This window comes from Halomonas sp. JS92-SW72, assembly GCF_003547075.1.
Lineage (GTDB): Bacteria > Pseudomonadota > Gammaproteobacteria > Pseudomonadales > Halomonadaceae > Halomonas > Halomonas alkalicola.
The window spans coordinates 1,120,342-1,175,272 of record NZ_CP032147.1 but is presented as its reverse complement, the minus strand read 5'-3'; the positions used below and the strand labels follow the sequence as shown (position 1 = coordinate 1,175,272).

55 protein-coding genes (2 of these 55 running past the window's edge) are annotated in these 54,931 nt (G+C 68.9%); 21 read left to right on the top strand and 34 right to left on the bottom strand.

The features are described from left to right. The 14 genes from D1793_RS05635 to D1793_RS05570 all read right to left on the bottom strand — a co-directional run. A protein-coding gene (locus D1793_RS05635) for a VWA domain-containing protein (protein WP_119021275.1) crosses the window boundary here: on the bottom strand, positions 1-1,598 show its 5' portion. 343 nt of this gene lie to the left of the window's left edge; 1,598 of the gene's 1,941 nt are visible here — the first part of the coding sequence; the start codon lies at positions 1,596-1,598; the stop codon falls past the left edge of the window. 156 nt (positions 1,599-1,754) lie between these two features. Continuing rightward, entirely contained in the window at positions 1,755-2,564 is an 810-nt protein-coding gene (locus D1793_RS05630; protein ID WP_119021274.1) for a CbbQ/NirQ/NorQ/GpvN family protein, read from the bottom strand. A 59-nt stretch (positions 2,565-2,623) separates the two neighbouring features. Further along, complete coding sequence (locus D1793_RS05625) at positions 2,624-3,970, bottom strand: cbb3-type cytochrome c oxidase subunit I (RefSeq protein ID WP_119021273.1); 1,347 nt, start codon at positions 3,968-3,970, stop codon at positions 2,624-2,626. A gap of 49 nt (positions 3,971-4,019) precedes the next feature. Next, entirely contained in the window at positions 4,020-4,466 is a 447-nt protein-coding gene (locus D1793_RS05620) for a cytochrome c (RefSeq protein WP_119021272.1), read from the bottom strand. 222 nt (positions 4,467-4,688) lie between these two features. Then, positions 4,689-5,006 carry a carboxymuconolactone decarboxylase family protein gene (locus D1793_RS05615; protein WP_119021271.1) on the bottom strand — a complete coding sequence of 106 codons (318 nt, stop codon included), beginning with the start codon at positions 5,004-5,006 and terminating at the stop codon, positions 4,689-4,691. Positions 5,007-5,112: 106 nt separating this feature from the next. Beyond that, entirely contained in the window at positions 5,113-5,508 is a 396-nt protein-coding gene (locus D1793_RS05610) for a SirB2 family protein (protein ID WP_205527635.1), read from the bottom strand. Positions 5,509-5,527: 19 nt separating this feature from the next. After that, the gene (locus D1793_RS05605) at positions 5,528-6,724 is read right to left on the bottom strand and encodes an NnrS family protein (RefSeq protein ID WP_119021270.1); all 1,197 of its coding nucleotides are present in this window, start codon (positions 6,722-6,724) and stop codon (positions 5,528-5,530) included. Positions 6,725-6,826: 102 nt separating this feature from the next. Continuing rightward, positions 6,827-8,362 carry a nitrite reductase gene (locus D1793_RS05600; RefSeq protein ID WP_240407784.1) on the bottom strand — a complete coding sequence of 512 codons (1,536 nt, stop codon included), beginning with the start codon at positions 8,360-8,362 and terminating at the stop codon, positions 6,827-6,829. Then, on the bottom strand, positions 8,359-9,225 hold the full coding sequence (cobA, locus tag D1793_RS05595) for a uroporphyrinogen-III C-methyltransferase (RefSeq protein ID WP_119021269.1): 867 nt from the start codon (positions 9,223-9,225) through the stop codon (positions 8,359-8,361). The genes D1793_RS05600 and cobA overlap by 4 nt, the downstream gene beginning before the upstream one ends. Before the next feature lie 45 nt (positions 9,226-9,270). Next, positions 9,271-10,470 carry a heme d1 biosynthesis radical SAM protein NirJ gene (gene nirJ / locus D1793_RS05590; protein WP_119021268.1) on the bottom strand — a complete coding sequence of 400 codons (1,200 nt, stop codon included), beginning with the start codon at positions 10,468-10,470 and terminating at the stop codon, positions 9,271-9,273. Positions 10,471-10,473: 3 nt separating this feature from the next. Beyond that, the gene (locus D1793_RS05585) at positions 10,474-11,022 is read right to left on the bottom strand and encodes an Lrp/AsnC family transcriptional regulator (protein WP_119021267.1); all 549 of its coding nucleotides are present in this window, start codon (positions 11,020-11,022) and stop codon (positions 10,474-10,476) included. Beyond that, a complete protein-coding gene (locus D1793_RS05580) occupies positions 10,997-11,521 on the bottom strand; it encodes an AsnC family transcriptional regulator (protein ID WP_240407783.1) in 525 nt (174 codons plus the stop codon). The genes D1793_RS05585 and D1793_RS05580 overlap by 26 nt, the downstream gene beginning before the upstream one ends. Beyond that, a complete protein-coding gene (locus D1793_RS05575) occupies positions 11,518-12,036 on the bottom strand; it encodes an Lrp/AsnC family transcriptional regulator (RefSeq protein ID WP_119021266.1) in 519 nt (172 codons plus the stop codon). Before D1793_RS05575 ends, D1793_RS05580 begins: the two co-directional genes overlap by 4 nt. Further along, a complete protein-coding gene (locus tag D1793_RS05570) occupies positions 12,033-12,506 on the bottom strand; it encodes an Lrp/AsnC family transcriptional regulator (RefSeq protein WP_119021265.1) in 474 nt (157 codons plus the stop codon). Before D1793_RS05570 ends, D1793_RS05575 begins: the two co-directional genes overlap by 4 nt. A gap of 235 nt (positions 12,507-12,741) precedes the next feature. Here D1793_RS05570 and D1793_RS05565 point away from each other — a divergent pair, with 235 nt between their 5' ends. Continuing rightward, a complete protein-coding gene (locus tag D1793_RS05565; RefSeq protein WP_119021264.1) occupies positions 12,742-13,092 on the top strand; it encodes a cytochrome c in 351 nt (116 codons plus the stop codon). 18 nt (positions 13,093-13,110) lie between these two features. Then, on the top strand, positions 13,111-14,319 hold the full coding sequence (locus tag D1793_RS05560; protein WP_119021263.1) for a cytochrome D1 domain-containing protein: 1,209 nt from the start codon (positions 13,111-13,113) through the stop codon (positions 14,317-14,319). Between the two features lie 39 nt (positions 14,320-14,358). Here D1793_RS05560 and D1793_RS05555 read toward each other — a convergent pair whose 3' ends face one another. After that, positions 14,359-14,775 (bottom strand): MarR family winged helix-turn-helix transcriptional regulator, encoded by a 417-nt coding sequence (locus tag D1793_RS05555; protein WP_119021262.1) that lies wholly within the window; start codon positions 14,773-14,775, stop codon positions 14,359-14,361. 163 nt (positions 14,776-14,938) lie between these two features. Between D1793_RS05555 and D1793_RS05550 the strand changes: the two genes are divergently transcribed. Together D1793_RS05550 and hmpA are read left to right on the top strand one after the other, a co-directional pair. Continuing rightward, on the top strand, positions 14,939-15,505 hold the full coding sequence (locus D1793_RS05550) for a YIP1 family protein (RefSeq protein WP_110069496.1): 567 nt from the start codon (positions 14,939-14,941) through the stop codon (positions 15,503-15,505). Between the two features lie 113 nt (positions 15,506-15,618). Continuing rightward, positions 15,619-16,788, top strand: a complete 1,170-nt coding sequence (gene hmpA / locus D1793_RS05545; protein ID WP_119021261.1) for an NO-inducible flavohemoprotein — start codon at positions 15,619-15,621, stop codon at positions 16,786-16,788. Positions 16,789-16,884: 96 nt separating this feature from the next. Here the strand turns inward: hmpA and D1793_RS05540 are convergent, their stop codons facing one another. From D1793_RS05540 to D1793_RS05520, 5 genes are all read right to left on the bottom strand, one after another. Continuing rightward, entirely contained in the window at positions 16,885-17,343 is a 459-nt protein-coding gene (locus tag D1793_RS05540) for a 2-hydroxyacyl-CoA dehydratase (protein ID WP_119021260.1), read from the bottom strand. Positions 17,344-17,373: 30 nt separating this feature from the next. Further along, positions 17,374-18,078: a succinate dehydrogenase iron-sulfur subunit gene (locus tag D1793_RS05535; protein WP_119023589.1), complete on the bottom strand. Its 705-nt coding sequence runs from the start codon at positions 18,076-18,078 to the stop codon at positions 17,374-17,376. Positions 18,079-18,177: 99 nt separating this feature from the next. After that, the gene (locus tag D1793_RS05530; RefSeq protein WP_119021259.1) at positions 18,178-21,288 is read right to left on the bottom strand and encodes an efflux RND transporter permease subunit; all 3,111 of its coding nucleotides are present in this window, start codon (positions 21,286-21,288) and stop codon (positions 18,178-18,180) included. Continuing rightward, complete coding sequence (locus D1793_RS05525) at positions 21,285-22,667, bottom strand: efflux RND transporter periplasmic adaptor subunit (RefSeq protein WP_119021258.1); 1,383 nt, start codon at positions 22,665-22,667, stop codon at positions 21,285-21,287. The genes D1793_RS05530 and D1793_RS05525 overlap by 4 nt, the downstream gene beginning before the upstream one ends. Next, positions 22,664-23,281, bottom strand: coding sequence for a TetR/AcrR family transcriptional regulator (locus D1793_RS05520; RefSeq protein ID WP_205527633.1), 618 nt, complete (start codon positions 23,279-23,281; stop codon positions 22,664-22,666). Before D1793_RS05520 ends, D1793_RS05525 begins: the two co-directional genes overlap by 4 nt. A gap of 260 nt (positions 23,282-23,541) precedes the next feature. Between D1793_RS05520 and ytfE the strand changes: the two genes are divergently transcribed. The 4 genes from ytfE to D1793_RS05500 all read left to right on the top strand — a co-directional run bounded on the left by ytfE (position 23,542) and on the right by D1793_RS05500 (position 27,044). Continuing rightward, positions 23,542-24,198 carry an iron-sulfur cluster repair protein YtfE gene (ytfE, locus tag D1793_RS05515; protein WP_119021256.1) on the top strand — a complete coding sequence of 219 codons (657 nt, stop codon included), beginning with the start codon at positions 23,542-23,544 and terminating at the stop codon, positions 24,196-24,198. A gap of 175 nt (positions 24,199-24,373) precedes the next feature. Further along, positions 24,374-25,369, top strand: a complete 996-nt coding sequence (locus D1793_RS05510; RefSeq protein ID WP_119021255.1) for a peptidase U32 family protein — start codon at positions 24,374-24,376, stop codon at positions 25,367-25,369. An 11-nt stretch (positions 25,370-25,380) separates the two neighbouring features. Beyond that, complete coding sequence (locus D1793_RS05505) at positions 25,381-26,301, top strand: U32 family peptidase (RefSeq protein ID WP_119021254.1); 921 nt, start codon at positions 25,381-25,383, stop codon at positions 26,299-26,301. Beyond that, positions 26,298-27,044 carry an anaerobic ribonucleoside-triphosphate reductase activating protein gene (locus tag D1793_RS05500; RefSeq protein WP_119021253.1) on the top strand — a complete coding sequence of 249 codons (747 nt, stop codon included), beginning with the start codon at positions 26,298-26,300 and terminating at the stop codon, positions 27,042-27,044. The genes D1793_RS05505 and D1793_RS05500 overlap by 4 nt, the downstream gene beginning before the upstream one ends. Positions 27,045-27,138: 94 nt before the next feature. Here D1793_RS05500 and D1793_RS05495 read toward each other — a convergent pair whose 3' ends face one another. The 5 genes from D1793_RS05495 to D1793_RS05475 all read right to left on the bottom strand — a co-directional run bounded on the left by D1793_RS05495 (position 27,139) and on the right by D1793_RS05475 (position 33,783). Further along, a complete protein-coding gene (locus D1793_RS05495) occupies positions 27,139-27,891 on the bottom strand; it encodes a ribonucleoside-diphosphate reductase (RefSeq protein WP_110069488.1) in 753 nt (250 codons plus the stop codon). Between the two features lie 54 nt (positions 27,892-27,945). Next, positions 27,946-30,057: an adenosylcobalamin-dependent ribonucleoside-diphosphate reductase gene (locus D1793_RS05490; protein WP_119021252.1), complete on the bottom strand. Its 2,112-nt coding sequence runs from the start codon at positions 30,055-30,057 to the stop codon at positions 27,946-27,948. Positions 30,058-30,097: 40 nt separating this feature from the next. Then, positions 30,098-30,592 carry an SCP2 sterol-binding domain-containing protein gene (locus D1793_RS05485; RefSeq protein ID WP_119021251.1) on the bottom strand — a complete coding sequence of 165 codons (495 nt, stop codon included), beginning with the start codon at positions 30,590-30,592 and terminating at the stop codon, positions 30,098-30,100. Between the two features lie 275 nt (positions 30,593-30,867). Next, a complete protein-coding gene (gene hemN, locus D1793_RS05480) occupies positions 30,868-32,253 on the bottom strand; it encodes an oxygen-independent coproporphyrinogen III oxidase (protein WP_119021250.1) in 1,386 nt (461 codons plus the stop codon). A gap of 300 nt (positions 32,254-32,553) precedes the next feature. After that, positions 32,554-33,783 carry an NnrS family protein gene (locus D1793_RS05475; RefSeq protein ID WP_119021249.1) on the bottom strand — a complete coding sequence of 410 codons (1,230 nt, stop codon included), beginning with the start codon at positions 33,781-33,783 and terminating at the stop codon, positions 32,554-32,556. Positions 33,784-33,831: 48 nt separating this feature from the next. Between D1793_RS05475 and D1793_RS05470 the strand changes: the two genes are divergently transcribed. The 11 genes from D1793_RS05470 (at position 33,832) to D1793_RS05420 (ending at position 44,338) form a co-directional block, all read left to right on the top strand. Continuing rightward, on the top strand, positions 33,832-34,245 hold the full coding sequence (locus D1793_RS05470) for a YbaN family protein (RefSeq protein ID WP_119021248.1): 414 nt from the start codon (positions 33,832-33,834) through the stop codon (positions 34,243-34,245). Between the two features lie 57 nt (positions 34,246-34,302). Beyond that, complete coding sequence (locus tag D1793_RS05465; RefSeq protein ID WP_119021247.1) at positions 34,303-34,782, top strand: Rrf2 family transcriptional regulator; 480 nt, start codon at positions 34,303-34,305, stop codon at positions 34,780-34,782. Between the two features lie 172 nt (positions 34,783-34,954). Beyond that, positions 34,955-35,266, top strand: a complete 312-nt coding sequence (locus D1793_RS05460; protein ID WP_240407782.1) for a c-type cytochrome — start codon at positions 34,955-34,957, stop codon at positions 35,264-35,266. A 284-nt stretch (positions 35,267-35,550) separates the two neighbouring features. Beyond that, on the top strand, positions 35,551-37,695 hold the full coding sequence (locus D1793_RS05455) for a NosR/NirI family protein (RefSeq protein WP_119021245.1): 2,145 nt from the start codon (positions 35,551-35,553) through the stop codon (positions 37,693-37,695). Between the two features lie 3 nt (positions 37,696-37,698). Then, positions 37,699-39,594: a TAT-dependent nitrous-oxide reductase gene (nosZ, locus tag D1793_RS05450; protein WP_119021244.1), complete on the top strand. Its 1,896-nt coding sequence runs from the start codon at positions 37,699-37,701 to the stop codon at positions 39,592-39,594. A 53-nt stretch (positions 39,595-39,647) separates the two neighbouring features. Then, positions 39,648-40,958 carry a nitrous oxide reductase family maturation protein NosD gene (locus tag D1793_RS05445; RefSeq protein ID WP_240407781.1) on the top strand — a complete coding sequence of 437 codons (1,311 nt, stop codon included), beginning with the start codon at positions 39,648-39,650 and terminating at the stop codon, positions 40,956-40,958. Next, a complete protein-coding gene (locus D1793_RS05440) occupies positions 40,955-41,887 on the top strand; it encodes an ABC transporter ATP-binding protein (protein ID WP_119021243.1) in 933 nt (310 codons plus the stop codon). Before D1793_RS05445 ends, D1793_RS05440 begins: the two co-directional genes overlap by 4 nt. Continuing rightward, entirely contained in the window at positions 41,884-42,708 is an 825-nt protein-coding gene (locus D1793_RS05435; RefSeq protein ID WP_119021242.1) for an ABC transporter permease, read from the top strand. The genes D1793_RS05440 and D1793_RS05435 overlap by 4 nt, the downstream gene beginning before the upstream one ends. 29 nt (positions 42,709-42,737) lie before the next feature. Beyond that, on the top strand, positions 42,738-43,313 hold the full coding sequence (locus tag D1793_RS05430) for a nitrous oxide reductase accessory protein NosL (protein WP_119021241.1): 576 nt from the start codon (positions 42,738-42,740) through the stop codon (positions 43,311-43,313). Between the two features lie 24 nt (positions 43,314-43,337). Beyond that, entirely contained in the window at positions 43,338-43,706 is a 369-nt protein-coding gene (locus D1793_RS05425; protein WP_119021240.1) for a c-type cytochrome, read from the top strand. Between the two features lie 86 nt (positions 43,707-43,792). Continuing rightward, positions 43,793-44,338: a hypothetical protein gene (locus D1793_RS05420; protein ID WP_162899921.1), complete on the top strand. Its 546-nt coding sequence runs from the start codon at positions 43,793-43,795 to the stop codon at positions 44,336-44,338. Positions 44,339-44,428: 90 nt separating this feature from the next. On the opposite strand, the gene D1793_RS05415 is transcribed toward D1793_RS05420, so the two are convergent. From D1793_RS05415 to D1793_RS05380, 8 genes are all read right to left on the bottom strand, one after another. Continuing rightward, positions 44,429-44,980 carry a hypothetical protein gene (locus D1793_RS05415; protein ID WP_119021239.1) on the bottom strand — a complete coding sequence of 184 codons (552 nt, stop codon included), beginning with the start codon at positions 44,978-44,980 and terminating at the stop codon, positions 44,429-44,431. Positions 44,981-44,991: 11 nt separating this feature from the next. After that, entirely contained in the window at positions 44,992-46,659 is a 1,668-nt protein-coding gene (locus D1793_RS05410) for a NapC/NirT family cytochrome c (protein ID WP_240407780.1), read from the bottom strand. Positions 46,660-46,825: 166 nt separating this feature from the next. Then, positions 46,826-48,445 carry a nitrite reductase gene (locus D1793_RS05405; RefSeq protein WP_205527632.1) on the bottom strand — a complete coding sequence of 540 codons (1,620 nt, stop codon included), beginning with the start codon at positions 48,443-48,445 and terminating at the stop codon, positions 46,826-46,828. 169 nt (positions 48,446-48,614) lie between these two features. After that, positions 48,615-49,382 (bottom strand): cyclic nucleotide-binding domain-containing protein, encoded by a 768-nt coding sequence (locus tag D1793_RS05400; RefSeq protein WP_119021238.1) that lies wholly within the window; start codon positions 49,380-49,382, stop codon positions 48,615-48,617. A gap of 26 nt (positions 49,383-49,408) precedes the next feature. Next, positions 49,409-50,287: a c-type cytochrome biogenesis protein CcmI gene (gene ccmI, locus D1793_RS05395; RefSeq protein ID WP_119021237.1), complete on the bottom strand. Its 879-nt coding sequence runs from the start codon at positions 50,285-50,287 to the stop codon at positions 49,409-49,411. Positions 50,288-50,305: 18 nt separating this feature from the next. Beyond that, positions 50,306-50,779 (bottom strand): cytochrome c-type biogenesis protein, encoded by a 474-nt coding sequence (locus D1793_RS05390; protein ID WP_119021236.1) that lies wholly within the window; start codon positions 50,777-50,779, stop codon positions 50,306-50,308. After that, a complete protein-coding gene (locus D1793_RS05385; RefSeq protein ID WP_119021235.1) occupies positions 50,776-51,354 on the bottom strand; it encodes a DsbE family thiol:disulfide interchange protein in 579 nt (192 codons plus the stop codon). Before D1793_RS05385 ends, D1793_RS05390 begins: the two co-directional genes overlap by 4 nt. After that, positions 51,351-53,342, bottom strand: a complete 1,992-nt coding sequence (locus D1793_RS05380) for a heme lyase CcmF/NrfE family subunit (RefSeq protein ID WP_119021234.1) — start codon at positions 53,340-53,342, stop codon at positions 51,351-51,353. Before D1793_RS05380 ends, D1793_RS05385 begins: the two co-directional genes overlap by 4 nt. A gap of 265 nt (positions 53,343-53,607) precedes the next feature. Between D1793_RS05380 and D1793_RS05375 the strand changes: the two genes are divergently transcribed. Then, positions 53,608-54,195, top strand: coding sequence for a peptidylprolyl isomerase (locus D1793_RS05375; RefSeq protein ID WP_346426391.1), 588 nt, complete (start codon positions 53,608-53,610; stop codon positions 54,193-54,195). A 22-nt stretch (positions 54,196-54,217) separates the two neighbouring features. Further along, positions 54,218-54,586 carry a DUF6164 family protein gene (locus D1793_RS05370; protein WP_119021233.1) on the top strand — a complete coding sequence of 123 codons (369 nt, stop codon included), beginning with the start codon at positions 54,218-54,220 and terminating at the stop codon, positions 54,584-54,586. 117 nt (positions 54,587-54,703) lie between these two features. Here the strand turns inward: D1793_RS05370 and ahpF are convergent, their stop codons facing one another. Continuing rightward, positions 54,704-54,931: the end of an alkyl hydroperoxide reductase subunit F gene (ahpF, locus tag D1793_RS05365; protein WP_119021232.1), read on the bottom strand. It continues 1,329 nt past the right edge of the window; 228 of the gene's 1,557 nt are visible here — the last part of the coding sequence; its start codon lies off the right edge, out of view; its stop codon occupies positions 54,704-54,706.

The following is a 54,931-nucleotide window of genomic DNA, read 5'->3' as shown; positions in this document are numbered from 1 at the left end:
GAGATGCGCCGCGCCACCCGCTCGCTCATGCCCTCCTCGAAGGTCTTGAGGGTGTTGACCCACACCTTCTGGCGACGGTGGGAGGTGAAGCAGTGGATGGCGTAGTCGTCGCCGCAGCCGGCCAGGCCATGACCCAGCACCATCAGCGCCTCCTTCTCCACGTCGAGCACCCGGCGATCGTCCAGCCAGGCATCGGTGGAGAGGGAGACATCCACCAGGATATCCACCGCCAGGTCGCGGGCCTGCTCGCGGGCCGTCATGTAGAGGCGGTCGCTGGCCTCGCCGGTGGCGGCCAGGTCGCAGCGGGAACGGATCACGGCGTCCATGTCGAGCTCGTTGCCGTCGACCTGGCCGCGCAGGATCTCGCGGCGCGGACGCAGCGCCTCGAACTCCCGGCGCACCCGGCGGATGCGCCGCCGAGTGGCGTCGTCCGGCTCCCACTGCTCGCCCTCCTCGCTCTGCAGGTCGGTGATCACCTGGCAGTGGTCGGGCAGATAGCACTGCTTGCGGTAGTTCCACTCGGGGTAGAGCTGCTTGCCGCGCAGCCGCTCGCCCAGCGCCTCGTCCGGCGGCAGGTCGAGGTCGACCTTGAGCCGGGTCGCCGCCCGCTGCTTGTGCGGGCTGATGACGATCTCCTCGATCTGCTCGGCGGCGCGCTTGGCCTCCTCGTCCTCGTTGTCCTCCACCAGGCGGTTGAGGTTCACCATCTCGGTCCAGGAGAGCATCTTCTCGAAGCGGTTGGCGATCAGTGGGTCGTCGCGCTCCGACTGGTCCTGGCGGCGGCGCTCCGCCTTGCGCTTGCCCTCGCTGGCCTGCTGGGCGCTGTTGGTCTCGCCGTCATGGGGGTCCTCGTCGCTCTCCTCGCGGCCGTGGCCCACGCCCAGGTGCACCACCTGGCCCCACAGGGGGACCGGCAGCGGGGGACGATAGCCCCGCGGCGCCTGGAACGCCTCGAGTGATGCCTCCGGGTCGGCCACGGCCGCCGCCATGGAGGCGGCCCAGCCCTCCAGGGGGGAGTCATCCCCCAGCAGGGCGCGCAGCGTGGCCTCCAGGGCCTGCTCCATGGGCGGCAGCTTGCGGCGCACCGGGCGGACCGCCAGCAGGGCCGCGCAGAGGTCGCGATAGCGCCCGGCGAGGCCCGGAAAGCGCGCGAGGGCCGCCTCGGTGGCGCGCATCCCCTCGCGCAGCCGCGCCAGGTCATTCTGCAGCGGGTCGACGTGAAGGCCCGGATGCCGGGAGACCGCCAGGAAGGCGGTCAGCCAGAAGTAGAGGTCGCGGTTGAGGCGCTCCTCGGGAAAGAGGTCCAGGGTCGGCGGCAGCAGCAGCGCCTCCTCGTCGCGCCGCGCCTGGTCGATGGCTTCGTCATCGAAGCCGAGGCGCTGGCGCAGCGAGAGGCGATGCGCGGAGCTGCGCGCCACGATGGCGGCGACCTCCAGGCCGCTCTCGCCACCGCTGGCACGGAAGAAGACCCCGAGCACGTGGCGCAGCTCCTCCAGGGCCACGGCGGCCTCCGGGTAGCGCTTATAGCTTGCCGCACCGGAGGCCCAGCGGTGCCAGTGGCGGCCGACGAACTCCTCGACCTCGAGAAAGTGCAGCATGGCGTTTCTCCTATCAAGGAAGCGCTGAGACATGTCACGAGCGAAGATAGGCTGGTCGCAGCCGGAGCGCAGGAACCGGAGTGTAGCCTGCTACATGAGGATTCCGAGCACCGCCGGAGGGCAGGATATCGAGCGCAGTAATGTGTCAGTGCTTCCTCAGCCGAAAGTGGCGTTGATTGCTTCCATAAGCCCTTCCTGGACGTCCAGGTCGTCGGTCAGGGGCTCCACCAGGGTGGCCCGAGCGGCGGTCAGGATCGGCATGCCGGCCTGGATCAGGGTGGCGCAGTAGACCAGCAGGCGGGTGGAGACCCCCTCCTCCAGGTCCTGGCCCTTGAGCTCGCGCAGGCGGGTGGCCAGGTTGACCAGGGCGGCGCAGCGCTCATGGGGCAGGCCGCTCTCGCGGGCCACGATGCCGCACTCCACCGCGGGGGGCGGGAAGTCGAAGGACATCGCCACGAAGCGCTGGCGGGTACTGGGCTTCAGGGACTTGAGAATGTGCTGGTAGCCGGGGTTGTAGGAGACCACCAGCATGAAGTCGTCGGGCGCCTCGAGGAGTTCCCCGGTGCGCTCCAGGGGCAGCAGGCGGCGGTCGTCGGTGAGCGGGTGCAGCACCACGGTGACGTCCTTGCGCGCCTCGACCACCTCGTCGAGATAGCAGATGCCACCCTCGCGCACGGCGCGGGTCAGCGGGCCGTCGACCCAACGGGTCTCGCCACCCTGGAGCAGGTAGCGACCGGTGAGGTCGGCGGCAGTGAGATCGTCGTGACAGGACACGGTGTAGAGCGGTCGACCCAGCTTGGCCGCCATGTGGCTGACGAAGCGCGTCTTGCCGCAGCCGGTGGGGCCCTTGAGCAGCAGCGGCAGGCGCTGCTGGTAGGCCTGCTCGAAGAGGGCACACTCGTTGCCGACCGGCTGGTAGAAGGGTGCCTCCTGGTCGAGCTCGGGCAGGGGTGCGATGTGGGTCATGAGTCACTCCAGAAGCCGAAGGAAGCGGGCCACGGCGACCGCCGCGGCCCGCCGGGGCCTTACTCGGTAGCGGTCAGCGGCCTGCTGGTGGCGGGCACCTGCTCACGCGCCGGCCCGAAGACCGCGTAGATGAACATCAGCGCGGCGATGCCGACGAAGATGCCGGTACCGAAACGCATCACGTAGAAGAGATCCAGTTGGTCCTGGACCTGCATGAAGTTCATGCCGAGCACCCGCTGCAGGTGGGTCTGGACGACACCTGCGAAGGTCAGGGTGAAGGTCATGAACCACATGGCGGAGGTCATGATCCAGAAGGCCCACATGTTCAGCACCTGGTTGTAGGGCTGCACGCGACGGAGCTGCGGCATGGCGTAGGTGATGATGCCCATGATCAGCATCACGTAGGCGCCGTAGAAGGCCAGGTGGCCGTGGGCTGCGGTGACCTGCGTGCCGTGGGTGTAGTAGTTGATCCACGACAGGGTGTGCATGAAGCCCCACACGCCGGCGCCGAAGAAGGCCACGGCGGCACAGCCCATGGTCCACAGCATGGCGGCCTTGTTGGGGTGGTTGCGGTTGCCCTTCCAGAACATGTAGAAGGCGAACACCACCATGGCGAAGAAGGGGATCACCTCAAGCGTGGAGAAGATGCTGCCGATGGGCTGCCAGTAGCCGGGGGTGCCGATCCAGTAGTAGTGGTGACCGGTGCCCAGCAGGCCGGAGAAGAGCGCCAGGCCGACGATGACGTAGAGCCACTTCTCGATGATCTCGCGGTCCACGCCGGTCATCTTGATCAGCAGGTACCCGAGCAGGGAGGCCATGATCAGCTCCCACACGCCTTCCACCCAGATGTGGACGATCCACCACCACCACAGCTTGTCCAGCGCCAGGTTGTCGGGGTTGTAGAAGGCGAACAGCCAGAACACGGCGGCCAGCCAGAGGCCCAGCATCAGCACCATGTTGATGGCCGTCTTGCGCCCCTTGAGCATGGTCAGGCTGGTATTGAACAGGAACATCAAGAACGAGACCGTGATCAGGAGCTTCGACCAGAGCGGTTGCTCGAGGTAGTGGCGCCCCTCGTGGATGCCGAACTGGTAGCTGATCAGCGCGCCGGCGCCGGCGATGGCGAACAGGCCCAGCTGCAGGTAGGCGAGGTTGGGGCTGTAGATCTCGTTCTCGGCCTCCTCGGGCATCAGGTAGTAGGTGCAGCCCATGAAGCCGATCAGCAGCCAGACGATCAGCAGGTTGGTATGGCTGGTACGGGTGATGTTGAAGGGCATGGCCTCGGACATGAAGTGAGGCCAGACATAGGCGGCGGCGGCAGCGAGACCGAAGACGATCTGCAGCGCGAACAGCGCCATCGCGACCATGAAGAATGGCAGGGCCACCTTCTGCGTTTCATATTTCATCGGTGCGGCTCTCCTTGGTTCTGGAATCCGGCTGTGTCATGGGTCCGGATCAACCGGCCGGATGGGGCGGCCAGCCCTGGGTGTCGATGGAGTCGGTCCACTCGAAGAAATCGATCAGTGCCTCCATCTCTTCGTCGTTGATCTCGAAGTAGGGCATCTGACGACGGTTCGGTGCTCCGGTGGGCTGGGCGCGCATCCAGGCCGCCAGCGCCATGCGGGCGCCCTCGGGGTTCTGGTGGCCGCCGTAGCGGGTCCAGACGTTGCCGACTTCCGGTGCGAAGTAGGAGCCTTCACCGAGGATGGTGTGGCAGTTGATGCAGTTGTGCTCCTCCCATACGTGCTTGCCCAGCCGCACGGAGTCCGTGAGCGGCTGGGTCGAGGTGTTGACGATGTAGTAGTGGCTGTGAGCCGTCAGCGCGGCAAACACCAGGAAGAAGAACAGCGACCCGCCATAGAAGATGTTGCGGGCCGCTGCCTTTGTCAGGCCTTCGGTCATGGACCATACCCCCTTGCTAGTCTGTCTTCTTGTGGAAAACGACCGATGGTGCCGGCCGCCTCCGCCCCCTTAATATGCATTCTCCATGCATGTTAAAGAGTAGCAGTGAGGACGCGTCCATGACTTTGACGAGGGTCAATAGGGAGGAGGCCGAATCATCTTGGCAAGGCTTGCCAGACCCGGCGGGATAGGTAGGGCCGGCAGCGCACTGCCGGCCGGGGATCACTTCTCGGTGAGATCCTCGATCCAGGTCAGGGCCGCCACGCCGATGGGCAGGCCCAGGGTCGGGATGGCCAGCATGGCCACCTGCTTGAGCGCCTCGGGTGACTCACCCTCCTCCAGGCCGCGGCGGGCGTGGGAGTGCACCGCCCCCTCGGAGCGCGCGCCCACGGCCAGCGCCAGCTTGACCAGGCGGCGGGTGCGCTCATCCAGGGGCCCGGCCTCGGCGCAGGCCTTACCCAGCTCGGCATAGGCGTCCCACACCTCGGGGTACTGCTCGGCGACCTTGCCGGCGCCGGCGGGAAGTTGCTCTTGGCTCATCGAATCGCTCCTTGTGTGCTGGAGTGGGTGCCGGGGAAGGTCGGCGCCCAAGCGGGAGTATAGCCACCAGTATAGTGAGCTCCGGCCCCCGGCGTCATGCCGCGCCTCAGCCGGCCGCCAGCCAGGAGAGCGGGCTGTTGTGCAGCGCCGCCCCCAGCATGTAGGCGAAGGTGGCCACCGCTGCCAGGGCCGCGCCCCCGCGCACCGCGGGGCTGCGCCCGCGCTTGATCGCCAGGGTGCCCAGGCCGATGTAGAGCAGCAGGGCGATCAGCTTGGCGGCAAGCCAGGGGTGGTGCTGGGGCCACATCCTGAGCATCACCATCAGCAGCACGCCAAGGGTCAGCAGCAGGGTGTCGTTGACGTGGGGCAGCACCCTGACCCAGCGGCGCTGGAGCCAGGGCGACTCGCGCACCGACCACCAGGCCCGCACCACGAAGAACAGCAGGCTCAGGGTGGCGGTGGTGATATGCAGATGCTTGATCAGGAAGTAGTGCTCGATCATCTCGAACCTCGCTGAAAGCCTAGCCGTCCTTGCCATCCGCGCGGGTGGTCAGCAGCGGCAGCGTGTAGTGGAACAGGAAGATCAGGTAGGCGATGCACCAGAACAGGATGCTGAGGTTGTAGGTCCAGTGGGTGATCTGGGGAAACATCGCCAGCACCGGCGAGCGCAGCAAGGCGCCGGCGAACATCAGCACAAGCCCCACGCCGATGCCCGGCAGGGTGCGGATCTCGCGGCCGGTATGGCCGAGCGCCACCCGGGACATCATCGCCAGCATCATGGAGGCGATGCCGCCGATGGCCAGGGCATGCAGCGCCAGCTCCACCCGGAACACCCCGGTCTGGGCCAGGGCCCACATCACCAGCCCCACCACGATGAAGGCATAGCTCAGGTGCAGCCCCCAGAGCAGCGGCTCGTGCAGGGTGCGCCATCCCTCCCAGCGGGCCAGGCGCACGCCGTTGGCGGCGGCCGCCACCAGCATCGTCCAGCCCAGCAGGCCCGCCGGCAGCACGACACCGAGCACCACCGCCAGCTGCAGCAGCACCACCGCGTAGATGGTCCACAGCGAGAGGCGCTCGAGCATCGGCCAGTCGGCCGGCTTGGCACGCCCCAGCTTGCGGGAGGTGAAGAAGGGGATGACCCGGCCGCCCAGCAGCACCATCAGGGTAGCGATCAGCAGTACCCCCAGGTAGCCGCCCTCGCGGATCGGCGGCAGCTGGCCGCGCATCACCCCCAGGTGCATGGCCAGGTTGGCCACCGCCATCAGCAGCAGCAGCGGCACGAAGACCAGGTTGCGCCACTGGCGCACCGCCACCACCATGCGCGCCAGCGCCAGGGCGGCCAGGGGCAGGAAGGCCAGGTCGATGGCCATCAGTACCCCGGCGGGCAGCCCCATGGGGAAGGCGATCAGCAGCCGGGCCGCCAGCCAGATGCCGACCAGGCCCAGCAGCGGCGCGCCCCGCAGGCTCGGCTGGCCGGTCCAGTTCTGCGCCGCGGTGAGCAGGAAGCCCACCGCCACGGCGGCGCCGAAGCCGAAGATCATCTCGTGCTGGTGCCACCACATCAGCCCGCCGTGGGGGCGCAGCAGGATATCGCCGTGCCAGAAGGCGAACCACACCACCATGGCCAGCACGCTGAACAGCGAGGCGAGCAGGAAGAGGGGGCGGAAGGCGAGCCGGGTGACGGGGATGCCGGCCGGCTCGGGTTGGGGTGACGTCATGGCAGCTGTCCCGAGGGTTGCACTTGGAGTTGACCCATTGTGCCTCGCCCTGAGGCACCGGGGCCATGACAGGTATCAAGAATGCTTCTTATCCTGGCCGGCTCAGTGGCTGGTGCCCTCCTCGTACTGGGTCTTGTTCCAGACGTTGTACTTGCCGGAGGGGCGCTTCATGGGCATGCGGCCGAGCTCCTCCAGGGTGTTGCCGTCAAGCCACAGCAGGTAGCCGTCGTCGTCCCAGATGCTCAGCAGCAGGGTCTCGCCGCGGCGGTCGAACTCCACGTGGGCGGCGGTCTTGCCCGGTTCCGGGATCAGCGTCTCGACGATCTCCAGCGTCTGCTTGTCGATGACGTGGATGCGGTCGTGGTTGGGGCCGAAGAAGACATCCACCCAGGCGTAGGGGGAGTTCTCGTGGCTGCGCATGAAGAACCCGGGGCCGTCGGTCTCGATATGGGTGATCAGCGACCAGTCGGTCATGTCGAACACCGAGACCTGCCCCTTGTCGATGTGGGGGATCGCCATCACCCGGCGGCCGTCCAGCTCCCAGGTGATGCCGGCGCCCAGGTGCGGCATGCCCTCCAGGGGCAGGTCGGCCACCTTGCGCTCCTCGTCCATGTCGAAGACCTGGCCACCCTGGCCGCCGCGGGCCGCCCCCACGATATAGCGGTACTCCTGGTCGAAGAAGAAGTCGTCCAGGTAGTCGGGGGCCTCCATGCGGTGCAGGGCGAAGTCGCCGACGATGGCCTCGTCGCCCGCGGCTCGCTCTTCGGGCCAACGGATCTCCCACACCTCGGGAATGTCGCGCAGGGCCGCCACAAAGCTGTTGCGGGGCGGGGCGGTATAGACGGCACTGACCCGGGAGGACTCGCCATCGAGACCCTCCACCGGGATCACCGCGATCAGCTCGAGGTCGCGGGCATCGAGCAGCACCAGGCTGTGGGGCAGGTAGTTGCCCGCCAGCACGTAGCGCCCGTCGGCGGAGACGGCGATATTGCGCATGTTGATGCCGGCGCGCACCTCGGCGGTCACCGCCAGGTTGTAGATGTCGTACTTGGTCACCCAGCCGTCCCGGGAGCCGAAGTAGACGTAGCGGCCATCCGGGCTGTACTTGGGTCCGCCGTGCAGCGCATAGCGACTGGGGAAGCGGGTGATGCGCTCGAAGGTGTCGCCGTCCAGCAGGCTGACGTGGTGGTCGCCGATCTCCACCACCAGGAAGAGGTTCTTGAGATCCTCGACCTCGAACACCGGGGCGTCGGGCAGGCTGCCGTAGGGGTGGGAGAGCTCGTGGCTGGCCAGGATATCGGCCTCCTCCCAGCGGGGCTCGTGGTCCGGCGGCGTGAAGATCCACTCGGCCAGGGCCGCCACCTCCTCCTCCGAGAGCAGCTCGCGGTAGGCCGGCATCTGGGTGGCCGGGCGGCCGTCCCGGATCACCGAAAACGCCTCGTCGGCCTTGAGCCGCGAGAGGTTGTCGGGCAGCAGCGCCGGCCCGATACCCCCCAGCCGGCTGACGCCGTGGCAGATCGCGCAGTGATGGTTGTAGAGCACGTTGGCATCGGGCTCCGCGGCCATCAGCGGCAGGGCGGGGGCGGCCAGCAGGCCGCCCAGCAGCAGGGTGCGCAGGGTCGTCACGGCGTGTCTCACAGCGCCACCCTCCCCATCCCGTGCGCCAGGGCGTCGATGGCGTCTTCCGGCTTCCGGGCCAGGCGGGTCATGGCCGGCGCCAGGGTCTCGGCCAGGCTGACCACCTCGCCCACCACGATCAGGGTCGGCGGCCGGAACGCCTCGCGCTCGATCACCTCCACCAGGTCGCCCAGGGTGGCCAGCACGTGGCGCTGCTCCGGCGTGGTGCCGCGCTCCACCAGCGCCACCGGTGTCTCGGCGGGCATGCCGTGGGCCTGCAGCTCGCGGCGGATCAGCTCGGCGTTGGCCAGCCCCATGTAGAACACCGTGGTGTGATGGGGCACCGCCAGGGCCGCCCAGTCGAGGGCCAGGTCCCGGTCGCCCTTGCAGTGGCCGGTGACGAAGGTGACGCTCTGGGCGTAGTCGCGGTGGGTCAGCGGGAAGCCGGCGTAGCTGGAGCAGCCCGAGGCCGAGGTGATGCCCGGCACCACCCGGAAGCCGATGCCGTGCTCGATCAGGTACTCGGCCTCCTCGCCGCCGCGGCCGAAGATATAGGGGTCGCCGCCCTTGAGACGCAGCACCCGCTGGCCCTCGCCGGCCAGCCGCACCAGCAGGGCGTTGGTCTCGTCCTGGGTCAGGGCGTGGCAGCGCGAGGCCTTGCCCACGTAGTAGCGGCGCGCCTCGGGCCTGGCCATGGCGAGGATCTCGGCGGAGACCAGCCGGTCGAACACCAGGCAATCGGCCTGCTGCAGCAGCGACAGGGCGCGCAGGGTCAGGAGGCCGGGATCGCCCGGGCCGGCGCCCACGATGGCGACCTCGCCCGGCGCCAGCGGCGCCTCGTCGAGGCCGAAGTGGCAGGTCTGGTTGTGTCGGAATGCTGTCATGGCTCGCTCTCCCGGAGCATCACGGTCTGAATTCTCGCTCGACGTTCAGAGCTCGGTGGCCTGAATGGCCTCGTAGGGTGCCGACACCCGCCGCTCGCCGTCGGCACTGGCGCCGATCTCCTCGTTGGTGAGGTAGCAGCCGGGATCCTCTTCCCAGGGGTCCCCGGTCACCTTCCAGGCCCGCACCCGGGTGTTGCCGTTGCAGATGTCGAGGAAGCGACACTCGGCGCAGCGCCCCTTGAGCGGCCGCGGCCGCTGGCGGAAGCCCGCCACCAGGGGGTCTGTGGTGTCGCGCCAGATCGCGGAGAAGGGCCGCTCCCGGACGTTGCCGAGGTCGTGGTCCCACCAGAAGGTATCCGGGTGGACGTTGCCGAGGTTGTCGATGTTGGCGATATGCTCGCCCGAGGCGTTGCCGCCCCAGTTGACCAGCCGATGGCGCAGGGCGTCGGCCTGGTCGGGGAAGTGCTCCCGGGCCCACATCAGCAGGAAGGGGCCGTCGGCGTCGTTGTTGCCGGTGACGTACTCGCGCTCCACGCCGCGCTCGAGCTCGTCGCGGCAGTGGTCGAAGAGCCGGGTCATGGCATCGCGGGTCATGCGGTACCAGGCGTCCTGCTTGCTGTGGCGCCGGCCGCGGCCGCCGTAGTTGAGGTGCGAGAGGTAGAACTTGTCGACGTCGTGTTCCTCGATCAGTGCCAGGATGTCGCCGAGCTGCTCGTAGTTCTCGCGGGTCAGGGTGAAGCGCAGCCCCACCTTGATGCCGCGCTCCTTGCACAGCTTCACCGCGTGCATCGACTCGCGGAAGGCGCCCTGGCGCTGGCGGATGACGTCGTGGGTGGCCTCCAGGCCATCGATGCTGATGCCCACGTAGTCGTAGCCGATGGCGGCGATCGCGTCGATGTTGGACTCGTCGATCAGGGTGCCGTTGGTGGAGAGCCCAGTGTAGATGCCCAGCTCCCGGGCGCGCCGCGACAGCTCGAAGATGTCCGGGCGCATCAGCGGCTCGCCGCCGGAGAGGATCAGCGCCGGCACCCGGAAGCCCTTGAGGTCGTCGAGCACCGCATGGGCCTCGGCGGTGGAGAGCTCGCCGGCGAAGTCGATGTCGGCCGAGGTGGTGTAGCAGTGCTTGCAGGTGAGGTTGCAGCGGCGGATCAGGTTCCAGATCACCACCGGCCCCGGCGGCTTGCGGGCCGTCGGGATCGGGGTCGGCTCCATCAGGCTCTTGATATAGCGGGTGACGCGAAACATGGCTTACCTCCTGGGCTCGGGCTTTCGCCCGGCACCGGGTCGGCCGGCCAGTCGCAGGCCGGTCTTCTTGAGAATGCGGGAGCTGTAGAGGATGCGGTGGTCGCGGCAGGCCTCGCCGAGCAGCGTGCGCAGCGCTTCAGCCTGGCGCTCGACCTCCTCCCGGGTGTGGCCGTGGAGCATGGCAAAGAGGTTGTAGGGCCAGTCGGGAAGGTGGCGCGGGCGGCGGTAGCAGTGGCTGACCCCGGGCAGGGTCGCCACCTCGCGGCCCAGGCGGTCGATGTGGGCGTCGTCCACGTCCCACACCGTCATGCCGTTGGCCACGTAGCCGAGCCGGTAATGGTTGGGCACCGCCGCGACGCGGCGCACGATGCCCACCTCCTGCATGCGAGCCAGGCGAGCCCGAACCTCTTCGGCGCCGAGCCCCAGCGGCCGGCCCACCGCGCCCCAGGGGTCGGGCACCAGGGGCAGGCCGGCCTGGGTGGCCAGCACGATGGCGCGATCGGTGGCGTCGAGCAGCGAGGACGACTCAGACGGGCAGGTGGAGACGGACATGGAATTCCTCCTGCTTGGGCATGTTGAAGACGGGCAGGCCGGTCGCGGCCTCGATCTCGTCGATCACTTCCTGGATGCGCTGCGGCGTCTCGGTGGCCAGCACGAACCACATGTTGAGCGCGTGCTCGCGGCGGTAGTTGTGGGCCACCTCGGGAAAGGCGTTGACCGCCTCCACGACCGCCTCGAAGTCCGGCTCCGGGACCGCCAGGGCGGCCAGGGTCAGGCCGCCGCCGAGGCGCTCGGCGTGGTACATGGGGCCGAAGCGGCTGAGCACCCCCGCCTCCAGCAGCCGCTCCAGGCGGTAGAGCAGCTCGCCCTCGGAGAGGTCGAGCTCCGCGGCCACGACGGCATAGGGCGCCGCCACCAGCGGCAGGCCATCCTGCAGCCGGTTGATCAGGCGCCGATCGGCGGCGTCCAGCTCGGCGGCCGGCCCAGCGGCGGCGGGCTGGCGTGTAGCGGCGGCGGGCGAGCGTGGGGTGGTGGCGGGCATGGCGGTCATGGGCGCTCCTCGGCGGTATAGCGGCCGCCGTGCTGGCGGTAGGCCTTGAGGCTGAACAGCACGCGGTGGGGGATGGCCTGCAGCGCCTGGCGCTCGACGACCTCGTCGAGGGCGCTAAGCACGCGCTCGCGGCGCGTGCCGTGGATCATGCAGAACAGGTTGTAGGGCCAGTCGGGCAGGCGCCGCGGCCGGCGGTAGCAGAGGGTCACGACGGGCTCGTCGGCCAGGCGTCGGCCCAGGTCGGCCACCTCGTCGTCGGGCACGTCCCACACCACCATGGCGTTGGCGGTGATGCCCAGGGCGCGGTGGCGCACCACCAGGCCGAGGCGCTTGACCAGCCCCTCGGCCTGCCAGCGGCACACGCAGGCCATCACCTGCGCTTCGCTCAGGCCGCACTGCTCGGCCAGCGCCTGCCAGGGGCGCGGCACCAGCGGCAGCCCCTGCTCGACCAGGGCGCGCAGGCGGCGCTCGGCGAGGGGCTCTGCGCAGGCGGAAACCGGCTGTCGGGCGTTCATGGCGCCTCCAGTTCATGCCAGGGGATCGGGAAGCCGAGGTCGATATGGAACCCCTCGAGCATCGGCAGGCGCAGGATCTCGCGCTCGAGCTCCGCCTCCAGGGCATCGAGGCGAGCCTCGAGGACCGCCTCGTCCGGCGCGGTCATCACGAACCAGAGGTTGAAGTCGTGCTCGCGCAGGTAGTTGTGGTTGACGCCGGGGGCGCGGTTGATCGCCTCCGCCACGGCATCGCGCGAGGGACCGGGCGCCGCCACCGCGGCCAGCAGGCTGGCACCGGCCCGGGCGTGGTCGAACACCGGCCCCACTCGGCTGAGCACCTCGAGATCCGCCAGGCGTGCCAGGCGCTCGAGCACCTCCGCCTCGCTGCTGCCCAGGCGCGCCGCCATGGCGGCGAAGGGCCGCTCGCAGACCGGCAGGCCGCGCTGGTAGGCGTCGATCAGTTGGCGGTCCAGGGGGGCGAGTGTGACCATGGGGCGCTCCTCGTGGCGCTTTTAAGATGCCTTTCTCGAGCATCTTACCTGCAGCCCGAACCCCGCAAGCGGAGAACTCCGCGGTGGTTGACGCAAGTCAAAAGAGGCATGCGGAATGCCCTTTTATGACCCGATCCCCTTCGCAACGGCGCCGCGGCTTGATATTCATCAACGCAGAGCGCCGCCCGGACGGCGAGACTCGGGTATCCGTCAGCCACCTCCTGCGAGCCCCGATATGCCCAAGAGAGCCCTTCCCCTGCTGTTACTCGGCCTGGCCTGGCTGCAGCCCCAGGTGGTCCAGGCGGAGAGCCGGGACGCCGACGCCCTGAACCCCGAGCGCCTGGAGACCCTGCTCTACCAGGACTGCGGCTCCTGCCACGGCATGACCCTGCGCGGCGGCCTCGGCCCCGCCCTGCCCCGCGACCGCATGCAGACCCTGAGCCCCGAGGCGCTGACGCACATCATCCGCCACGGCATCCCCGGTAGCGCCATGCCCGGCTGGAAGGCGCTGCTCAGCGAGGAGGAGGCGCGCTGGATCGCCGAGCACCTGCAGACCGACAACCGCCTGAAGACCCTGGACGACTGATCCCCCGAGGAGACCGCCATGCCGTTGCACCGCCCCTTCAAGACCCTGCTCGCCGCTGGCGCCCTGTCGCTGCTGGCCGCCGGCCCTGCCCTGGCCGAACCCGCCGTGGAGCTGCGCGGCACCGGCGACCTGGGCGTGGTGATCGAGCGCGCCACCGGCAGCGTGGCGCTGGTCGACACCACCCACAAGACGGTGCTCAGGCACGTCGATGGCTTCGGCGACCTCTCCCACGCCTCGGTGAAGTTCACCCGCGACGCCCGCCACGCCTTCGTCTTCGGCCGCGACGGCGGCCTTACCCGGCTCGACCTGCTCACCGGCGAGATCGACGGACGCATCATCCAGGGCGGCAACAGCATCGGCGGCGCCATCTCCCAGGACGGCCGCTTCGTGGCGGTGGGCAACTACGAGCCGGGCGGCGTGAAGGTGTTCGACGTCGAGACCATGGAGCTGGTCATCGACGTGCCGGCCACCTACGAGAAACCCGACGGCACCACCGACCAGGCCAAGGTGGTGGGCGTGGTGGACGTGCCGGGCAACATGTTCGTCTTCAGCCTGTTCGAGGCAGGCGAGATCTGGACCCTCGACATGTCCAGCGATGAGCCCGAGGTGACCCGCTATCGCGACGTGGGCAGCATGCCCTACGACGCCCTGATCACCGCCAACGGGCGCTACTACATCGCCGGCCTGTTCGGCGAGGACGGCATGGCGCTGCTCGACCTGTGGCACCCGGAGAAGGGCGTGCAGCGCATCCTGCCCGACTACGGCCGCGGCGAGGAGCGCCTGCCGGTCTACAAGATGCCCCACTTGGAGGGCTGGGCCATGGCCGGCGACCAGGCCTTCTTCCCCGCCGTGGGCCGCAACGAGGTGCTGGTGGCCGATACCCGCGACTGGTCGCTGAGCGAGCGCATCGAGGTGCACGGCCAGCCGATCTTCGTGATGAGCCGCCCCGACGAGCAGCAGGTGTGGGTCACCTTCGCCCACCCCGACAACGACCGGGTCCAGGTGATCGATACCCGCACCCTTGAGGTGATCGAGACGCTCTCCCCCGGCGAGTCGATCCTGCACAAGGAGTTCACCCCCCGCGGCGAGCATATCTGGATCTCCGCCCGGGACAGCGGCCACGTCGTGGTCTACGACACCCGCACCTTCGAGGAGCTGGCCCGCCTGCCGGCCCAGTCGCCCAGCGGCATCTTCTTCACCCACCGGGCCCACCGTATCGGCCTGTAGCGGCAGCCACGCGGGGGCGAGCGCCCCCGGTTCAGACGGTCAGGGCAGCCGGGGCCACCCCGGCAGCTGAAACTCCTCCTGAAGATGGCGAAGCTCCGGCTGGTGCCTCTCGGCGATCCGTTCGGCCAGCTCGGCGCCCTTCGCCAGCAGGTGGACCTCGATTCGACGCCGGTCTTCGCGTCCCGGGCGCCTCACCACCAGGCCGGACTCCTCGCAGCGGTCGATCAGCGCCACCGTGCCGTGGTGCTTGGCCTGCAGGCGCTCGGCCAGTTCACCCACCGTCGCCCACTCTCGCCGCTCGAAGCCCTTGAGATGCAGCAGCAGCTGATACTGCAGCGGCGTTACGCCGTGCTCACGACAGATGTCCTCGCTCTGACGCAGGAAGCAGCGCAGCTGATAGCGAAAATGCGATAGCCGCTGGAAGTCCTGCTTGGTCAACCGCTCACCCTCGGTCATGAAAGCTCCTTCTCCTGCTTCACGGGCCTTGACAGGTCACGCGCCGAGCACTAACTGTTAAGGCACACATATCATAACATGATATTAAACGCCTCGATGCGGCCCCGCAATCTTCGGCTCGCCACACCGGGGGACCGGCCCGAACCAACAGGGGGAAAGCGCCATGAACCTGATCACCGTCGTCCGCCTGCCCTTCACCCGCAGCGTCGGCTGGAAGGAGCTGCAGCAGCGCCGCCCCTCCATTCCGCTGCTGGCCTGGGCCATCGTCTTCCCGATGTCGCTGCTGCCCCCGCTGATGCTCTACTACGCCGGTACCCACTACGGGGACGCCTTCGTCGCCGGCTTCGCCGACCGGGAGTGGCGCTTCATCACCACCATCCTGTTCCTGGCGGAGCTGCTGACCTTCTTCGTGATGGGCTGGCTGATCCACGCCGTGGTCAATGGCACCCGCGAGCTCTCGATCGACTACCACGACGCCTACCTGCTGGCCGCCCTGGCCCCGCTGCCGCTGTGGTCCTCAGCGATCGTGCTGCTGATCCCCAGCCTGCTGCTCAACGCCCTGGCGGTGCTGGTGGCCCTGGGCATCTCCTGCAGCCTGATCTATCACGGCCTTCAGGCCCTCTGCCGCCGAACGGACGAGGACATCGTGGCCATGTCGGCGACCTACACCATCATGGCCGCCGGGGTGCTGGCCTGGGGCCTCTTGATGGCCATCGTCTGGGCCTACTGACCCGGTGCGACATCCTGTACCAGGGCAGGGGGGTAGCGATCGCCACTTTTAAGATGTATTTTATATGCATCTTAAAAAACACTCCCCCCGACGAACCCGAAGAGGAGCCAGCCATGCTGACCCCTGCCCAGGAAGCCCTGATCGCAGCCACCGCCCCCACCGTCGCCGAGCATCTCGACGCCATCACCCAACGCTTCTATCCGCTGATGTTCGACCGCTACCCCGAAGTGAAGCCGCTATTCAACGAGGCCCACCAGGCCGACGGCGGGCAGCCGAGGGCCCTGGCCGGTGCCGTGCTGGCCTATGTGCAGCTACGCCATGATCGCGAGAAGGTGCGCGAGACCCTGGCCACGGTGGTCAGCAAGCACGTCTCCCTGGACATCCGCCCCGAGCACTACCCCATCGTCGGCGAGTGCCTGATGACCGCCATCGGCGAGGTGCTCGGTGACGCCGTGACACCGGAGATCGCCGCCGCCTGGAGCGGTGTCTACGAGGAGCTGGCCGGCCTGCTGATCGAGCTGGAGGCCCACCGTTATCGGACGTTCGAGCAGCGACCCGGCGGCTGGCGCGGTACCCGCACCTTCCGCATCGCCGAGATCCGCCAGGAGAGCGCCGTGATCCGCTCCTTCGTGCTGGCGCCCGTGGACGGCGACCCGGTGGCCGAGCATGCCCCGGGCCAGTACATCGGGGTCAGGCTGACCCTCGACGGCGAGCCGCTCTATCGCCACTACAGCCTCTCGGCGCTGCCCAACGGCCGCACCTACCGGATCTCCGTCAAGCGCGAGCCGGAAGGGCGCGCCAGCCGCCACCTGCATGACGCCATGGCACTCGGCGATACCCTGGAGCTGCTGCCCCCGGCCGGCGACCTGACCCTGGTCGAGGGTGACGAACCGCTGCTGCTGGCCTCCGGCGGCGTCGGCCAGACGCCGATGCTGCCCCTGGCCCACCAGGCGCTGGCCCAGGGTCGCCGGGTGGTCTATCTGCACGCCGCCCTGGATGCCAAGCATCACGCCTTCCGTGACGAGGTCGCGGCCCTGGCCGAGGCCCACCCGGAACGGCTGCAGGCGGTGAGCGTCCACGAGTGCGGCGAGGCGGCCGACCACACCGGCCGCATCGACCGCGCGCTGCTGGCCCGGCTGCTGCCAGAGGACGCCCGCTGCTACTTCGTCGGTCCCCAGGGCTTCATGAGCGCCATCGACCGGGCCCTGGCCGAGCTGGGCGTGCCGGCCGAGCGCCGCCACTACGAGCACTTCGGCCCCTCGCGCCCCCTCGACGCCGCCTGAACCGGCTCGACGCCACCGCCAACACACAGCGCCCCGGCCATGCCGGGGCGCTGTCTCTGGTGATGCCGCGGCAACGTCTCAGTCCATATCGAGGTCTCAGTACATATCGAGGCGGGCAAGGTCGCGAGTTTGCAGCCGCGCCTCGGCCTCCTGCTGGTCGGCGAGATGCCGGAAGAGTTCGACCTCCTCGGGAATCGAGGCCAGCTCGGCGCGCAGCCGATACAGGTCCTTGAGAGTCTGGTGGGCCGTCATCACATTGGCCAGGATATCCTGCACGTCGTGACAACCCAGGCAGGGGGGAATGCGCTCCAGCACGGCGGGGTGGCAGAACTCCTGACTGTCGATCAGCCAGGTGGTCAGGAGCCCCTGATCGGCATCCTCGAGATAGGCCGCCATGCCCTCCTGCAGGCGCCGCTCGCGGTCGGCGAGGAATACCAGTGCCATACGCATGCGCTCATCGGGTGCCGCCTCGGCTAACCGGGCGTACTGCACACCCAGCTGCCTGTGGAAATCATGGATCCACTCGAGCAGATCCTTCACCTGGCGAAAGGCCATGGCCTACCTCCCGTCGCTTGGGGTGGGTGGTCAGCTGCCGCGCGCCAGCAGCATCGCCTTGATATGGCCGATGGCGCGCATCGGATTGAGCCCCTTGGGGCAGACCCAGGTGCAGTTGGCGATCTGCCGGCAGCGGAACACGCTGAAGGGGTCGTCGAGCGCCGCCAGCCGCTCGTGGGTGGCGGTATCGCGGCTGTCGATCAGGAAGCGATAGGCCTGCAGCAGCCCGGCCGGGCCGATGTACCTGTCGGGGTTCCACCACCAGGAGGGGCAAGCCGAACTGCAGCAGGCACAGAGGATGCACTCGTAGAGGCCGTCGAGCTTCTCGCGATCCGCAGGGCTCTGCCGCCGCTCGGTGGCCATGGGCGGATCGTCGTTGATCAGCCAGGGACGGATCTTCTCGAACTGGCGGAAGAACAGGCGCTGATCCACCACCAAGTCGCGGATCACTGGCATCCCCGGCAGCGGGCGCAGCGTCAGGGTGTCGCCGCCTCCCAGCGCCTCCTCAACCGCGGTGATGCAGGCCAGGCCGTTCCTGCCATTGATGTTCATGCCATCCGAGCCACACACGCCCTCCCGGCAGGAGCGCCGATAGGCCAGGGTGGCATCCTGCTGCTTCAGGTGCTCGAGCACATCCAGCACCATGGCCTTGCGGAAGCGCTCCTCCACCTCCAGGGTCTCCATCCTGGGCAGGTCATCCCGCTCGGGGTGGTAGCGATAGAGCCGCACCTGAATCATGACGCTGTCCTCCTCGCCTCGATCCGCCACATAAGATGTATAAATAATACATCTTTAAGCCTAGATCCCGCCTGGCCATCGTCAAGGGGAACTTACCTAGGACGATGAGTCCTGGCGGATCCACCCCCAGTCGTCCAGCAGCACGTAGAGCGCCGGGATCACCAGCAGCACCAGCACGGTGGCGCTGAGCAGACCGAACACCACCGAGATCACCAGCGGCTTGATGGCCGCCGCCTGGGTGCTGGTCTCGGCCAGCAGCGGCAGCAGCCCGGCGATGGTGGTAGTAGACGAGATCAGGATGGCGCGCAGCCGGTCGCGGCTGGCCTGGCCGGCGGCCGCCACCGCCTCCAGCCCGCGCTCGCGGTGCGTCTTGATGAAGTGGATCAGCAGGATGGCGTTGTTGACCACGATACCGGCCAGGGAGGCCGCGCCGATCAGCGAGGGCATGGAGAGGTAGTAGCCCATGAGCACGTGTCCCCAGATGGCGCCGATGAAGGCCAGCGGAATCGAGAGCATGACGATCAGCGGCTCCACGTAGCTGCGGAACTGGAAGGAGAGGATAACGAAGATCCCCACCAGGCCGATCAGCAGCCCGCGGCCGATGGAGCTGCCGGTCTCGGCGGAGCGCGCCACCTGTCCCTCGAAGGAGATCTCCACCCCGGGATGCCGCTGGCGGAACTCGCTCAGCCAGCCGCTGCCGGCGAGGTCATCGACGACGGCCTGACCGCTGGCCTGGCGCGCATCCACGTTGGCTTCCACGGTGACGGTGCGTCGGCCGTCGATGCGGGTGATGCGCGCCCAGTCGCGCCGCTCCTCGGCGTTGGCCACCACTTCCAGGGGCACCCGGCGCCCGTCGGGCAGGGCGATGGTCAAGTCGGCCAGGTCGTCGAGGGAGCTCCTGTCCGCTTCGGCCAGGCGGATCAGCACCTCGATCTCCTGGTCACCGATGCGTAGGGTGTCGGCGACCTCCCCCAGCAGCGCCGCACGCAGCTGGCCAGCCACCTCGTCGGCGGTGAGCCCCAGGCCATGGGCGCCCTCGGCCAGGGAGAAGGCCAGCTGGGGCTTGCCCAGGCGCAGGTCATCGATGACGTTGTAGACGGCCGCGTAGCCCTCGAGATGCCCTCCCAGTTCCAGCGCCGCGGCCTTCATGGCAGCGAGATCGGCTCCTGTCAGGCGCACCTCCACCGGCACGCCGGCGGGACCGAAGCCGGGCTCCTGGATGATCAGCCGCTGCAGCCCCTCGATCTCGCCGATCGCCTCCCGCCAGGCGGCGGTCAGCTCCTCCAGGGTCACCCGGCGACGCTCGGCGGTGAGCAGGTCGACGATGACGGTGGCCACATGGGGGCCGGCCTCCCGGGCGCTGGGGTTGTGGCTGAAGCGCACCTGGACCGCCTCCACCAGGGCGGCGCCTCCCGGCTGCGCCGGCGAGAGGCGGGCATCGAGCTCGCGCATCGCCGCCTCGATCCGCTCGACCACCGCCTCGGTGCGCACCAGGGGGGTGCCCTGGGGCATCAGGATCCGCGCCTCCAGCACGTCACCCTCGATATCCGGCATCGCCTCGCTGCCCACATGTCCCCCGGCCATGAAACCGGCCGAGCCCAGGATGATGGCGAGCACGAGCCCCAGTACCGCATGCCGAAAACGGATCGCCCGGTCGGCCAGGCGCCCGACGGCCTCGCGCACCCCGTCGAAGCGTCGCTCGAAGGCGACCCGGAAGCGTGAGTCCTGCCCGTCGGCAAGACGGCCTGCGCTGCCCTTGAGACTGCCCTTGAGATGATGAGGCAGTATCCAGAACGCCTCGATGAGGCTCGCCGCCAGGGCGGCGATCAGCACCACCGGCAGCACCTCCAGCACCGCTCCCAGCTCTCCGGCCAGGAAGGAGAGCGGCGCGAACACCGCCACCGTGGTCAGGAACGACGAGAGCACCCCGGGCAGCACCTGGCGGGTGCCCTCGACCACCGCCTCCAGGGGCGTGGCACCCTCGCCGGCGTGGGCGGCGATGTTGTCGGTGATCACGATGGCATCATCCATGACGATGCCGATCGCCATCAGCAGCGCCACCAGAGTGATCATGTTCATCGACAGCCCGGTCAGGGCCATGACGATGAAGGCCCCCATGAAGGCCGCCGGCAGGCCCAGCACCGCCCACAGGGCCAGCCGCGGGCGGAAGAAGAGGCTCATCACCAGCACCACCAGCACCAGGCCCATCAGCCCGTTGCCCACCAGCATCTGCAGGCGGTCGCGGACGATGCTGGTGGCATCCTGGGTCAGCGTCAGCGAGATGCCGCCGTCGAAGCGATGTCGCTCGGCCTCGAGCAGCGACTCGAGCCGCTCCTTGACGGCCAGCGCATCGTCACGCAGCGCCTTGCTCACCTCCAGCACCAGCGCCGACTCGCCGTTGAAGCGGACCTGCTCCTCGGCGCGCTCGCCGCTCTCGGTGATGGTGGCCAGCTCGCCGAGGGTCAGCTCGCCGCCGCCGGCGTCGGAGACCACCACCAGCTCGGCCAGCTCGGCGGGCGAGCGACGCTGGTCGGTGAAGCGGAGCAGGAGATCCCGGTCGGCGGTCTCCAGGGTGCCCAGGGGCAGGTCGAGGCTCTGGCCGGCCACCCGTCGCGCCAGCTCCCGCGCCGAGAGGCCGTGCTGCCCCAGCACCTCGCGGGGCACCTCCACCTGCCACTGACGCTGGGACATGCCGTGGATCGCTACTCGAGCGACCCCGGGCAGGGTCATGATGCGCTCCTCCAGGCGCAGGGCGTACTCCTCGAGCTGGCGCCTCGGCATGTCGCCGGACACCGCCACCGCCGCCACCAGGTCGCTGCGGTGAAGTTCACGCACCACAGGCGAGTCGGCGCGGGCCGGCAGCTGGGTGATGGCGCTCACCTCGGTGTCGATCTCGTTGAGGAAGCGAATGGCGTCGCCGCCGGCGGCCATGGTCGCCGTGGCGCTGGCCAGGTTGTCCTGGGCCACGCAGCCGAATTCATCGAGAAATTCCACGCCCTTGACGGCATCGAACAGCCGTCGGCAGATCGCATCCTCGACGTCGGCGGCGCTGGCTCCCCGGTAGACCACCTCCACGGACACCTCCACGGGGCGGTAGTCGGGAAAGGTCTCGCGCTTGAGATGAGGGGCGGCAAAGAGCCCGGCGGCCAGCAGCAGGGTCAGCAGCAGGTTGGCGGCGGTGGGGTGGGCGGCAAACCAGCGGATCATGGTCGCTCTCCCGCCGCGGTGTCACCCCGGGCCCGGGCGGCCAGGCGCGCCTCGGCGGCCTCGTCCCGGCGCACGGCGAGCGCCATGCCCTCGATAGCCGGCTGCAGGTCGTCGAGCACCACCCGCTCCCCCGGGGCCAGGCCCTCCTCGATCACCGCCAGCCCTCCCTGCTGGAAGGCCACGGAGACCGGGCGTCGTACCAGGCGCCCCTGCTCATCGGCAAGATAGAGCTCACCCTGGTGAAGCGCCGACGCCGGCACCACCATCGCGGCCTCGGGGCCCCCGGCCGAGAGCCTCACCCGGGTATACATGTCGCGCTGCAGCGGTGGATGATCGGGGGGGCGCGCATCGCGCCAGGGGTGCTCGACCCTGACCACCACCCGCACGGCGCGGGTGGCCGGTTCGAGTCCGCTGGCCACGCGCACTACCCGGCCCTGCCAGCCCACGCCAGGGGCTCCGACCAGCTCCAGCTCTGCATCGATCGCATCGAGGTCGATGCGCTCGCCGAGATCCAGGGTGCTGGGTGGAAGCTCGGCCGGCGCCACACTGCCCAGCAGGCGACGCATCGCGGTGAAGGGAATACGCGCCTCCACCTCGGCGGCGGCCAGGCTGTCCGCCTCGAACAGTCGCTGGCCCACACTGACAAACTGGTGTCGCTCCACCGCCACCTCGGCCAGGCGCAGGTCATAGGGCGCTTCAAGGCGGGTATCCGCCAGGTCCTGCCGAGCCTGGGCCAGGCGCACCGCGGCACGCTCACGCTGGGCCTCGAGCACCTCGCGCCGAGCCGGCAGCAGCGCCAGGCCATTCTCCAGCGATGCCACCGCCTGGCGCTGCCCCAGGGTGCTGCGCCGCTGGGCATCGCGCTGGGAGGTCGACACCGACCCGCTGGCCGCCAGGTGCTCGATGCGCGACAGCTCCTGTTCGGCCAGGGCCAGGGCCTGGCGTTCCAGCGCCAGCAGGCGACCGGTGTTCTCCTCCTCGGCGGCAAGCTGAGCCAGCTCGCCGGCCAGGCTGGCCAGCTCCGCCTCAGCCTCGGCGATGGCCAGCTCGTAGCGGCTAGGGTCCAGCGCCAGCAACAGCGTGCCTTCGCGCAGCAGGGTACCGCTCTCCAGCGCCGGATGGCGCTCCACTACCCGGCCCGAGACATTGGCCACGGCCTGCCATGTCTCGGCAGGGCGTGCCACGCCGTGGCCGCGAGCCTCCAGGCGAAACGCCAGCGGTCGCGCCTCTATCACCGCCACCGCGGCAGGCGCCGGCGGCGTGTCGCGGCGCTCCGGGACCTGGCGATTGGCCACGAAGACCACCAGCAGCGCCACGCCCGCGGCAACGCCCATTAGTACCAGGAGCCCTCTCCCTAGTCGCTTCACCCGTGTGCTCATGCTTCGCCTCCACGGTCCGCCCGGATGCCATGCCGAAAGAGGTCGAAGGCCGCCGGCGCGCGGTCGACGACTCCGGTTACGTCGCCGTCGATCAGCGCCTGCACCACCAGCCCCTGGATGCAGCCGATGAACTGGGCCGCTGCGGCGTCCAGGTCGAGCCCGGGGCGTAGCTGGCCGCATCGTCGCCCTTCCTCGAGCCGCCCTGTCAGGCGCTGTCGGTAGTTCGCCAGCAGGCCCTTGACCATGCGGCTGGCCCCGGTGGGGCGGGGCTGCTGCAGCTGCCCCATCAGCAGGCGAGGCACGCCGGGATGCTCGGCGATGAAGGCCACATGGGCCAGGAACATCGCCTCCAGTGCGTCTAGAGGGTCCTCGACGCCCTCGGCGGCGGCGCCGACTCTCGCCATGACCCGCTCGGCCACCCAGGCCACCACCGTCTCCCAGATCGCCTCCTTGTTGGGAAAGTGGCGAAACAGCGCCCCCTGGGTGACGCCCATGCGCTGGGCGATGCGACCGGTGGTCAGGGTCGCGGGATCCTCCTCGCCGCACAGGGCGACGACGGCCTCCACGGTGCGCTCCCGGCGCACCTCGGCGGGGAGATGCTGGCGTTGGGACATGCTCATGCCTCAATAGATAGTAATTAATTACTATCTAGCATGACGGCGAGACTGCCGCCAGCCGACATCATACGGCACTGACCTCGGGCTAGTCGTGCCAATGATGATCACCGGCAGCGGCCCTGCGGCATCGCGCGGCGAGAAGCGAGCCGGGGGAGCGACAATTCGCCGCTTGCCAGCCCCGCCACAAAAGATGTATTAAATATGCATCTTAATACATTGCCTGCCTGCACAGACCACCACCCCACGAGGATCTCACCATGAGCCTGATCGAACAGAGTGTCGGCCGCACCGCCCTGACCCTGCCCGGCGCCACCCGGGTATTCCGCGACCACAACATCGACTTCTGCTGCGGCGGACGCATCAGCCTGCGCGAGGCCGCCGAGCGCATCGGCCTCGCGCCCGAGGCCCTGGTCGCCGAGCTCGAGGCGCTGCCCGCGGGCGCGAACGACGAACGCGACTGGCAGTCGGCCAGCAACGACGAGCTGATCGACCATATCCTGACCCGCTATCACGACGTCCATCGCCAGCAGCTTCCGGAGCTTACGCGCATGGCGCGGCGCGTCGAGCAGGTCCACGGCGAGCGCGACAGCTGCCCCAACGGCCTGGCCGACCTGCTCACCACCATCCATCAGGAGATGGAGAGCCATATGCAGAAGGAAGAGCAGATCCTCTTCCCGATGCTGCGCCGGGGCCTGGCCGCCCAGGCCCAGGGGCCCATCGCGGTGATGCGCCACGAGCATGACGACCACGGCGAGAACCTCGAGCAGGTGCTGGCGCTGACCGACAACATCACGCCGCCCAAGGGCGCCTGCACCACCTGGCGCGCCCTCTACACCGGGCTGCGCGAGTTCCGCGACGACCTGATGCAGCATATCCACCTGGAGAACAACCTGCTGTTCGAACGCGCCGGCTAAGCGACTCCGCTCCCGCCCGCCACGGCCCCCGATACCGGGGGCCGCTGGCGTTCAGGAGACGTGCCGAAGCCTGGCGCGCCCGCAGACCCAACCCGGGGTCGCCATGACCCGCGTCAAAAGACCGCCGGGGATAGTCGACTAGCATGGTCGGGATTCCCACCACAGGAGGCTCACCATGGAGCTCGTCTGCCCCGCCGGCAACCTGCCTGCCCTGAAGCGCGCCGTGGATGAAGGGGCCGATGCCGTCTATTTCGGCTTCCAGAACACCACCAACGCCCGCCAGTTCGCCGGGCTCAACTTCACCGACAAGCGCGCCCGGGAGGGGATCGACTACGCCCACGCCCGCGGCAAGAAGGTGTTCTGCGCCATCAACACCTACCCGCAGCCCGACGGCTGGGCGCTGTGGACCCGCGCCGTGGACCAGGCCGCGGAACTCGGCGTCGATGCCCTGATCATGGCCGACATGGGGCTGCTCGACTACGCCGCCCGCCGCCACCCGGACCTCGCCCGCCACCTCTCGGTGCAGGGCTCGGCGACCAGCCATGAGGCCCTGCGCTTCTACCACGACCAGTTCGGCATCAAGCGCGCCGTGCTGCCGCGGGTGCTGTCGATCACCCAGGTGCGCGACCTGGCCAGGCAGAGCCCGGTGGAGCTCGAGGTGTTTGCCTTCGGCAGCCTCTGCATCATGGCCGAGGGGCGCTGCTACCTCTCGTCGTATCTCACCGGCGAATCCCCCAACACCCGCGGGGTCTGCTCGCCGGCCGCCCATGTGCGCTGGGAGGAGACCCCGGAAGGCCTGGAGTCGCGCTTGAACGGCGTGCTGATCGACCGCTACGGCGAGGGCGAGAACGCCGGCTATCCGACGCTGTGCAAGGGGCGCTTCGAGGTGGGCGGCGAGACCTACCATGCCATCGAGGAGCCCACCAGCCTCAACACCCTGGAGCTGCTGCCGGAGCTCGCGGAGCTCGGCATCAGCGCGGTGAAGATCGAGGGTCGCCAGCGCAGCCCGGCCTATGTCTCGAAGGTGGCCGGCATCTGGCGCCAGGCCCTGGATCGTCTCGAGCGAGCCCCCGGCCGCTTCCACGCCGAGCCCGCCTGGATGAGCGGCCTCGGCGAGGTGTCCGAAGGCAGCACCACCACCCTGGGCGCCTACGAGCGCCGCTGGAAATAGGAGAGAGCCCCATGTTCGCTACCCCCAAGCTCCAGCTGTCGCTGGGCCCGGTGCTCTTCTACTGGACCCGCGAGCGCTACGCCGATTTCTACCGCGAGGCCGCCGACTGGCCCCTCGAAATCGTCCACCTGGGCGAGTCGGTCTGCTCCCGGCGCCGGGACATGAAGCTCGACGACTGGCTGGGGCTAGGCCGCGAGCTGGCCCAGAGCGGCAAGCAGGTGGTGCTCTCGAGCCAGACGCTGATCGAGTCCGAGGCCGACCTGCGCGACCTGCGCAAGCTCTGCGACAACGGCGAGTTCCTGGTGGAGGCCAACGACCAGAGTGCCCTGCAGCGCCTCTCCTCGGCCGGCCTGCCCTTCGTCGCCGGTGCGGCGCTCAACCTCTACAACCCGGCCACCCTTTCCGTGCTGGCCCGGGCCGGCATGCAGCGCTGGCAGGCCCCGGTGGAGATGTCGAAGGACGACCTCACCCGCCTGCTGGCCGACTGCCGCAACGAGGGCCTCGAGGCGCCCTGCGAGGTGTTCGCCTACGGCCACCTGCCGCTCGCCTGGTCGTCGCGCTGCTTCACCGCGCGCCGCTACCAGAAGCCCAAGGACCGCTGCCAGTTCGTCTGCCAGAAGCACCCGGAGGGCCTGGCCCTGCGCACCCAGGAGGCCGCCCAGGTCTTCACCCTCAACGGCATCCAGACCCTCTCCGGCGCCTGTCAGGACCTGCGCCACGAGCTTCCCGCCATGGCCGAGATCGGCGTGGGCATCGCCCGCCTGAGCCCCCGCCCCGAGGGCATGGCCGAGGTGGTCGCCGCCTTCGACGCCGCCCGCCGCGGCGAGCTCTCTGGTCCCGACCCGCTCGCTCTGGTCGATGCCGAGATCTGCGACGGCTACTGGCACGGCCGCCCCGGCATGGACCATAGCCGAGCGGCGAGCCTGGGATGAGGGCCGCGGCGATCCACCTGGCGCACGCCCCGGCGACGATCCGCCTGCCGATCGCCGGTGTCACCGCTCGGGATGATCAGGCCCTGCCGGGTCGGCGGGCCGCGGTGGTCTATCTGCAGGGCTGTCCGCTGGCGTGCGGCTACTGCGAAACGGCCAGCAGCATGGGGCCGGCGCGCCGGGCCGCCCCAGGCGAGTGGCAGGCCATCGAGGCGCTGCTGGCCGCCCGGGCAGGCGAGATCGATGCCGTGGTCTTCAGCGGCGGCGAGCCCACCCTGCACCCCGACCTGCCGGCCGCCGCCGACGCCTGCCGGGCCCTGGGCCTGGCGGTGGGGCTGCACACCGCCGGCCCCTACCCGGAGCGGCTCGAGGCGCTGTTGCCACGGCTCGACTGGGTGGCGCTGGATACCAAGGGGCGCGGCGCCGACTTCGACCGCATCAGCGGCCGGCCCGGCATCTGGCAGCGCCATGCGCGCAGCCTCTCGCTGCTGCTGGAGGGCGACACCCCCTTCGAGTGCCGCACCACGGTGCACTGGCGCGACTTCACCCTGGAGGCCCTGGAGCAGCTGGCCATGACCCTGGCCGACTGCGGCGTTCGCCACTACGCCATCCAGCTGGCGCGGCGGGAGCGCTGCCTCGACCCCGGCTACTGCGAGCCCCTGGCCGAGGCTCCGCCACGGGAGACCCTGGAGACCCTGGTGCGTCGGCTCAGGCGCCACTTCGCGTCCGTCGAACTGCGCGATTGAGCACGCCCCACAACGCCACCGCCCCGGGCCACTCTCGTGACCCGGGGCGGTGGGCGTTCGTCGCCTGGGGATCAGCCTGTCAGCCGCTCTGCTGTTAACCGCACTTGGACCAGCCGCAGCCGGAGTAGCAGGTGGGGCAGCCGTCCATCATGATCAGCTCGCCGTTGCACTCGGGGCAGTGGCCCACCACGGTGGGGCCGTCGGCCTTGGCGTGGGCGGCCTCCTCGGCCTTGCGCTCGGCCTGCTCGATCTCCTCCGGGGTCGGCGGCTGCCACAGATGGCCGCTGGCCTGGCGCTGGGCGTAGCGGGCCACCAGCTCCTCCACCGGCACCTGGTTGCCGTCCTGGTCGAGGAAGCCGCGGCGGAAGAGGATCTGCTGGATCGACCAGGCGATGGCCGCCACCTCGGAGTCGTGGAACATCGGCTTGCCCCAGCGGTTCATGCCGCAGCGCACCAGGCCCTTGTCCCAGGCCACCTTGCGCAGGTCCGCCACCGCCTGGGTGACGTAGCCGCCGCGGGCGGCCAGCGACAGGCTGCGCATGGTGGCGGTGATCCACTGGTGCTCGCTGGAGAGCTGGCCGGAGGGGAAGAAGAACTCCACCGGGCGCTCGATCACCACCCGCTTGCCGCCCAGCACGCCCTCCACGGGCATGAAGGAGACCAGCAGGTAGACCTTCTTGCGCCCCTCGGCGCCGACGTAGGAGATCTTCTCCGACACGGCCTCCAGGGTACCTTCCGGGCGCGAGGGAATGCGCACCGTGAGCGGGTTCTCCTCGGGCAGCGGCGGCTCTTCCACCGCCTTCTTGACGCTGTAGGAAACGATCTTGGACGTGATCTCGACGGCCATCAGGAGGCTCCTCCGGTAATTGGTTGATTGACGCTCGGCATCAGGCGGTGCGGTTTACCATTTGCCATAGGTGCCTTCCTTCAGCGCATCATAGAGGTTGGCCGCGTTGTGCTCCTCGCCGTCATAGATGATCTTCTCGTCCCCGGCAAGCTCGATGGTCTCGCCGTTCTCCAGCTCGAACACGTAGGTGGTGTTCTTGAGATCGTCCTCGCGCACCAGCACGCCCTGGAAGGCCTCCGGGTTGAAGCGGAAGGTGGTACAGCCCTTGAGCTTGCTGGCGTAGGCGTCCAGGTAGAGGTCCTTGAACTCCTCGAAGGCGAACTCGGTGGGCACGTTCACCGTCTTGGAGATGGCGGAGTCGACCCAGGCCTGGGCGGCGGCCTGCACCGCCACGTGCTGCTTCGGGCTCACCGCATCGGCGGTGATGAAGTAGTCGGGCAGGTCGCTCTCCACGGCGTCGGCGGCGATGAAGTGGCGGTAGGCCGCCAGCTCGAAGGAGACCACCTCCACCTGCTCCTTGGTCTTCTTGCCCGACTGGATCACGTTGCGGAAGTAGCGGTGCGAGAACGACGGCTCGATGCCGTTGGAGGCGTTGTTGCCCAGCGACAGCGAGATGGTGCCGGTCGGGGCGATGGAGCTGTGGTGGGTGAAGCGCGCGCCGTGCTCGGCGAGCTGGGCGACCAGCTCCGGCTCCACCTCGGCGACCTTCTGCATGTAGCGGCTGTAGCGGGCGTGCAGGATGCGTCCCGGCACCTTGTCGCCGACCTCGTAGCCGTCCTTCTTGAGCTCGGGACGCTCGCGCATCATCTTCGGGGTGATCTCGTAGTCCTCGGCCAGCGCCGGGGCCATGCCCTTCTCCCGGGAGAGCTCGAGCGCCTGCTTCCAGCCCTCCACGGCCAGGTTGCGGCTCACCTCCTCGGTGAAGGCCAGCGACTCCGGCGAGCCGTAGGGGATCTTGAGCATGGTCAGGGTGGAGCCCAGACCCAAGAAGCCCATGCCATGGCGGCGCTTGGCCTCGATCTCGCGGCGCTGGCCGGGAAGCGGCAGGCCGCTGATCTCGACCACGTTGTCGAGCATGCGGGTGAAGATCGCCACTACCTGGCGGTAGCGCTCCCAGTCGAAGCGCGGCTTCTTGCCGAAGGGGTCGATGACGAAACGGGTCAGGTTGACCGAGCCCAGCAGGCAGGCGCCCTCCGGGGGCAGCGGCTGCTCGCCGCAGGGGTTGGTGGCGCGGATCTCCTCGCAGAACCAGTTGTTGTTCATCCGGTTGACCTGGTCGATCAGGATGAAGCCCGGCTCGGCGAAGTCGTAGGTGGAACGCATGATGGTGTCCCACAGCTCGCGCGCCTTGATCACCTCGACGATGCGGCAGGCCACGCGGCCCTCGGCGTCGACGGAGTAGCCCTCCTCGATCACCGGCCAGTCGCGGTAGAGCAGCTCGCTCTCGTCGACGTCGTCCTTCTCGCCGGCGTGCAGCGGGAAGGCCAGCGGCCAGTCGGTGTCGTTCTTCACCGCTTCCATGAACTCGTCGGTGATCAGCAGGCTCAGGTTGAACTGGCGCAGGCGGCCCGCCTCGCGCTTGGCCTCGATGAACTGGCGCACATCGGGGTGGCCGACGTCGAAGGTGCCCATCTGGGCGCCGCGGCGCCCGCCGGCGGAGGCCACCGTGAAGCACATCTTGTCGTAGATATCCATGAACGCCAGGGGGCCGTTGGTGCCGGCCCCGGCACCGAACACGAAGGCGCCCTTGTGGCGCAGGGTGGAGAAGTCGTAGCCGATGCCGCAGCCCGCCTTGAGGGTCATGCCGGCATCCACCACGGAGTCGAGGATGTCGTGCATGGAGTCGCGGATGGTGCGGGACACCGTGCAGTTGATCAGGCTCACCGCCGGCTTGTAGGCCTCGGCGCCGGCGTTGGACATGATCCGCCCGGCCGGGATGGCACCGTTCTCCAGCGCCCAGCGGAACTTCGGCAGCCACTCATCGGCACGTTCACCCTCCACCGCGGCCAGGGCCCGGGCCACCCGCTCCCAGGTGGCGCCCACGTCCTTGTCCACGGGCTTGCCGTGGCGATCCTTGAGGCGGTACTTGGCGTCCCAGATGTCGCGGGACGGCCCCTGCAGGGGGACCTCGCTGGATGACTTCACGGCCTTGGTGGAAGTGCTCATGCGGATGGCTCCGGAAGAAAGTCGGTTTATCGGAAAAGGGTCAGGTCGTGCGTCTCGCCAGCCGCTCCAGGCGGACCAGCAGTTCACCGAAAGGCCCCTGGGCCAGCCCCTCCTCGCGACCGTCGAGGAGGTTCTTGACCATCAGGCCGAGCTCGGTGTCGCCCTCGATCAGCAGCCGGCGCTGGAAGAACAGGGCGTCGGGGTCCTCGCGGCGGGTGGCCAGGCAAAGAAACTCGCGCCAGCCGCCGCGGATAGAGGCCTCGCCGGGCTCGGTACAGACCCTGAGGCGCTCGTTCTCGAGGGTCAGGGTCAACGCCACGCCGAGATCCTCGATGGCCAGGGTGATGCGGCGCCCCTCGAGGGCGTCGAATTCCCCCTCGGCCAGGGGCTCGGCGAAGGTGCGGTTGAGCAGCGGTTCCACCAGGCGGCGCTTGACGCCGACCGGCACGCGCGGATCGACGGCGCGAATCAGGCGGGCGGGTGCGGGAAGGCGCGGCAGGGCCTGTAACGGTAAAGGCAACAACGGCAGGGACATGACAGCTCTCCTGAGGATAACCACGCGGCCGAGGCCGCCGAACCGTTCATCCTAGGCCGCTGCTCCCCGGGCTGCACTGACATGCATCATGTCGCCGGACAGCCCTCGATCACCCGCGGCCCGCCTACCATATATAGACCATATCGCCTCGGCAAGCCCCATATCTGGTGCAGGCGAGGCGACATCATGACCCATTTTCATTTGACAGCGGAAGAGCCGCGGCGTGGCGCGGCCAGGGGCGGGAGACGGCGCGCCGGCCGGCTGCGCCGACTCGCTCAGACGGTGCGCGAGTAGCGGTTCTCTTCGGGCTTGAGATAGGCGTCGAAGGCCATGGCGGCATTGCGCATCATCAGCCGTCCGGCGGGCAGCACCTCGATCTCACCCTCGCGGATCGCCAGCAGGCCGTCGTCGGCCATCTCCTGCAGCTGCGCCAGGGCGTCGGCGAAGTAGTCGCGGAAGACGATGCCGTGGGCGGCCTCGATGGTGGCGAAGTCGATGCGGTTGTGGCACATCAGGGCGTTGATCACGTCGCGGCGCAGGCGGTCATCGGCGTTGAGGCGGTAGCCGCGGAACACCGGCAGGCGCCCTTCCTCCAGGCGATGCTGATACTGGGCGGTCTCCTTGACGTTCTGGCTGTAGGTGTCGCCCACCTTGCCGATGGAGGTGATGCCCAGGGCGATCATGTCGCAGTCGGCGTGGGTGGAGTAGCCCTGGAAGTTGCGCTGCAGGGTGCCGTTCTCGCGGGCCAGGGAGAGCTCGTCGTCGGGCAGGGCGAAGTGGTCCATGCCGATGTAGACGTAGCCGGCGGCGGTGAGGCGGCGGATGGTCAGCTCGAGCAGCTCCAGCTTGCGCTCCGGCGGCGGCATATCCTCGGGGCGGATCAGGCGCTGGGCCTTGAACAGCTGGGGCAGGTGGGCATAGCTGTAGCTGGCGATGCGGTCCGGCTGCAGGGCGATGATCTTGGTCAGGGTGGCATCGAAGCTGGCCACGGTCTGGCGCGGCAGGCCGTAGATCAGGTCGACGCTCACCGACTGGAAGCCGGCGTCGCGGGCCGCCTGGACCAGCTCCACCACCTGCTCCTCGCTCTGCAGGCGGTTCACCGCCTCCTGGACGCCACGATCGAAGTCCTGCACCCCGAAGCTCAGCCGGTTGAAGCCCAGGTCGTGGAGCTCGAGGATCTGCTCGGGCGTCACGGTACGCGGGTCCACCTCCAGGGAGAACTCGCGCTCGGCGGGCGGGGCGAAGTGGAAGGCCTCGTCCAGCGCCGCCATCAGCTCGCCGAGCTGGGCGTTGCTCAGGTAGGTCGGGGTGCCACCGCCCAGGTGCAGCTGGGTCATGCGCCGCGACTCGTCGAACAGCGCGCCCTGCACGCGGATCTCCTGCTTGAGCCACTCGAGGTACTCGGCGGCCCGCTCGGTGTTGTGGGTGATGATCTTGTTGCAGGCGCAGTAGTAGCAGAGGCTCTTGCAGAACGGGATATGCACATAGACCGACAGCGGCTTGGGCGTCTCGGCCCGGTTGCTGCGCTCGGCGGCGGCGCGGTAGTCGTCCTCGGCGAAGGCCGCATGGAACTGCGGCGCCGTGGGGTAGGAGGTATAGCGCGGCCCCGGGCGGTCGTACTTCTCCACCAGGGGGCGATCGAACAGCAGGTCGTCTTGCATCTGGAAACAGCCTCTTCAACCGGGGACGGCACCGCGGCGCCGCCGTATGGGGCAGAGTATGCCATTCAGGGCCCGACGCGTCGGTACCCTTCTCGAGGTAGCTGACCTGGATCAAGCCTCCATCACCTGAGATTCACTCGGGGCTGATCCGTCGCCAAGCCTGCGAGCGGGGCCGGCCTTCCGGAGGCGCTGTGAATACCTCCCTGTACGCTACCGACGCCCTGCTTCGCTCTCACGTCCTGCTTCGCTCGCAGGACCGGTGCTGACCATCCATGGCCAGCCCGTTCGGAGCAGTGCTCCTCACCCCTGGCGCAGGACCTCCTCTTCGGCTTGCCCCCGGCGCCCCTCGCTATCGGCCCTTGCACGCGCGTTGCTGCGACGTACCGTGCGGCGGCACCAGTGGAGCAGGCGCCAGGCGGCAAGCCCCCAGGCCAGGCTCCAGAGCGCGGCGGAGCTCCACAGCAGGGCCAGCCAGTGCTGGCCGGCATCCAGCGCCAGCAGGCGCAGCAGCGCGGCCAGGGAGAAGAGCAGCGCCAGGGGCAGCAGCAGCGCCTCCGCCTCGGGGCGCGCCTTGGCGCGCAGGATCGCCTGGCGCAGCATGATGCCGGAGGCCAGGGTGCCGAGCGCCCCGATGGTGAAGGCGTGCAGGGTGGCGCTGGCGTGGGGCTGCTGCCACCAGGCCCGGGCCAGCAGCAAGAGGCCCACCCCCAGCCAGGCGTAGCCCACCATGAGCCCCAGCAGGTCGGGTCGCCCGCGGCAGGCCCAGGGCCGCCAGCGCCATAGCCGCCACAGCACCAGCAGCCCGGCCGCCAGCACCAGCCCCGCTGCCAGTGGCCTCAGCGGCGGCCACAGCATCAGCAGCGGCGTCACCCCGAGCAGCACGATCAGCGCCGCCTCTAGGCGCGGCTGGACCCCCGCCCCGACCTGGCGCCGGTTCGCCATCAGGTGGCCGTTCACCGCCGGCGCCAGCACCCGCCCGCCCATGAACACCATCAGCAGCACCAGCCACAGCACCCCCTGGTGCATCACCAGCGCCGTGGTCGGCATGGCGCCCAGGTGGCGCCAGACCAGGGTGACCAGGGCCAGCAGGCAGAGCAGGCCCAGCAGCGGCGAGAGCACCCGGTTGCGCCACTTCTTGGCGGCAATGAAGCGCGGCACCAGATGCCAGGCGACGAACAGCACGAAGCCGGCATCGGCCAGGATCACCGGCAGCGCGCCCGGCCAGACCAGGCCGCCCAGGCGAGCCAGCAGCCACAGCCCGATAAGCGCCTGGAGCCGGCGGGGTGGCAGTGGTCCAAGCAGGTAGCCGGCGATCACCGCCAGGGCGAAGCCGAACAGCAGCTCGCGACCGTGTGCCGCAGGGGAGGCCAGCAGCGGCACCTCCTGCAGGTGATAGAGTGACAGCAGGGAAAGCGGCACCAGCAGGGCCGCGTGCAGGGCCGCCAGCGGGAAGAGCCAGCGCCAGGCCGGAACGGTGGAAGCGGTTCCCCCCGGGCGACTCGCAGAAGGCTTTGCGTCACTCTTTAACATGCATGTAAAATACTATTTATTGAGCATCGCCGCCACGGGAGAGGTTCCATGACACACCCGGTCTCACGCATCGCCTGGAGCGGGCTGGCCTATGGCTGCATCGGCCTGGGCACCGCCGGCCTGGTGGTGCCGCTGCTGCCCACCACGCCCTTCCTGCTGCTGGCGGCCTGGGCCGCCCCCAAGGGCTCGCCGCGGCTGGCACGATGGCTGCACGACCATCCGCGCCTGGGCCCCACCCTGCACGCCTGGCGGGAACGGCGCGCGGTGCCGCGCCGGGCCAAGCGGCTGGCGCTGGTGCTGCTGCTGATCAGCTGGCTGGTGCTGTGGGTCGGCGGCGTGGCGCCAGCCATGCTGGCACTGACCGGGCTGCTGTTCTGCGGCGTGGCGAGCTTCCTGCTGACGCGACCCGATGCCGCAGGCGATGACGCCTTAACCGTAGCGAGCGGTAAAGTGATAAAATAAAAGCGCCTTATCTTATCAAGTTTGACTAATATCAAGCAGAGAGGTGGCAGCCCTCGTATGCACCTGACCCGCTTTACCGACTACTCCATTCGCGTGCTGATCTACCTGGCGGCGAAGGGGGAGGAGCGATCCACGATCCATGAGATCGCCACCAGCTTCGATGTCTCCCGCAACCACCTGATGAAGGTGGTCCAGGACCTGAGCCACAAGGGCTATATCACCGCCATTCGCGGCAAGAACGGCGGCCTGCTGCTCAAGAAGGCCCCCGAGGAGATCCGCCTGGGCAGGCTGGTGCGCGATACCGAGAATGACCTGGAACTGGTGGAGTGCTTCGGCGACAGCAACGAGTGCAAGATCACCCCGGCCTGCCGGCTCAAGCCGATCCTGGCCGAGGCGCTGCGCGCCTTTCTCGCTGTCCTCGACAAGTACACCCTGGCCGACATGCTGGGCCCCCAGCAGCCGCAGCTGGTCGAGCTGCTGAAAATCGAGCCGCTGACCGGCAGCAAGGCCGGAAGCACCCCGCCGCTGGCCTCCTGACGGCCGCCGGCTTGCGCTGCCGGGCGGCGTCGGCGATGCTTCAAAGTGCGTTCTGCCATGACATGGGTCATGGCTGCCCATGGGACCCTGCGCCATCATGGGCCCAGACATCGGAGGCGTCGGCGCCATCCGATTTTTTCACCGCCTTAAGATGCATTCTGGAGACATGTTAATGAAGCGACTGGCTACCCTCACCCTGACCGGCGTCGCCGCCCTGGCCCTCTCGGCCGCCGTCCAGGCCGAGCCCGACGGCGAGGCGATCTACAACCAGGCCTGCATGGCCTGCCACATGACCGGTGCCGCCGGCGCGCCCATCAAGGGCGACGAGGCCGCCTGGGCCCCGCGCCTGGAGCAGGGCATGGAGACCCTCTATGACCACTCCATCAACGGCTTCCAGGCCATGCCGGCCCGCGGCGGCTTCACCAACCTCAGCGACGAGGAGGTGAAGGCCGCGGTGGACTTCATGCTCGAACCGGTGCTCTGAGCCCCCTTCTCCAGCGGCAAGAGCCCTGACCAGCGAGAACACAGCGCCCCCGGCAGCCAGGCTGCCGGGGGCGCTTCGCATGGGGGCCCGCCTGAGCCGCTTCCCGACGGTCGGAATCGAACCTGACCCACGTCAAGTCACATGACCGCGCCAGCTGCCATGATGAGCCCATCAGCCCGACCACATCCCTGTTGTCGGGCTTTTCAAAGAACCAAAAGATGCATTTTTAATACCTGTTGATGACCTCGTCCCAGGACGAGCTCCCGGCTTCCAAGGACTGCCCCATGTCGAAACGGCGCTCCCCCCCTGCATCCCACGCCCTTAGCTGGCTCCTCGGCCTGCTTCTGCTGCTGGGCTCCCTGTCGGCCCAGGCCATCGAGCTCGAGCAGATCACACCCGGCTTCCCGGACGCCACCCGCCTGTCCGAGGTCAAGGGGGAGCATCCCGCCAGGGCGGTCCATGCCGGCGACACCCTGCTGGGCTTCGTCTTCGAGACGGACGATATCGCACCGATCCCGGCCTATTCCGGCAAGCCGATCAACATGCTGGTAGGCATCGACCTGGAGGGCCGGCTCACCCAGGCCACCATCCTCGGTCACGAGGAACCGATCATGCTGGTGGGGATTCCCGAGCAGCGCCTCATCGACTACGCCGATGCCCACATCCCCCATCACGTCAGCGAGCGCCTGCGGGTCGGCGAGAACCTGGACGCCATCTCGGGCGCCACCGTCACCGTGATCGTGCTGACCGAGACGATCATGCGCGCAGCACGCCGGGTCGCCGCCGAGCAGGGCCTGATCGACGACCCCCTGGCCACTCCGCCGGCCAGGGTACGCCAGGAGGTGTTCGAGCCGGCCGACTGGGAGACCCTGGTGGGTGACGGCACCCTTCGCCGGCTTCACCTGACCCATGGCCAGGTCAACGAGGCCTTCGCCGGCACGCCCGCCGAGGCATACGCCAGCAGTGCGGCGCCCGAGAGCACCTTCATCGATCTCTACCTGACCTACCTGAACGCCCCGACGGCCGGCCGCAACCTGCTCGGCGACGTGGTCTATGACCAGCTCATGGAGCGCCTCGACGAGGGCGAGCACGCCATCGGGGTGATGGCCCGCGGCGACTACTCCTTCAAGGGCTCGGGCTATGTGCGCGGCGGCATCTTCGATCGCATCGAGGCGGGCCAGGGCAATACCGCCATCACCTTCCACGACAGCGACCACCGCCGCATCGTGCGGCTCGGCATCGAGGGCGCCCCGGCGCTGACCGAGCGCGATATCTTCATCATTCGCGAGGAGGCCCAGTTCGATCCCGGCGAGCCCTGGGAGCTGGGCCTGCTGGTACGCCGGGCGACCGGCGCCCTGGATACCGAGTTCGTTCGCTTCAATGCCCACTACAGCATTCCGGAAGCCTATGTCGAACGCTTCGAACCGCCCGTCGAGGAGGCACTGTGGGTACAGGTGTGGCGCGACCGCACCTTCCAGATCGTGATCCTTGGCCTCGGCCTGACCGTTCTCACCGCCATCATGCTGTTCCAGGACGTGCTGGCACGCCATCCGCGCATTCTCGAGCCGCTGCGCATCGGCTTCCTGGTCTATACCGTGACCTTCATCGGCTGGTACTCCCTGGCCCAGCTCTCGGTGGTCAATATCCTGACCTTCGTCCACTCGCTGATGGGTAACTTCAGCTGGGAGTCGTTCCTGATCGACCCGATGATGTTCATCCTCTGGTCGTTCGTGGCGGTGACGCTGCTGCTGTGGGGACGCGGCGTCTTCTGCGGCTGGCTGTGCCCCTTCGGCGCCATGCAGGACCTGATCAACAAGGCCGCCCGCCGGCTCAGGGTGCCCCAGTTCGAGGTCCCCTTCGCCCTGCACGAGCGGCTGTGGGCCATCAAGTACATCGTCCTGCTGGGCCTGTTCGCCGTCTCGCTGCACTCCCTGGGGCAGGCCGAGCGCTATGCCGAGGTGGAACCCTTCAAGACCGCCGTCACCATGCGCTTCCAGCGCGAGTGGGCCTTCCTGCTCTATGCCCTGGGCCTGCTCGCCGTCTCCGCCTTCACCCACAAGGCCTACTGCCGCTATCTCTGCCCGCTGGGGGCGGGACTGGCGATTCCCGCCCGGCTGCGCCTGTTCGACTGGCTCAAGCGCCATCGCGGCAGCTGCGGCACCCCCTGCCAGATCTGCGCCAACGAGTGTGAAGTGGCCGCCATCCACCCCGACGGCCGCATCAATGCCAACGAATGCCACTACTGCCTGGACTGCCAGGTGACCTATCACGACGACCGCCGCTGTCCGCCGATGGTCAAGCGCCGCAAGCGCTTCGAGAAGGCCACCAGGGCCTCGTCAAGGGCGGGTGGCGTCGACATCTTCCCGGCCGATGCTGCGCAGGGCAGCGGGGCCAAATTGCAGCGCATTCCCACTCTTCAGGAGGAGTGAACCATGAGCGACAAGAACGACCACATCAAGGACCTCAGCCGCCGGCACTTCCTGCGCAACAGCGCGATCACCGGCGTGGCCGGTGCCAGTCTCGCCGGGGGCTTCGGCGCCGGCGCCATGATGGGCAGCCGACCGGCCGAGGCGGCAGCCAACAACGAGCACCACGTCGGTCCGGGTGAGCTCGATGAGTACTACGGCTTCTGGAGCGGCGGCCATTCCGGTGAGGTGCGTATTCTCGGTATTCCCTCCATGCGGGAGCTGCTGCGTATCCCGGTCTTCAACGTCGACAGCGCCACCGGCTGGGGGATCACCAACGAGTCCAAGCGTGTGCTGGGCGAGAATGCCCCGCTCAACGGCGATACCCACCACCCCAAGGTGAGCTACACCGACGCCCGCTACGATGGCCGCTACTGCTTCATCAACGACAAGCTGAACACCCGGGTGGCGCGGATCCGCCTCGACATCATGCGCGCCGACAAGATCGTCACCATTCCCAACGTTCAGTCCATCCACGGCCTGACCCTGCAGCGGGTGCCCAGGACCGAGCGGGTCTACGCCGCCGGCGAGATGATCATCCCGCTGGGCAACAACGTTCAGCACATGGACGATCCGTCCGAATACTGGACCATGATGACCTGTCTCGACGCCGACACCATGGAGATCAAGTGGCAGGCCATCGTCGACGGCAACCTCGACAACTGCGACACCGACTACTCAGAGAAGTACGTGGCCGCCTCCTGCTACAACTCCAGCCGCGGCATGACCCTGCCGGAGATGATGGGCCCGGAGCGCGACTGGACGGTGATCTTCAACGTGCCGGCCATCGAGCAAGCGATCGCCAACGGCGAGTCCACCACCGTCGGCGACTCCGCCGTCCCGGTGGTCGATGCCCGCGAGCAGGCACACAGCGGCCGCAACCCCTTCGCCCTCTACGTACCGACCCCGCGCAGCCCACACGGCGTCAACACCATGCCTCCGGAAGGCAAGTACTGCGTGGTCAGCGGCAAGCTGTCGCCGACCTGCACCGTGATCGAGTGGTCACGGGTCGACGCCTGGTTCGATGGCAGCCTGGACGATCCGCGTGACACCGTGGTGGCCGAGCCGGAAGTGGGCCTGGGTCCGCTGCACACCACCTTCGACAACCGCGGCAACGCCTACACCTCGCTGTTCCTCGACAGCCAGGTGGTGAAGTGGAACGTGGAGGATGCCATCCGCGCCTATAACGGCGACGAGGTCAACTACATCCGTGACCGTATCGATGTGCACTACAACATTGGCCACATCAAGGCCTCGCTGGCCTGCAGCCGCGACGTCGACGGCAAGTACCTGGCCGCGCTGAGCAAGTTCTCCAAGGACCGCTTCCTGCCGGTAGGCCCGATGCACGCCGAGAACGACCAGCTGATCGACATCTCCGGCCAGCAGATGACGCTGATCCACGACGGTCCGACCTATGCCGAGCCCCACGACGCCCTGATGATCCGCGCCGATCAGCTCAATCCGTCGCAGATCTACACCAGAGACGACCCCTACTTCGCCGAGACCGTGGCCATGGCCCGCGCCGATGGCGTCGATCTGGAGACCGCCAACACGGTGATTCGCGACGGCAACAAGGTGCGGGTCTACATGACCTCGGTGGCCCCCAACTTCGGCCTCACCGAGTTCCGGGTCAAGCAGGGCGACGAGGTCACGGTGGTGGTCACCAACCTCGACAACATCGCCGACGTAAGCCACGGCTTCGCCATGGTCAACCACGGCATCAACTTCGAGATCCACCCGCAGCAGACCTCGTCGGCCACCTTCATCGCCGACAGGCCCGGCGTGCACTGGTACTACTGCAGCTGGTTCTGCCACGCCCTCCACATGGAGATGTCGGGGCGGATGCTGGTGGAGCCTGCGTAAACTCACGGCCGGCCCTTCGGGGCCGGCCTCTGCCACCACCAGAGGTGACCATCTTGCTGCGCATACTTCCTGCCTGGGTGGCTGGCTTCGCCCTGCTGGTGATGACGTCTCTCGCCGTCGGCGAGGTACGCATCGACCCTGGCGATGCCCCGCTCCAGCCCCAGATCGACGCCGCCGCGCCGGGGAGCACCGTGTGGCTGAACCCAGGCGTCCATCGCGGCGGTATCCTGATCGACAAGCCGCTTACCCTGCGCGGTGACGCCGGCGCCATCCTCGACGCCGAGGGCGAAGGCGACGTGATTCGCGTCACCGCTCCCGATGTGCGCATCGAGGGGCTGACCCTGCGCAACTCGGGTTTCAACCTGACCGACATGAACGCGGGCGTTCACGGCGAACGCGGCGCACATCGAATTCATATCCAGGACACCGCAATGGAGAACGTGGCCTTCGGTGTCTGGCTCTGGCACCTGGAAGCCCCGACCCTCATCGGCAACCGTATCCGCGGCCGCAGCGAGATCCGCTCCCAGGACCGCGGCGATGCCATTCGCCTCTACAACATCGACGGCGGCCTGATTGCCGACAACGACATCCGCGACTCCCGCGATGCGATCTACGTGGATACCAGTCGAGACCTGGAGTTTCGCGGCAACCGCCTGCGCGATTCACGCTTCGGGATCCACTACATGTTCACCCATGGCGCAAGGATCATCGACAACCACACCAGCGGCACCCGGGCCGGCTACGCCCTGATGATGTCCCGCGACCTCGAGGTGCGCGGCAACCGCTCCGAGAACGACCACAACTACGGCATCCTGATGAACTACGTGAACTACAGCGTGGTGGCCGGCAACGACATCCGCGGCATCACCGCCTGGCACGGCGCCGCCGGCGGTGACGAGCACGGCGTCACCCTCGGGGCCGAGGGCAAGGCGCTGTTCATCTACAACTCCCAGGCCAACGAGATCCACCACAACCGCCTGGCAGACAGCGAACTCGGCATCCACCTCACCGCTGGCTCCGAGAACAACCGCCTCTATCACAACGCCTTCGTCAACAACCGCCAGCAGGTGATGTACGTCTCGACGCGCAGCCAGGAGTGGTCGGTGGACGGCCAAGGCAACTACTGGAGCGACTACCTGGGCTGGGACCTCGCCGGTGACGGCATCGGCGATACTGCCTATGAGCCCAACGACGCCGTCGACCGGCTGCTGTGGCGCTACCCCGACGCCCGTCTGCTGATGAGCAGCCCCGCGGTGGTGGCCCTGCGCTGGGTCCAGCGCCAGTTCCCCATCTTCCGCGCCCAGGGCGTGCGCGACAGCGCGCCGCTGATGCGCGAGCCCGACACAGGAGGCCTGCTGCCATGAACCCGGTGATCGAATGTCACGGCCTGACCAAGCGCCACGGCACACTCACGCGCCTCGCCGAGCTTGACCTGCAGGTGCAGGAGGGCGAGGTGCTCGCCCTGCTCGGCCACAACGGCGCCGGCAAGACCACCACCATGAAGCTGATCCTGGGGCTGATCTCGCCCAGCGCGGGCACCCTGTCGGTGCTGGGTGGCGCCCCGGACGGCCCCCACGCAGAGACCCTGCGCCGGCGTCTGGGCTACCTGCCGGAGAACGTCAGCTTCTACGAACAGCTCACCGGCCGCGAGGTGCTGGCCTACTTCGCCCGTCTCAAGCGCATCGAGTCCCGCCAGGTAGGCGAGCTGCTCGAGCGGGTCGGCCTCGCCGAGGCGGCCGACCGGCGGGTCAAGACCTACTCCAAGGGCATGCGCCAGCGCCTCGGCCTGGCCCAGGCCCTGCTCGGCGAGCCGCAGCTGCTGCTGCTCGACGAGCCCACCACCGGGCTCGACCCCGCGGCCACCCGCGACTTCTACGAGACGGTGCGGGAGCTGCGCGAGCGTGGCTGCACGGTGCTGCTCTCTTCCCATGTGCTGCCCGGCGTGGAGCCCTATATCGACCGCGCCCTGATCCTCGGCGGTGGCCGGCGCCTGGCGCTGGGCAGCCTCGACGAGCTGCGTCGGGAGGCGGCACTGCCGCTGACGGTGCGCGCCCGCGGCAGCTGGCCCGGCACCGACTGGTCGCAAGGCTGGGAAGCGGGCCGCGTGACACCCCGCCACCTCAACGGCCATGCCCTCGAGCTCCAGGTCCACCCCGGCGCCAAGATGGCGGTGCTCCGGCGCCTGGCCGATGCCCCGGGGGTCGAGGACATCGAGCTGCTGCCGCCGACCCTCGAGCACCTCTATGCGCATTTCTCCGCCCCACCCCCCCATGCCACCGGAGGCCTCCGATGAACGCGACCCTGACCGTGGCCCACAAGGAGTTCCTCGACGGCCTGCGCAATCGCTGGGTGCTGGCCATCGCCCTGATCCTGGCCGCCCTCGCCGTGGGTATCGCCTGGTTCGGGGCCGCCGCCAGCGGCGGCATGGGCTTCACCACGCTGTCGACCACCGTGGTCAGCCTCTCGACCCTCGCCGTCTTCCTGATCCCGCTCATCGCCCTGCTGCTGGCCTATGACGCCATCGTCGGCGAACAGGAGGCCGGCACCCTGCTGCTGCTGCTGACCTACCCGCTGAGCCGCACGTCGCTGCTGCTCGGCAAGTTCCTCGGCCACGGCCTGATCCTGGGCGCCGCCACCGCGCTGGGCTTCGGGGTCGCCGGCGTGGTGATCGCGCTGTTCGCCGATGGCGTCGACCTCGTGCAGCTGACCATCAGCATGGGCGTGCTGATCGCCAGCAGCGTGCTGCTGGGCTGGGTCTTCATCGCCTTCGCCTACCTGATCAGCGTCTGGGTGTCCGAGAAGGCACGAGCCGCCGGGCTGGCCTTGGGCGTCTGGTTCCTGTTCGTGCTGGTCTTCGACCTGGGCCTGCTCGCCCTGCTGGTCAGCGTGCAGGGCGGCGGCGACTGGCTGCCCTGGCTGCTGCTGCTCAATCCCACCGATGGCTTCCGCCTGATCAACATGGTCGGCTTCGACTCCGCCCAGGCCTTCACCGGCGTGACCGCCATCGCCAGCGAGAGCGCCTTCCAGTGCGGCTGGCTGGCCCTGGTGCTGGTCGGCTGGACCCTGGTGCCGCTGGGACTTGCCATCCTGCGCTTCCGCCACCACTCGGCCTGACTCCTTACCCCCTTACCGGAACCCATGCCATGACACCTGCTAGCCTCGCCGGATACACCCTGCCCCTGGCCCTGTCGCTGCTGCTGACCGCCTGCGGCGGCAACGGCGATACCGAGCTGGCGGCTCCCCAGCCCATCACCGATGGCGACAGCTGCCACGTCTGCGGCATGCTGATCCAGGAGCTGCCGGGCCCCAAGGGACAGGCCTACCTGAATCGCGATGCGTCCGCCCGCAAGTTCTGCTCCACCACCGACCTCTTCGCCTTCCTGCTGCAGCCCGAGAACGAGACCCGCCTGAGCCATGCCTGGGTGCATGACGTGGGCGTGACACCCTGGACCACCCCGTCGGATGATGCCTTTATCCTGGCAAGCGAAGCCTACTATGTGGTGGAACACGAGCGCCGCGGCGCCATGGGCCACACCCTGGCGCCCTTTGCCGAGGCCCGCCTGGCCGAGGCCTTCCAGGAGACCTACGGCGGTCGCATCCTCACCTTCGAGGAGATCGACCTGGAGCTGCTGACCGAGCTGGGCCGCCGCGACGCCGTGATGCAGCCCGGCGGCCACCATGGCGAGACTGGGGCCGGAGGCCACATGCACGGGCACTGACCCCCACCACAGGAGGATCCCTCCATGTCTGCGACCCCCGCCCCCCATCGCGTCGCCGTCATGTTCCTTGCCCTGATCGCCATCGCCCTGGCCGGCCACCCGGCGATCCTCCTGGCCGGAGGCAAGCCCGCCGACCCGGAGGCCGCCGCGGCGGATGGCGCTGCCAGCCGCGGCGCCGAACTGGCAGCGCTTTGCACCAGCTGCCACGGCCGCGATGGCCGCAGCAACATCTCCCGCTTTCCCAGCATCGCCGGCCTCGAGCCCGAGGTGTTCACGGCCCGCATGCAGGCGCTCAAGGCCGGCGAGCGCGGCCACCTGCTCAAGCGCATGACCCGTGACCTGAGCGACCAGGATATCGCCGACCTCGCCGCCCACTTCGCCACCCTGGAGTAGGGGCGCAGGCAGCCGGGCACCGCGCCGGCATCAACCACCGCGCGCAGGGGTGCTACCATCATGGCCTCGCCCCGAGGAGCCCGCCGATGCCCACGCCCATCCTGCCCGCCGCCCTGCTGCTGGCCACCTTGTTGACCGCCGCCACCGCCAGCGCCGCCATCTACAACACCGTCGATGCCGAGGCCCATGGCCAGTGGCAGTCGCTGACCCTGACACTGGGCGAGGAGCGCCACTATCGCGCCCTGGAGGTCGGCAGCTACAGCGACTCCCTATTCAGCGTCAACCTCACCCCGGGGGCCTGCGACAGGCCCTGGCTTGAGCTGCGCGTGGACCTGGGCGAGCGCCAGCCGGAGAGCCGGGTGGTCAACCGCGTGCCCGCCGACCTGCGGGTGGACCACGAGACGATCCACGGCGGCGAGGCGGAGTTCATCACCGAGCGCGGCGACAGCGGTTTCTACGTGCAGTTCCTGCTCGAGGAGCAGCCACTGCTGCTGGAGGAGATGCGGCGCGGCGAGACCCTGCGACTGCGCCTGATGCGCGGCGAGGACGACCCCTGGTTCATGGTGTTCTCCCTGGAGGGTGCCGCCGAGGCCATGGCCCGCGCCGAGCGACTGTGCCGAGGCGACGACTGACGGGAGGATGGCCAGCCCGCGACCCGCGGCTCCTCATGCAGAGGGCCGCTCCGGAGGGCGGCCCAGGGTGCAACAGGAGGGTGGGGGCCACTACTGGCGACCGGAGAGCCGCCGATTGTCCAGATACTCCACGGTCAGGTACTCCTCGAAGGTCCACAGCCGCACGAAACGGTCGCGCTGCTGCTCGTCGCCGCCCCAGGCGGAGAAGCCCAGCGGGGTAGCCGGCATGCCCTCGGCGAGCTGCTCCAGCCACCACTCGGCCATCTCCTCTTCCCAGGGCTGGCCGTACTCGGCCGTCAGCCGCTCCTTCACCGCGGCCTGGTCGGCCACCTCGGGATGGAAGGCGACCACCAGCGCCAGCTGCTCGCTGCCCGCGGGGAAGACGTAGCGCAGATCGGTCTCCACCGCCGGAGTGCCGCCCAGGCGGCCGTCGATCAGCAGGTCGCCGTCGGCGGTCTGCTCCTCGGTGACGTCGGTCACGCCGTCCGCGGCCAGGCGCTCGCGCACCTCGTCGGGGGACATGCCGAACTCGGCGCTGCCGTAACCGGTAATGGTCGGAGCGGCCAGAGCCGCCCCGGCGACCAGCAGCAGGGCCGGCGCCAGGGCGCCGATCCAGCCGCGACGTTGCGTCGCTTGACTCATTCCACCTCCTCTCAGCGCTCGATGCGCGTGGCGTTGATCTCGACCAGCTCCTCGTCCACCTCGTCGGCGCCGAACATCAGGCCGTGCTGCCAGGAGACGTGGTGGAAGCGGGAGGACGCATGGTCATCGTGAAGCGCGAAGTTGATGTTGTACTTGCCGTCCAGGGAGAGCGGCTTGTCGCCCTGCTGACCGGTGCGCAGGGCGCGGGTCATGTAGGCGGTCCAGACACCGTCCTCCTTGCTGGCGCTGAACACCACCGCCTCGCTCTCGTCGAAGTGGCGCTGCTCGAGGATATAGCCGGACTCGGTGCGCTCGCTGCCGCTCTTGAAGCGCGCCATGTCCAGGTAGACCCCGCCTGCGAACAGCTCGTCGATCTCCTCGCCCTCCTTGAGCTTGTCCCAGCCGCCGCGGGCGGCGCCGCGACGGCCGCGCACCTCGATCTCGGTCCGGCTCTCGGAGAGGTACTTGGTCACGCCGTCCATCAGCGCCAGGCGCTCGGCCAGTTCGCTCTGCGCCAGGGCCTCCTGGTCGGGGGCATCCGGCATGTAGGTGGAGTCGTGGTGGCAGCTCGCCCAGCAGCCGCCGCGGTCGGCCATGTCGACGCGGTCATCGGCGAAGCTGACGGTCAGCTTGATCTCGTTCTCCGGGTCCATCATGCCGCCATCGACGAAGGGCAGCGGCGCATGCTCGGCGTCTTCCCACTGGAAGCGCATGTAGAGGTAGTCGTCATCGAAGGCGGTCTGCACGGTCATCGGGATATGGCCGCGCTTGTCGCCCAGGTCATAGGTCTCGATCTTCTCGGCGCTGGTGGCCAGGGCGCCGATCTGCGCCTCCTCGCCGGCGTGGCACCAGATGCAGCGGTCGCCGAAGCTGAAGGCGCGCCCGCCGCCGTGGGAGCTGCCGTCCTGGATCCACTCGATGGAGGCCTGCCCCGGCATGAAGAGGGTCACGTCGAGGACCGGCACCTCGTCCCAGGCCAGACCGGAGGCGATATCGCCCTCGGCGGCCACGGCGTCGCCCAGCTCCTCGGCCTCCAGCGGCATCGCCGGCTCGCCGCGCTCGGCCAGATCGGTCGCCGGCTCGTCGTGCTCGAAGCGGGCGGCCCACACCTCGGACTCGTCCCAGGCCTCGGGCAGCTCGTGGGCGATGCCCTGATGGCACTCGATGCAGGTCTGGCCCTGCTCGAAGGCACGGGCGTGCTCACGGGCGGCGCGGGCCGGCTGCTGCTCCAGGTCCATGGCGGACCAGTCGTGGCAGTTGCGGCATTCGCGGGAGTCGGTGCGCAGCATGGAGCGCCAGACGTTCTCGGCCAGCTGCAGCCGCTTGCCGTCGAACTTCTCCTTGGTGTTGACGGTCCCCAGCATCCAGTGCCACACCTCGCGGCTGGCCTCGATCTTGCGGATCATCTTGGGCCCCCAGGCGTCGGGCACGTGACAGTCGGAGCAGGTGGCCCCCACGCCCGACTTGTTGTGGTAGTGGGGGCGGTCCTGGTACTCCTCGTAGACCCAGCTCATCTCGTGGCAGGCGGAGCTGCAGAACTTCATGTTGTTGGTGGCTTCCATCGCCGTGTTGAAGCCACCCCAGAAGAGGATACCGGCGACGAAGAAGAGCGCCACGGCCCCCAGCGACGCCCCCATGATCGTGATCTTGCGCCAGTTGCGCAGTCGCTCCCTCAGCATGTCAGTCTCCCGAAAATGTCATGACAGCAGATGCCTGCTCTCGAGATGCCTTGCTTTCGTTATGGTGTCCGGCCCCTTGCCCAGCCACTCCGGTGCCCTGCGTCCGGGAAGGCGAGAATGGCTGGAAAAGGAGCCGGAGCGCCCGGGGGCGCTCCGGCGGGGCGGCCTAGCCGCGCTCGTACTTCTTGAGACGGTTGTAGACGTTGAACTTGCCGGTCGGCGTGTTCAGGTTCTCGACCCGGGCCTTCTCTTCCAGGGTCTTGTCGTCGTAGATCACGATGGCGCCGTCATCCTGGTGGCCGCGGCCGCGGGCCCAGATGGAAACCCACACCTCGGTACCGGACTGGTCGTACTCCATGTGCACCGCCACGGCGTCATGCTCGGCGGGACGGTCGGCGACGTGGATCGGGGTCAGCTCGCGGGTCTCCTTGTCCATGACCATGACCCACTGGTTGACGTCGGCCTCCGGGTGCATCGCCTGATCGATCCAGACGTGCGGGGAGTTCGGGTGGCTGCGCACGAACAGGCCGGGGCCGTCGGTCTCGACGGTGCCGCAGATCTCCCAGGCATGATCCGGATGCCCTTCGGGATCGGTGCCCCAGAAGGTCATCAGACCCTGACCCAGGTGGGTGGTGCCGGCCACCGGGCCGCACTCGGGATCGATCCAGTTGGCGCCCGGCCCCGGGTGCGGGATCTGCCCGGTGTTGAGCAGGCTGACGAGTTTGCGCTCCACGGTGTCGATGAAGGCCATCTTGTTGCTGAAGTTGGCCGCGATCATGAAGTAGCGGCCGGTGGAGTCGAAGAAGCCGTCGTGGAGGTACTCGGCGGAGGCAATGTGGTCGATGCGCAGGTTGTCGATATCGCTGTAGTCGACCTGCCAGACCTGTCCGGTCTCCTTGACGTTGACCAGGAAGGTGGGCGCATGGGGCGTGTCATAGAGCGCCGCCACGCGGGCCTCGTGGACGTAGTTGCCCTCGGTGTCGTAGCCCCGGGTGGAGACCACCTTCAGCGGCTCCATGGTGTGGGCGTCGGCGATCACGAAGTGGGGGGGCCAGTAGCCGCCGCCGATGACGTACTTGTCGGCCCACTCGCCGTAGTGGGAGACGGCCACGTCGCGGGCGTCGATGCCGATGAACACCTCGGCGGTCACCTGGGGCGGATCCATCCACAGGTCGATCTTGGAGAGGCGACCGTCGCGGCCCTGGACGTACCAGAAGCGGCCGTCGGAGCTCGACTTGGCCACGTGCACGGCGTAGCCGGTCTCGGCCTCGGTGACCAGCTCCTTGGTGTCGCCGTCGATGATGCCCATGGCGCCGCGGTCACGCAGGATGGTGACCATGAAGTTTTCCCAGTTGCGATCGTGCTGGGGCGAATCCGGCCACTCCTCCTCGGGGACCACGATGGTCCAGGTCTCACGGATGTCGGCCAGGGACATCTCCGGCGGCTCTTCCGGGGTCTGCTGGATGTACTTGGAGATCAGGGTGATCTCCTCCTCGTCCAGAATGCCGTCGAAGTTGTTCATCCCGCCTTCGGTGCCGAAGGTGATGATGCTCTCCAGGCGGCGCTGGCCCATCTCGATGGTGCTCTCGGGCAAGAGCCCGGGGCCGGTCGCGCCAGCGCGCAGGGTGCCGTGACAGCCGGCACAGCGCTGGAAGTAGATATCGCTGGCGCGGTCCATCTCCTCTGCGGTCATCTCCGGTGCCGCCGCCTGCGCGCCGCCCGCCATCATGGCGGCCAGCGGGAAGCTGAGGGCGAAGATCCCCTTGCTCAGTGCTTTCTTGTGCATAACGTGCCTCGCTCTGTTTCCCCGTGGGGTAGGGTCTGGAGAGAGCCTCGCGTGGCCCGGGTCGGCGATTCGACAACCCGGGGAGACACCCTCCACCTGCCCATAAGTAGTAGCAGCTTTACTTCTTTGCTCACTTGACAGTGGTCAAGTGGCAAACCGGAGCGTTGACTTATGTCATGGGTCGTGACGAAACGGCGTCCAGCCCCCGGCTGCCGTTGAGGCCGGGGCAGACGGGAAGGGGGTGTGAGTCGCCGCCGCGGGCGAAGGCACACAGCGCCGGCAGGTCATCCAGATGGACGGCATTGCGCTCGCAGCGTACGCCGAAGGCCCGCAGGCGCGCCATGGCCCGGGAGAAGCTCTCCGGCTTCATGCCCAGGCGAGCGGCGATCAGCATCTTGTCGCAGGGCAGGCTGACGGTGGCGCGGGGGGCATCGTGGGGGCATAGCGAGAGCAGGAAGGCCGCCAGCCGCTGGTGGGTCGACTGGTTGGTGAGCTGGTCGAGCTGCAGCACCAGCGCCCGCAGCATGCCGGTCAGGTTGGCCAGCAGGTTGAGCGTCAGGCCGTGGTGCTCGTGCAGGGTGTCCAGGAAGGGCTCGGCCGGAAAGACCAGCAGCCGAGCGTCCTCGGCCACGCCGGCGTTTACCGGGAAGCCCTGGCGGTCGAACATCGCCGCCTCGGCGAAGGAGTCGCCGCGGGTGAAGAGCCCCACCATGCACTCGCTGCCATCGGGGCTGTCGCGGTAGAGCTTCACCCAGCCGTCGAGCACCACGTAGAAGCGATCGGCGGGCTCGCCCTGGGCGAACAGCCGGGTGCCGCGGGGGCAGCAGCGCTCATGGGCACCCCGCGCCAGCAGCGCCAGGGTCTCCTCGGTGAGGCCGGTGAACAGCGGCACCTGATGCAGGGTGCGCAGGGTCTCTCGGGTGAAGCGGACTGTCATCTTGGCCTCCTTGACCCTTTCCCGGGCTAGCGCAGCGTCAGCTCCGCCAGGTTGCCGCGAATCACCTCGGCCTCAGCCGACTCCGCGGGCAGCACCGCCAGCAGGCGCTCCCAGTAGGCGCGGGCCTCGTCGAAGGCCTCGTCCTGGTAGGCGCGGGTGCCGGCCAGCCACAGCCCCTGGGCGTGCTCGGGGTCGATGGCCAGCGCCTGCTCGATCAGCACCGCCGGCTCGCCCGCCAGCCCCCCCTGGAGCTCGGCCAGCACATCGGCGTAGCGCACCAGCACCTCGGGGTCGCGGTCGCCACCTTGGCGCAACGCCTCGCCGAAGGCGCGGCCGGCGGCCTCGAACTCGTCGAGGAAGGTCAGCGTCCGGCCCAGCAGCACCCAGCCCTGGAGGTCGGCCGGGTCTTGGGCCAGGCGTACCTGCAGCCCCTCCACCAGCCGGGTGAACTCGCGGGTCATCTCCTCGTCGCTGGGCTCGACCCGCTCGGGCGGCATCGCCTGGCCGGCCGGAGCGCGGGCGGCGAACACCTCCTCGCTGTAGCCCACCGAGAGGTAGGTGCCGATGGCCAGGAAGGGCAGCAGCGCCATGCTGGCCACGGCGGCGACCTGGGCCAGGCGGCGCTGGCCGCGGCCCTCGCCGCCGGCGCCGGCATCGGCCTCCAGCACGCCGCTGTCGAGCAGCTCGCGCTCCAGGTCGGCCAGGGCGCGGGCGTGGCGCTCGGCGGTCAGGGTGCCGGCCGCCAGGTCCTGGTCGAGCTCGGCGACGCGGTCGCGGTGCACCGCCAGCAGCACCTCGCGGCGATCGGGGCCGGTCGCGCGGGGTTCACGCAGCAGCGGTATCAGCACAAAGGCCAGGGCCAGCAGGCAGAGGCCCAGGGCCAGCAGCAGGAAGACGCCATTCATCTCGTCGGACCTCCGGGGTCAGTCGCCACGGCGCAGGCGCTCCAGCGCCGCACGCTCCTGGTCGGTGAAGAGGGGTTCATCATCGAGGCGGCTGCGCCGGCGCATCACCTGCCACCAGATCAGCAGGCCGCCGCCGAAGAGCAGGAAGGGGCTGGCCCAGAGCAGCGCCGTATTGGCCTGCAGCGGCGGCCGGTAGCGGACATAGTCGCCGTAGCGGGCCACCATGAAGTCGACGATGGCGTCGGCGGACATGCCGTCCCGGGTCATCTGGTAGACCCGCCGGCGCATGTCGGCGGCGAGCTCGGCGTTGGACTCGTGGATCGTCTCGCTCTGGCACACCGTGCAGCGCAACTCCCGGGTCAGCGCCTCGTACTGCTGGCGCTGGGCCTCGCTGTCGAAGGTAAGCGGCTCGCCGATGGCCGCGGCCAGGGCGATGCCGGGCGCGACCGCCAGCGCCAGCAGCATCAGCAGGCCCGCCAGCCAGCGGTTCATGACGTCCTCCCCGCCGGTTCGGCTGCCCGGCGCTGTTCGGCTCTCAGCTTCTCGGCTCTCAGTTTTTCAATCAGGGGCAGCACCTCGTCGAGGAGCAGCTGGCGGCTGAGCGGGCCGATGCGCTTGTAGCGGATGATGCCCTCGGCATCGAGCACATAGGTCTCGGGGGTGGCGTAGACCCCCCAGTCGATGCCGGCATCCCCCGCGGGGTCATAGGCGATGGTGCGGTAGGGGCTGTCGGTCATCTCCAGGTAGCGCAGCGCGGCGTCGCGCTCGTCCCGGTAGTTGAAGGCGTGGATGGGGATGCCGCCGCGGGCGAGCTCCATCAGCAGCGGCTTCTCGGCGCGGCAGGTGCTGCACCAGGTGGCCCAGACGTTGACCAGCGCCACCTCGCCGATGAAGTCCTGCTCCGTCAGGATCGTCTCGGGATCCTCCAGGGCCTCCAGGGTGAAGGCCGGCGCCGGCTTGCCCACCAGGGGCGAGGGCAGGTCCCGGGAGTTGAGCCCCAGGCCGAGCAGCAGCAGGCCGAGCAGGGCCATCACCGACACCAACGGAATCAGCAGCTTGAGCTTCATGAGGCGGTCACCTCCCGGCCGATGCCCGGCGTGGCCGACGCCTCGCGCTCGCGGCGCCGGGCCAGCCGATAGCGCTTGTCACAGGCCGCCAGCAGGCCGCCCAGGGCGAGCAGAATGGCACCGCTCCACATCCAGGCCATATAGGGCTTGTAGTAGAGCCGGAAGCTCCAGGCGTCCCCCACCAGCCGCTCGCCCAGGGAGACATAGACATCGCGGGTTGCCGCGCGGTGCAGCGAGGCCTGGTGCATGGGGTTCTCGGGCTGGGTGTCGTAGTAGCGGCGCTGGGGCAGCAGGGTGGCCACCGGGCGGCCGTCGCGGGTCACCGAGACCACCGCCTGGTCGGCGTCATAGTTGGGCCCGCGCACCTCCTCCATGCGCAGCAGGGTGAACGCGAAGCCCGCCGCCGTGGTGGTCTCGCCCGGCTGCATGCGTACGTCGCGCTCCACCTCGTAGGTGTTGACCATGGCGATGGCGACCACCACCAGCGCCAGGCCCACGTGGGCCAGGTGCATGCCCAGGAAGCTCGGGCGCAGCACCCGGCGGACGCGCGTGGCCAGGGGCTGGCGGCCGGCGAGGCGCTTGCGGATATCGAGCATCGCGGTGAGGATGATCCAGCTGCCCAGCATCAGCGACAGGGCGGTGAGCGGGCGCCAGGCGCCCAGGGTGAGGGGCCACAGGCCGCCGGCCACGACGCTTGCCAGCAGCACCCAGCGCAGCTGGCGCACCACCTCGGCGGGGCTGGCCTGCTTCCACATCACCGTGGGGCCGAGGCCCACCAGCAGCAGCAGCGGCAGCATCAGCGGCGCGAAGACGGTATCGAAATAGGGGGGGCCCACCGAGATCTTGCCCAGGCCGAAGGCGTCGAGCACCAGCGGGTAGAGGGTGCCGATGAAGACCGCCGCGAAGGCCACGGTGAGCAGCACGTTGTTGGCCAGCAGCAGCGACTCCCGGGAGAGCCAGTGGAAGCCGCCGCCCAGGCCGACCCGGGGCGCCCGCCAGGCGTAGAGGGTCAGCGAGCCGAGCAGGGTCGCCGCCAGCATGGCGAGCAGGAAGACGCCGCGGTCCGGGTCGGTGGCGAAGGCATGCACCGAGGTGATCACCCCGGAGCGCACGATGAAGGCCGCCAGCACGACCAGCGCGAAGGTGATGATCGCCAGCATCAGGGTCCAGACCTTGAAGCCGCCGCGCTTCTCGGTGACCGCCAGGGAGTGCAGCAGGGCAGTGGCGGTGAGCCAGGGCAGGAAGGAGGCGTTCTCCACCGGGTCCCAGAACCACCAGCCGCCCCAGCCCAGCTCGTAGTAGGCCCACCAGGAGCCCATGGCGATCCCCAGGGTGAGGAACACCCAGGCCACCGTGGTCCAGGGCCGCGACCAGCGCGCCCAGGCGGCGTCCAGGCGGCCGCCCATCAGCGCCGCCATGGCCAGGGCGAAGACCACCGCGGTGCCCACGTAGCCCATGTAGAGTAGCGGCGGGTGCAGGATCATGCCCGGATCCTGGAGCAGCGGGTTCATGCCGCGGCCGTCCAGGGGGCCGGGCACGATGCGGTCGAAGGGGTTGGAGGTGAAGACCGTGAAGGCGATGAAGGCCACTGAGATCATGCCCATCACCGCCAGCACCCGGGCCAGCATCTCCCGGGGCAGCGCGCGGCTGAAGCGCGCCACCGCCACGCCCCAGGCGCCGAGGATCAGCACCCACAGCAGCAGCGACCCCTCGTGGCCGCCCCACACCGCGGTGATCTTGTACATCAGCGGCTGGCTCAGCGCCGAGTGGCTGGCCACGTAGCGCACGCTGAAGTCGCTGGCCAGGAAGGCCCAGGTGAGGACCCCATAGGCGATCGCCAGGAACACGAACTGGCCGCTGGCCAGGAAGCCCCCCGTGCGCATCAGCCGCAGGCTGCCGATCTGGGCGCCCACCAGCGGCAGCACGCTCTGGATCAGCGCCAGGCAGAGCGCCAGGATCAGCGCAAAGTTACCGAGTTCTGCCACCATCTGCTGCCCCTCCCGACACCGCTGAGGCCCGGCCGACCGGGCCTGGATTCACCGGGCCGGCGGCTGGCGCCGACCCCCATGCAGGGAATGGTCGGGGAATCCCTCCATAAGATCCATACTCGATACCTCTTTTCGGGCGGGGCTGTGACCCATGTCAAACATTGCCGGACGCTGCCTCAACGCAGGTGAAAGACGGACGCTGACAGGGCCTCGACGGGGCCTTATGCTGGGAACCCTGATTTTCACAACCATGGTGACCCGCCCCGTGAAACGTCCGCTGATTTCCGCCCTGCTGCTTGCCGCCGCCCTGCCCCTCGGCCTCGCCTTCCACACGGCCCAGGCCGAGGAGGCCACCCCCGATGTCATCCTGCACACCAGCCACGGTGCCATCGGCATCGAGCTGTTCCAGGCCGAGGCCCCGGAGAGCGTCAACAACTTCCTCACCTATGTGCAGGAGGGCCACTACGACGGCACCATCTTCCACCGGGTGATCGACGGCTTCATGATCCAGGGCGGCGGCTTCGACGAGGAGATGCGCCAGAAGGCGACCCGCGACCCGATCACCAACGAGGCCGACAACGGCCTGAAGAACCGCCGTGGCACCCTGGCCATGGCACGCACCGGTGACCCCCACTCCGCCACCGCCCAGTTCTTCATCAACGTGGGCGACAACGGCTTCCTGGATCACGTCAGCCCGCAGTCGGGCCAGACCTGGGGCTATGCGGTGTTCGGCCAGGTGGTGGAGGGCATGGAGGTAGTCGACGCTATCCGCCGCGTGCCCACCGGCAGCCGCGGCCCCTTCCAGGACGTGCCCCACGAGCCCGTGGTGATCGAGCGCGCCGAACTGCCCTGAGCCGGCCCGACAGGAGAGCATCGTGGCAAGACTGCTGTTCCGGCTGGGCAACGTGCCCGACGCCGAGGCCGAGGAGGTGCGGGCGCTGCTCGAGGCGCGCGGCTTCGACACCTACGAGACCCGAGCCGGCTTCTGGGGGCTCGGCGTGGCGGCCATCTGGCTGCGCGACGAGGGCCAGTATGAGGCGGCCCGGGAGGCCCTCGACGCCTACCAGGCGGGGCTCACCGAGCGGGTTCGCCAGGAGCGTGACGACCTGGCCGAACGCGGCGAGGCGCCGACCCTGTGGACGCGCCTGCGCCACCACCCCATCCGCATGCTGCTGGTGGCCATGGCGGTGGCGGGGATCCTGGCCCTCACCCTGCTGCCCTTCCTCTGGCTGATCTCTGGCTGATCGGCCAACGCCTGGCAACACGCCAAACCATGCAAACGACGACGCCCCCGCAGGCCAGGCCTGCGGGGGCGTCGCTGTGACGGGCGGGGGCCGGGAAGCAGCGCCCGGCCCCGCCGGTCAGCTGCGGATCAGGTGGTCGAAGGCGCCGAGGGCGGCCTTGGACCCTTCGCCCATGGCGATGATGATCTGCTTGTAGGGCACGGTAGTCACGTCGCCGGCGGCGAAGATGCCGGGCACGCTGGTGGTGCCGTGGGCGTCGGTGATGATCTCGCCGCGCTCGGAGAGCTCCACCGGGGAGCCCTTGAGCCACTCGGTGTTGGGCACCAGGCCGATCTGCACGAAGAT

Bases quoted from the DNA above. Each gene is read 5' to 3' on its own strand.
- D1793_RS05605 (WP_119021270.1), bottom strand. From the start codon at position 6,724: ATGACGTCACCCCAACCCGAGCCGGCCGGCATCCCCGTCACCCGGCTC.
- D1793_RS05390 (WP_119021236.1), bottom strand. From the start codon at position 50,779: ATGAACCGCTGGCTGGCGGGCCTGCTGATGCTGCTGGCGCTGGCGGTC.
- D1793_RS05470 (WP_119021248.1), top strand. From the start codon at position 33,832: ATGACACACCCGGTCTCACGCATCGCCTGGAGCGGGCTGGCCTATGGC.
- D1793_RS05405 (WP_205527632.1), bottom strand. From the start codon at position 48,445: ATGCACAAGAAAGCACTGAGCAAGGGGATCTTCGCCCTCAGCTTCCCG.
- D1793_RS05610 (WP_205527635.1), bottom strand. From the start codon at position 5,508: ATGATCGAGCACTACTTCCTGATCAAGCATCTGCATATCACCACCGCC.
- D1793_RS05400 (WP_119021238.1), bottom strand. From the start codon at position 49,382: ATGACAGTCCGCTTCACCCGAGAGACCCTGCGCACCCTGCATCAGGTG.
- D1793_RS05520 (WP_205527633.1), bottom strand. From the start codon at position 23,281: ATGTCCCAACGCCAGCATCTCCCCGCCGAGGTGCGCCGGGAGCGCACC.
- ytfE (WP_119021256.1), top strand. From the start codon at position 23,542: ATGAGCCTGATCGAACAGAGTGTCGGCCGCACCGCCCTGACCCTGCCC.
- D1793_RS05505 (WP_119021254.1), top strand. From the start codon at position 25,381: ATGTTCGCTACCCCCAAGCTCCAGCTGTCGCTGGGCCCGGTGCTCTTC.
- D1793_RS05475 (WP_119021249.1), bottom strand. From the start codon at position 33,783: ATGTTAAAGAGTGACGCAAAGCCTTCTGCGAGTCGCCCGGGGGGAACC.
- hemN (WP_119021250.1), bottom strand. From the start codon at position 32,253: ATGCAAGACGACCTGCTGTTCGATCGCCCCCTGGTGGAGAAGTACGAC.
- hmpA (WP_119021261.1), top strand. From the start codon at position 15,619: ATGCTGACCCCTGCCCAGGAAGCCCTGATCGCAGCCACCGCCCCCACC.
- ccmI (WP_119021237.1), bottom strand. From the start codon at position 50,287: ATGAATGGCGTCTTCCTGCTGCTGGCCCTGGGCCTCTGCCTGCTGGCC.
- D1793_RS05575 (WP_119021266.1), bottom strand. From the start codon at position 12,036: ATGAACGCCCGACAGCCGGTTTCCGCCTGCGCAGAGCCCCTCGCCGAG.
- D1793_RS05560 (WP_119021263.1), top strand. From the start codon at position 13,111: ATGCCGTTGCACCGCCCCTTCAAGACCCTGCTCGCCGCTGGCGCCCTG.
- D1793_RS05440 (WP_119021243.1), top strand. From the start codon at position 40,955: ATGAACCCGGTGATCGAATGTCACGGCCTGACCAAGCGCCACGGCACA.
- D1793_RS05490 (WP_119021252.1), bottom strand. From the start codon at position 30,057: ATGAGCACTTCCACCAAGGCCGTGAAGTCATCCAGCGAGGTCCCCCTG.
- D1793_RS05585 (WP_119021267.1), bottom strand. From the start codon at position 11,022: ATGTCCGTCTCCACCTGCCCGTCTGAGTCGTCCTCGCTGCTCGACGCC.
- D1793_RS05415 (WP_119021239.1), bottom strand. From the start codon at position 44,980: ATGAGTCAAGCGACGCAACGTCGCGGCTGGATCGGCGCCCTGGCGCCG.
- D1793_RS05385 (WP_119021235.1), bottom strand. From the start codon at position 51,354: ATGAAGCTCAAGCTGCTGATTCCGTTGGTGTCGGTGATGGCCCTGCTC.
- D1793_RS05510 (WP_119021255.1), top strand. From the start codon at position 24,374: ATGGAGCTCGTCTGCCCCGCCGGCAACCTGCCTGCCCTGAAGCGCGCC.
- D1793_RS05435 (WP_119021242.1), top strand. From the start codon at position 41,884: ATGAACGCGACCCTGACCGTGGCCCACAAGGAGTTCCTCGACGGCCTG.
- D1793_RS05455 (WP_119021245.1), top strand. From the start codon at position 35,551: ATGTCGAAACGGCGCTCCCCCCCTGCATCCCACGCCCTTAGCTGGCTC.
- D1793_RS05580 (WP_240407783.1), bottom strand. From the start codon at position 11,521: ATGACCGCCATGCCCGCCACCACCCCACGCTCGCCCGCCGCCGCTACA.
- D1793_RS05555 (WP_119021262.1), bottom strand. From the start codon at position 14,775: ATGACCGAGGGTGAGCGGTTGACCAAGCAGGACTTCCAGCGGCTATCG.
- D1793_RS05425 (WP_119021240.1), top strand. From the start codon at position 43,338: ATGTCTGCGACCCCCGCCCCCCATCGCGTCGCCGTCATGTTCCTTGCC.
- D1793_RS05380 (WP_119021234.1), bottom strand. From the start codon at position 53,342: ATGGTGGCAGAACTCGGTAACTTTGCGCTGATCCTGGCGCTCTGCCTG.
- D1793_RS05410 (WP_240407780.1), bottom strand. From the start codon at position 46,659: ATGCTGAGGGAGCGACTGCGCAACTGGCGCAAGATCACGATCATGGGG.
- nirJ (WP_119021268.1), bottom strand. From the start codon at position 10,470: ATGTTTCGCGTCACCCGCTATATCAAGAGCCTGATGGAGCCGACCCCG.
- D1793_RS05565 (WP_119021264.1), top strand. From the start codon at position 12,742: ATGCCCAAGAGAGCCCTTCCCCTGCTGTTACTCGGCCTGGCCTGGCTG.
- D1793_RS05460 (WP_240407782.1), top strand. From the start codon at position 34,955: ATGAAGCGACTGGCTACCCTCACCCTGACCGGCGTCGCCGCCCTGGCC.
- D1793_RS05465 (WP_119021247.1), top strand. From the start codon at position 34,303: ATGCACCTGACCCGCTTTACCGACTACTCCATTCGCGTGCTGATCTAC.
- D1793_RS05495 (WP_110069488.1), bottom strand. From the start codon at position 27,891: ATGGCCGTCGAGATCACGTCCAAGATCGTTTCCTACAGCGTCAAGAAG.
- D1793_RS05630 (WP_119021274.1), bottom strand. From the start codon at position 2,564: ATGACCCACATCGCACCCCTGCCCGAGCTCGACCAGGAGGCACCCTTC.
- D1793_RS05540 (WP_119021260.1), bottom strand. From the start codon at position 17,343: ATGGCCTTTCGCCAGGTGAAGGATCTGCTCGAGTGGATCCATGATTTC.
- D1793_RS05570 (WP_119021265.1), bottom strand. From the start codon at position 12,506: ATGGTCACACTCGCCCCCCTGGACCGCCAACTGATCGACGCCTACCAG.
- D1793_RS05530 (WP_119021259.1), bottom strand. From the start codon at position 21,288: ATGATCCGCTGGTTTGCCGCCCACCCCACCGCCGCCAACCTGCTGCTG.
- D1793_RS05500 (WP_119021253.1), top strand. From the start codon at position 26,298: ATGAGGGCCGCGGCGATCCACCTGGCGCACGCCCCGGCGACGATCCGC.
- nosZ (WP_119021244.1), top strand. From the start codon at position 37,699: ATGAGCGACAAGAACGACCACATCAAGGACCTCAGCCGCCGGCACTTC.
- D1793_RS05525 (WP_119021258.1), bottom strand. From the start codon at position 22,667: ATGAGCACACGGGTGAAGCGACTAGGGAGAGGGCTCCTGGTACTAATG.
- cobA (WP_119021269.1), bottom strand. From the start codon at position 9,225: ATGACAGCATTCCGACACAACCAGACCTGCCACTTCGGCCTCGACGAG.
- D1793_RS05420 (WP_162899921.1), top strand. From the start codon at position 43,793: ATGCCCACGCCCATCCTGCCCGCCGCCCTGCTGCTGGCCACCTTGTTG.
- D1793_RS05625 (WP_119021273.1), bottom strand. From the start codon at position 3,970: ATGAAATATGAAACGCAGAAGGTGGCCCTGCCATTCTTCATGGTCGCG.
- D1793_RS05430 (WP_119021241.1), top strand. From the start codon at position 42,738: ATGACACCTGCTAGCCTCGCCGGATACACCCTGCCCCTGGCCCTGTCG.
- D1793_RS05485 (WP_119021251.1), bottom strand. From the start codon at position 30,592: ATGTCCCTGCCGTTGTTGCCTTTACCGTTACAGGCCCTGCCGCGCCTT.
- D1793_RS05550 (WP_110069496.1), top strand. From the start codon at position 14,939: ATGAACCTGATCACCGTCGTCCGCCTGCCCTTCACCCGCAGCGTCGGC.
- D1793_RS05615 (WP_119021271.1), bottom strand. From the start codon at position 5,006: ATGAGCCAAGAGCAACTTCCCGCCGGCGCCGGCAAGGTCGCCGAGCAG.
- D1793_RS05620 (WP_119021272.1), bottom strand. From the start codon at position 4,466: ATGACCGAAGGCCTGACAAAGGCAGCGGCCCGCAACATCTTCTATGGC.